This is a genomic window from Arenibacter arenosicollis (assembly GCF_014397245.1).
In the GTDB taxonomy this organism is placed as follows: Bacteria; Bacteroidota; Bacteroidia; order Flavobacteriales; family Flavobacteriaceae; genus Arenibacter; species Arenibacter arenosicollis.
This window is the reverse complement of the sequence record NZ_JACLHY010000021.1, coordinates 1-57,671: the sequence shown is the minus strand read 5'-3', so window position 1 is coordinate 57,671 and position 57,671 is coordinate 1. Positions and strand designations below refer to the sequence as shown.

The window sequence follows — 57,671 nt, the reverse complement described above, 5'->3', positions numbered from 1 at the left end:
AAACGGAAAAAACTGCCATAAATTGAATTTAGAATTTTTTATTGCCAAGCGCCTTGTTACAGGTAAGGAGCATAAAATTAGTATATCTGCACCAATAATAAAAATAGCTATTGCAGCAATTTCATTGGGTGTAATAATGATGTTGGTGGCTATTTCGACCGGAGTTGGATTAAAGCACAAGATTCGCGAGAAAATTGCGGCCTTTAATGGTCATATTCAGATATATAACTACGACAATAACACTTCCGATGTGTCTATGGTTCCTGTTTCCCTTGATCAAGATTTTTATCCAGAATTTAAATCGGTCAGTGGTATACAGCATATCCAAGCAGTGGCCACCAAGGCCGGTATAATAAGAACGGAAGAAACTTTTGAAGGGGTTATAGCCAAAGGGGTTGGGACAGATTATAATTGGAATGTTTTTCAAGAGTTTTTGGTGGATGGGACCTTGCCCAATTTTATGGGAGAGGTCAATGATGAAACCTTAATATCACGGGTTCTGGCCAACCGACTAAAACTGAATACTGGGGATTCGTTCGTTGCAATTTTCTTTAAGGAAGATGATGAATCCAAACTCCCAAATCAAAGGAAATTTAAGATAACAGGTATCTACGACAGTGGTTTTGAGGAGCTTGATGGTTCCTATATTTTTATCGATCTGCGCCATATTCAACATATGAATAAATGGGAGGATAATGAAGTGGGAAACTTTGAAATATTTGTCGATAATTTTGATGAAATAGACAATAAGGCCAACGAAATCTATGGGAAAACCTTGTCCAGTCTGGATACCCAGACCATAAAGGACAAGTACTATAGGATTTTTGAGTGGCTTGGTCTGTTCGATTTTAATATAGCACTGATCATAGGTATAATGATCATTGTGGGAGGTATCAACATGATTACCGCACTACTGGTTTTAATTTTGGAACGGACCCAGATGATTGGGATTTTAAAAGCCTTGGGGTCGTCCAATTGGAGTATACGTAAGATATTCTTATATAATGCTACTTATTTAATAGGAGTTGGACTGTTGTTGGGTAATATCATTGGCTTGGGTATCATTGGGTTGCAGTATAAATTTCGTATGTTTAAGTTTCCAAACCCAAAGGAGTATTATATAGATTATATTCCCGTGCACATTGATTTTTTAACGGTATTGTTCCTTAATCTTGGTGTGTTGGTTTTATGTTTATTGATGTTGCTTGTACCGTCCTATATTATTACTAAAATTTCTCCGGTAAAAGCCATACAGTTCGAGTAGTAATTTTGGATAATGTTATTGGTCTTACAAAGACCACAAATTGATGAATCTCAGATAAAAAGTAAAATTACATGGTGAATTTGGAACTACATAATCAAACAGTAAGAATCGATGCTGGTGAGTTGGTAGGCTATGAAGTTGGTGGTCATGAGTATATTCACCAAAAGGGAAGCCCGGGATGGCGAAATTCGGATACCGAAATGTTTCCTATAATAGGTCCCAGCAATGAGGCAAATTTTAGAATTACAACCCCAAGAGGACCAGCGGTACAAGATCAACATGGCCTATTGCGGGAAATGGAATATAAACTTGTTTCCAAAGCCAAAACAAAAGTAGATTTCAGTAAAAAATATGTTTCCGGCACCGCAGTAAAAAACTCTAAATTTCCAGCAAAATCCACGGAAGAATATTTGTCATGGCCCTATAGTTTCGAATTCCAGAAATCCTATGAAATTTTAGAAAAAGGCCTTAAAATTCAATTTAAGATTACAGGTGAAGAGGGCATGCCTTTTATGTTGGGATACCACCCAGCCTTTAAGTTACATTCCGAAAATGTAACGATACAGGCCGGAGATAGAACCATATCTTTACAAGAGGTCCTTGACATTGGAAGTAGGGCGCTGCCCATTTTAGAATGCGAATCCATTGCCTTGTTCGATAATGGAGGGCTTAGCATAAAAACGGAAGGTTTTGGAAATTTTATGTTATGGACAGAAGTTTCCAATATGTTGTGCATAGAACCTATATCCTTTTATCCCTACGCGGTAAACCAGGAAGAACTGCATACCGGATTTCTAAAATTGGACAAGTTGGAAAGAATTTTTTCGGTAATTATACAACCAAATATTTGATACGGTAAGAATGACAGAAGCATTGCAATTACACTATGGTTATCTTTTTGAACCAGAGTTATTAGAGGAAATTAGGGCAGTTGGCAGCTATAAAAAAGTTAGTCAGGGCCAAACTCTAATGGAAATAGGAGATAACATTAAGTCCATGCCCTTATTGCTAAGCGGAGCTATCAAGGTGCTAAGGGAAGATGATGAGGGCAATGAACTGTTATTGTACTTCGTTGAAAAAGGGGACACTTGTGCTATGACTTTTTCTTGTTGCATGGGAAACAAAAAAAGTGGAATAAGGGCAGTTGCGGAAACCGATACGGAATTATTGATGATTCCCGTGGGTTACTTGGAAACTTGGATGGGTAAGTATAAAACTTGGCAGCAGTTTATCCTGGAGAGCTACAATGCAAGGATGATGGAGCTAATGGAGACTATAGATACTCTTGCTTTTCTTAGAATGGACGAAAGGTTATTGAAACATTTACAGGATAAGGCCAAAGTTACCCATGACGACCTTTTGTACGCCACACATCAAGAAATTGCCTACGACCTTCATACCTCGCGAGTGGTGGTGTCACGACTCTTGAAAAAAATGGAAAACGAAGGCAAAATAGTACTTTATAGAAATCAAATAAGAGTGTTGGATTTATAGATTTTATATGTTTAGTATTTGTTATTGAGGATATTAAATGCTAAACTTGTCTAGAGAATGTTAGGATCTATGAGGATTTATTTTTGTATGTACGTCATATTCCTGTCCATATTAATGGTGGGTTGTGGTAATTCTACAAAGGATAAGGACAGGGATACTGCAAAGCCCAAGGAAACAGCCAAGGTTGCCGCCTTGCCAAAGAGCATTAAAGCGCCTGTTGATAATCTAAATTCCAAGGAGAAGGAACTTTTAGGGAAACTATTGTTTTATGATCCCATTCTTTCGGGAGGAAAGGATATTGCCTGTGCAAGTTGCCATCATCCGGCTACAGGATATGCAGAGTTCTTAGATCTTTCCATTGGCAGTAATGGTAAGGGGTTGGGTAGTAAAAGGGTTTTTAGACAGCCCAATGACATCCCCTTAATGAAACGTAATTCTCCTACCATTTTGAACACCGCATTTAATGGGATACAGGGAAAGGATGATTATGATCCTGAAAATGCTCCCATGTTTTGGGATGACCGTGTAAAGAGCCTCGAAAAACAGGCCTTGGAACCAATTAAAACCATGGAGGAAATGAAAGGTCTTCATTTTTCCAAATCGCAAATTTTAACGGAAGTGGCAACGAGACTACAGTCTATTCCTGAATATAAAATTCTTTTTGCAGATGCTTTTGGCCCGGACACACCAATAGATAGTGTTCAGATAGGAAAGGCGATTGCGGCTTTTGAAAGGACTTTGGTCGCCAACAATTCCCGTTTTGATCAATATATGGCCGGTGATGTAAACGCCATCTCCCATTCGGAAAAAGAAGGTTTTGAACTTTTTAAATCCGTAGGTTGTATCAATTGTCATAATGGCCCTATGTTTTCGGACTATAAATTGCATGTATTGGGAGTGCCGGAAAACAATAAAGTACCTGAACCGGACAGTGGATTTGAGGAAAGTTTCGCATTTAGAACGGCCTCACTCAGAAATTTGCGATTTACCGCTCCCTATATGCACAATGGAGCCTTTCAAAATTTAAAACAGGTATTGGAATTTTACGAGGATATCTCCTTTGGGAAAACACGAAATCCCTCAGTATCCAAGGAAATGTTCGATCCCTTTGTTAGAGAACTTCAGCTCAGCGTGAAGGATATGTCCTTAATTATTTCTTTTTTAAACACCCTTAACGATGACAATTTTGACAAGGAAATTCCAGAAAAGGTTCCCAGTGGGTTGCCAGTTGGGGGAGACATTCAATAGCTCAATCTAACAGTGTAATTAGTTGTACTTGCAATCCTCGGGGTCTGATCTAATGTAGTACTTGCGGTAATTTGAGGCTTTGGGATCCATACATCCCTTAAGGTTTTTTATTTCCACTTTTCTAAAATCTATGGGCTGTCCCTCCGCTTGCAAGGCAATAAAACCTTCCTTTAACAATTTGCCATCGATTTTAATTGCCGGGTCGTAGCGGTTGGCAACACCCCCTCCAATTTGCGGTTTTGTGTATTGTAACACTTGGTCGCCATTAATAATGTGGGTTACTATGGAATCTCCTAAAACAATGGCCTCGGCACGTACCCATTGATCTCCGAAATATGTTTTGGATGAAGAATTAATGCAATGTCTTGGATCAATTTTACCTTCGTAAACCACATCTGTACCCGGGGAACACATATTTCCTGTTGGCCTTGATTTTCCTTCTTCCAATCCGGCCAATAACTGCAATTCCACTGAAATAGGCCAGTCTTGCTCCTTGGGCATGGTCCTTGGGTCTTGGGAATGGAACATTACCCCGCTATTCTTAATGGTGTAACTGGGCGCTCCTGGGTGTAATTCTCCAACAAAACGATATTCTACTACAAGATGATAGTAGGAATAGGGGGTGTTATAGTATAGGTGTCCATACCTCTCGTTAAAATCTCCCTCATATTTGTCATAACGTACTTTAATGATACTATCTTCCACTCTAAAGGTATCTCCATAATTATCCCCAACCTCATAATGGTGTATTTTAGTGGTCCAATCATTAATGTCCTTACCATTGAACATAGAAATCCAACCATCGCTATTTTCTTGGGAAACAGATTTTATGGTGCTGCACTGACAAAGAAGAATTGCTAAGATGAGGCAACCGAAGACAGAAGGGAATTTTTGCATTTTATATGGAATTAATTGATTTTAAGGCACAAGATAAATTATTTAAATTTTAAAAATATCCAATTTTGTGAAGGAATAGATTATTTCAGTTAATATTCTGTAACCATCGTTACACACAAATTAGGTATTTAACATTAAATTTGGTGAATGAGGAGATATTTACCTTTTTTGGACTGGCTTCCAAAATACAACAAAAGCTTTTTTGGAAAGGATTTGGTGGCCGGAATAACCGTGGGTATAATTTTGATTCCACAAGGTATGGCCTATGCCATGATTGCCGGACTACCTCCGGTTTACGGCCTATATGCCTCCTTGGTCCCTATTTTGATATATGCCTTTTTGGGCACTTCCAGGCAGATAGCCGTTGGCCCCGTTGCCATGGATTCGCTTTTGGTCGCTGCGGGATTGGGAACCCTGGCTATTTCGGGTGTTGAGAACTACATTACAATGGCGCTGTTCCTTGCATTTATGATAGGGGCTTTTCAAATGTTGTTAGGGTTTTTACGCATGGGTTTTTTGGTGAATTTTATGTCTAGACCGGTAATTAGCGGATTTACCTCGGCCGCAGCAGTAATCATTATATTTAGTCAGTTAAAGCATTTGTTGGGTGCAGATATTGCCAGTAGCAATAAATTTCATCAATTGGTAATAAACGCTTTTCAACATATTATGGAAACCAATGTCTATGATTTTGGGATCGGGCTTATTGGTATACTAATTATTGCTTCTTTTAAAACATGGTTTAAAAAATTTCCGGCTATCCTATTGGTAGTTGTATTGAGCAGTTTGGCCGTTTACTTTTTTAACTTGGAAGCATATGATGTTCAGGTAGTGGGAGAGGTGCCTGCGGGTTTGCCATCATTTAAAATCCATAATTTTACTATTGAAAAAATCAAGGATATCTGGCCCATTGCGCTTACACTGGCATTAGTGGGATATTTGGAAGCTATTTCCATCGGTAGGGCATTTGAGGAAAAAAATAAGGTAGAAACTATAGAACCCAATCAAGAGTTGATAGCATTGGGGGCTTCAAACATGTTAGGTTCATTTTTTCAGTCGTACTCCGTCACAGCCAGTTTTTCCAGATCTGCCATTAATTACGAAGCCGGTGCCAGAACTACTATAGCTTCTGTAATAAGTGTTATCATGGTGGCTCTTACTCTGTTATTTCTGACCCCATTGTTTTACAATTTACCAAAGGCTGCATTGGCCTCCATTATTATGGTTTCCGTTTTTGGATTAATAGATCTTTCTTACCCTAAGAAATTATGGGAACAGCGCAAGGATGAGTTCATGGTACTCTTGATCACTTTCTTAATTACACTGTCCATTGGTATAGTAGAAGGAATTTTGATTGGAGTATTAATGTCTTTGTTATTGATGGTCTACAGGACTTCCAAACCTCATTTCGCCGTGTTGGGAAATATAAACGGTTCCGACTACTACAAAAATATTGAACGTTTTGGGTCAGAAGTGGAGGTTAGACCAGACCTATTAATTGTCCGGTTCGATTCCCAATTGTATTTTGGGAATTCGGCCTATTTCAAAAGTCAACTTTTTAAATATATTAAAGCCAAGGGGCCTGGGCTACGGGCGGTGATATTAAATGCCGAATCAATTAATTACATTGATTCTACTGCTTCCACAATGCTGATAAGTGTTATTGACGAGATTCATGAAATGAATGTTCAGTTCTACATAGCTGGAGCTATAGGTCCTACGAGGGACATTATATTTGAAAGTGGAATCATCAATTGCCTGGACAAAAAGTATCTTTTTGTAAAAATAAAGGAAGCTGTGGCCTATTATGACGATCCCAATACCATTACAACTTTAAGGGAAAAAGTAGCACATCAGAACCTAAGTAACTAATGTTGCAGAAGTACAGGGATGGATTATTTACCTTTGTAAAAGTGATTTTCCAATTAAAAATATTTTGATTATTTTATTTTAATCAGATCACAAAAAATTAAGAATATGAAAATAGAACAGATATATACAGGATGTTTGGCACAGGGGGCTTATTACATAGAAAGCAATGGAGAGGTGGCTATAATTGATCCATTACGTGAGGTAGAACCTTATTTAAAAAGGGCCAAGGCAGATAATGCCTCCATAAAATATATTTTCGAAACCCATTTTCACGCAGATTTTGTCAGTGGTCACGTTACTTTGTCAAAGGAGACGGGCGCTCCAATAGTTTACGGACCCTCTGCCAATCCTACTTTTGAAGCCATTATAGCTAAAGATGGTCAGGAGTTTAAGCTTGGAGAAATCACTATTAAGGCATTGCATACCCCTGGACATACTATGGAAAGTACTACCTATTTATTAAGGGATGATAAAGGTAAGGATTATGCTATATTTTCAGGCGACACCTTGTTCCTTGGTGATGTAGGTAGGCCGGATCTGGCACAGAAAGCAGCCAATATGACCCAAGAGGATTTGGCGGGTTTATTGTTTGATAGTCTTAGAAATAAAATTATGCCTTTGTCAGATGATGTGGTGGTTTATCCAGCCCATGGTGCTGGTTCTGCTTGTGGTAAGAACATGATGAAGGAAACGGTGGACACTTTGGGAAATCAAAAGAAAATGAATTATGCCCTTCGTGCAAATATGACCAAAGAGGAGTTTGTTAAGGAGGTTACGGAAGGCCTTTTGCCCCCTCCAAAATATTTTCCACTTAATGTAAAGATGAACAAAGAAGGGTATGAAGATATTGGGGAAATTTTGGAAAGAGGAACAACGGCTTTGTCCCCAGATGAATTTGAAGAGGCTGCCAATGCAACAGATGCCATCATCTTGGATGTAAGGCATCAGGACGATTTTGTTCAAGGATATGTTCCGCGATCGATCTTCATTGGTTTGGATGGGAGTTTTGCTCCTTGGGTAGGAGCTCTTATAGCCGATACCAAGCAACCTATCTTATTGGTAACACCCGAAGGTAGGGAGGAAGAAGCCATAATAAGATTATCCAGGGTAGGTTTTGATGCAACTGTAGGTTATTTAAAAGGGAGTTTTAAGGCCTGGAAAGCATCAGGAAAAGAATACGATACGATCACTTCCATTGCAGCAAAGGATTTGAAGGACACCCTCAATAACAAAGTTGTTCCGGTTTTTGATGTTCGTAAGGAATCCGAATATCTTTCTGAACACATGGCAAATGCAAATAACACGCCTTTGGATTTTTTAAATGACCACATGGCAGAATTTCCCAAAGAGGATACCTTTTACCTGCATTGTGCTGGAGGGTATAGGTCCGTAATAGCGGCTTCTATCTTAAAAAGTAGGGGTATACACAACTTGGTGGATATTGCCGGTGGATTTGCGGAAATGAAGGACTCTGGTTTCGAGCTAACGGATTATGTATGTCCTACTACACTTTAAAAAGTGACATTTATCATATTTTAAAATTTGGTTTGTGTATATTTTAGCCTACTAAATATAAATGCATACCTATGATTTTACATTACTTACCGTTAGTAAATTGGAGCAACGGGATCATAATGATTTCTGTTTTTGGCGCCGTTTGTGTTGGTTTGGTTACTGCAGTATTGATGCTAATGAACAGTGGAAAGAATAAATAGTCCGGGAATATCATTCATTTGATAATTCCCGGCTCCTTTTCATTAAACTGAAATAGGGGATAAGTGAATTGCTTTGTTTGGGTATTTTCTCAAATACCATGAAAGAATTCGTTTAGTGTCCATGTTTTCCTTTTGGAGTTCCAAAAAGTTTTCCAAGTCGTCTACGGTATTTACCTGTTCATTTTTTGGTATAAATCCGTAGCCCTTATACTGGTTGTTGATAACCAAAATAAATCCCTCTTCCTTTTTATATCTTCCCTTTTCCTTGATTACGATATTTTGGTTTTTCGCCTCTAATTCTTCAATAGCCGTTTTTACTTTGGAATTATAGTCGGTAGGAGATTCTGTTCCTCTACATATACCGCTGCAACTGGTTATGCTGTAATGGGAGCAACTAGATGTGTTTTCCTGTAAATGACAGAATTTTGGACATAGCCCATAGGCTTTGCAAAGTTCTTCCATAAATAGCCTACATTCTGTTATGGTATTAAAAGTGGATAAAGGCCTGGGTGTCAATTTTAATTTGTTGTAGGCTAAATGTAGTACACCGTTTCTATCTTCATAAGTAAAGATGGCATACTCTTGCGGTGTTCGCTTTTGACTTTGATTGTACAATGGGAAATGATGTTTTATTGCAGCAGATTCCATTAGCAGTGCAATTAGCTCACTGCCCGATAATTCAAAATCTATATCATGCGTGGCCTTGCACATTAAGACCTCTTTGGTGGCTTTGTCATAAAAATGGCCCAATACCCGCTTTTTTATATCAATGGCCTTGCCAACATAGATAATCTTTCCTTTTTCATCTTTAAAATAATACACCCCAGGCGAATTCGGTAATTTTTCAAATATTTCCTTGGGTAATGATGGTGGAAGTGTAGCCTCTTGGGAGCGGGCATTCAGAAAGGATTTAAAAACCTTTTCGGCACCATTGGTCCTTAGCAATTTTTTAAATAAAAGTACTGTTGCCTGGGCATCTCCTTTGGCCCTATGGCGATCGGTCAATGGAATATTTAAGGAGGTACATAATTTGCCCAAACTATAGGAATTTAAACCTGGAATCAATTTTCTGGACAAACGTACAGTACATAATTTTTTGCGGGAAAAACTAATTCTAATATTCTGAAATTCATTCTTGATTATGTTGTAATCAAAATTTACGCTATGTGCCACAAATATTGTGTCCTGGGTCATTTCCAAGACCTTTGATGCAATTTCTTCCCAAGTTGGGGCATTGCGTACCATATTGTCATCAATTCCGGTTAGGCCCGTTATAAAGTATGGAATTTCACATTCCGGATTTACCAAGGAGGTATATTCATCTATCACCTCATAACCATCAAATTTGAAGATGGAAATCTCCGTAATCTTATTACCTTTTATTCCGTTTCCGGTAGTCTCTATATCTATGATGGTGTACATAAAAAATGGCGCTGGGCATAACAGAACCTTAAAGTTATGGGAAATTGATTAAAAATGGAACCTATAGCATATTAAAAAGAAATAATTTAGATCTCCAAGGTTATATCACACCATCCATGGATTTGTGAGAGAAAATGCTGGAAGTATCTTTGCAGGCCCTTACAAAGATCTTTATTGACCGTTATTTTAAGTCTTGTATAACCTCCGTTAAAGCCTTGTAGATAATAGGCCCGGTTTCTGGTCCCAAAGAATTTTCTTCCCCATAGGTGTCTCCTTCAGCATTGTAGAGATATGGTTTTCCCGTATCCCATTCGCTTTTGGGTATGATATATCCAATTTCATCATTGGAAAGTCCTAAGTAGAATTTGTACTTGTCGGTAATTAATTCCTGAAGTGGAGGTATCTCCATGGGCTGGATGTCAAATTCACGTCCTTCCGGAGCTTCAATTCCGCCATAAACAATTTCTGGATATATTTCACCAGGGATGCTTAAAAAGAAGGCAGGACCTATCCGAATGGCGCCGACTTCCGTTCTCGATTTAAAATATTCCGGCATACCCATTTTAATCAAGCCAATACCACTGGCAATTTTAAAGGTAGTATTGTCCAAAGGGGCCATTATGGTTTTTGCCCTTAAAGAAATATTGGTATTGTTTAGAGTATCCCCTTTTTGTTTTAGGGCGGCCAAGGACATCATTGCAATTTGATCGCCAAGCGCTTTGGTTTTTTCAAAAGTGGGTTCAAAATATTCTTCTCCGGTAAAGGGATCCGGGATGCCCAAGGAAGGGTGGGGGGCCATAAGGCCACCAATGGCGCCTGAAAAATAAATGGCGACACCGCCAAGTCCTTCATGTACCAATTCTTTTCCGTTATATACCCCGTTTTCCATTGCTTCACGGATAAAATGGGGAAAATCGGAACTTATCAATAGATTCTGGGACCATAGCGTTTCCGGGTGATTGGCCCAATTGATGATAGTCCCCAAGGTAGTATTGTTTTCGGAATCCAAGACCTGCATTAAATGTATTCCTGTCGCTTTTACGATGGGTTTTCGGGTGTCTTTTATAAGTTTACCATCATCACCGGATAGATCTTCGGCGAACACTAGTTTGGCTGGACGTAAATTTTGAACGGCTTCCGTAATGGCTGCAACAGTCTGGGATTTCACATATTCCATCATTTCAGGATTTACTCCAGAATTGAAAATGTTTTCTCCCCAGATGCCCACAAGGTCATTGCTCTCATGGGTATGTGTAGAGGATAATAAGGTGTAATCTATTCCCAGCTCAGCAGGGATACGCTTTCTTATATCGATCACATCGCCATGTAAAAAACCAATGGCATCCATAGAGATCATAGCGATCCTGCTTTTGCCATCGTCGATGACCATGACACGGGACCACACATCATCATGGACTCCCTGTGCGGGCTTGGCATTGCTCATTCCGGCTATCCAGTACGCATCAAATTTTCCATTGTTGTTGTTGTCATTATAGGTGTCACCTTCATCTTTACTGTATTTGTTGTTTCCATTGGCATCGTTCCAAGTATCCACTATAGTAGGTGTTATGGGTTTTTTGGCAAATCCGGCCTTTATGGGTTGAGGAGTTTTGTTTTCGATTTTTAGATCTATTGTATAATCTGGATGGCGATCACGCCAATTGTACATCACTATGGATGCTCCGACCAACAGCAGTAAAAGGACCAATATCCCGAATATTTTTAACCCCCTTTTTAAAGTTTTCATTATATATAGTTTATAGCTTGGTTTGCGTTAATGCATTGGCCATATTAAAATTTAGTTCCATTAGGTAATCGCCCATACTGGGGCCATACCATCCCATTAAACGCGCTTCGTAAGTGTCATAATAGTAATATTTTTGCGGTACTATATAACCTAGATACTGGCCATTAAAACTACTGAGCACGGAATTATATCCCTGCAGTTCCAAGGCGTTTTTTAAATCCAAGCCATACTCCCCGCTAAGTTCGTATGGCAGTGCAAGCCAGACGAGCTTGTTTAATTTAAGGCCCTGTACATGAACCGGGTTCATTTTGGGCATCAGCTTCCTTCCTAAGTAGGGCGAAAGTCGTAAACGGTTAGAGATATATAGGAACTGTAACTTTGGAATTTCAATCTCTGAGGATATCGCCATCAAATCCATATTCTCGGAATGTTCCATTTTGTTCAAGGCCACTTGGGCCGAATCTGCAAGGGTTTCCCCTATGTATTTCGCTTTATCAAACTTCTCTCCCAAACCTTTATTGGAATGACTGCCTACCGTTCCAGCAAAAAACATGGCAAGATCAACTCCATTTTTCTCCAAATGACGTTGAAAGTATCCTGGATAATCTCCTGTGTATTGTTCATTATCGGTACCTATTACCGTGGCATGGGCAGAAAAAATGCCAATGCTGGCCCTTCTACCGTTTTCCTGAATAAAGGATAAAAGGTCTAGTTTGTCATTGAGGCGCCCAGATTCCCCAATTATTCTATTTCGTACCAGATGGGGAACCTTAATGTAACCTGACGAAAACTGGGCCGGTTGTTCGTCTGCCAAGGCTTTTAATATAAGATCGGAAAATTTTTGGGCAAGCCATGCTACCACTTCCGGCTGATATTCTCCCCCAAAACTTTTGCCTACGTAGCCCGGCATGCAATTGCCAATACTGGAATGGGTGTGGGTGGCGCCAAAAAAAAGCTGTTTCCTGGATATTTTTCCTTTTAAAATTTCGGTTACGTTTATGACAACATCTTCGGGTATGGCTACCAGATCAGCGTTGATAAGAACAATGGACTCATTGTTGACATCTATGGCGATAGCTTTTGCAAAAAGGGAATCGTGAACACCGGTTGCAATCTTACCATCACCATAACCGGCCATTTTAATGGTGTTGAATTGTCCTTTTTTCGGGTCAGGAATTCCGCTTACCATTTTAGGAGTAATGTTTATCCTTGCAAATCCAGCACGTAAGGATCCCTTGGCTTCTGTTTTATTTTTAACTGCCTCTTCTATATTTTCAATGGTATTCCTGTAATATTGTGTTTCAAAATATGGAGAGGTATCTATAGTACTTGTAGCTAAAAAGAAAAGAAGAATCAGGAGCAGGATAAGTGCTCCAAAAATTTTAACCAAGATCCTTAACCATTTTCCCATCGTTGTTATTATTTAAGTTTTTGGGGATCTAAAACGATATATTTTACTGTTTTTCGATTCCAAGTATAAACAATGTGCACCTTCCCGTCGGGAGCCTGTATCATAGTAGGGTATGAATATTCTTCACCTTCCTTATCCGTATTTTCCCTTAACGGTTCCAAGTCCAACACCCTCTTCCAATTTTTACCGTCATTGGACAAGGCTAAACTTAAGGGCACTCGGTCACCCCAATTTTTACCAGTGGGATTGTATACCAATAATTGTCGCCCATCTTTTAGACTTACTCCATCAATTCCAGAATTGGGATTGGATAGTGAAGTGGCTGTCATTTTACTCCAAGTACTGCCATAATCCGTAGACCAGTTTTCTGTAACAACCTCATTTTCAGTTCTGCTCAATAGCTGTAATTTTCCATTACCATAATTAAGGACCACGGGTTGAATGGCTCCAAATTCCTTGCCATCATTAAGGGCTGGTGTCTTGGACCATGTTTTTCCGTTATCCGAACTAAGTTCAAGATGTATCTTCCAGCCGTCTTTATTGTCTTCTGTGCTGGAGGGCGAGAGTATTTCTCCACTTGCCAATTGTATAGGTTGGTTCTTTATTGGTCCTAGAATGCCATCTGGAAGTTTTACCGGGCTGGACCAGGTTTTTCCATCATCCTCTGAGGTCATATATAATCCCCACCACTCAGTAGGACTAGGCCCTACCTTGTAAAACAGAATTAGCGGTTGGTCTTTTGGTTTAAAGAGTACTGGGTTCCAACAAGGATATCTGGTACCATCTTCCTGTACCCCATTTACAACTTCGACAGGGGTGGACCATGAACCGTCTGTTTTTCGGGATACCCATATTCCCACATCGTCGTTCTTTTCTTCCGTCCCACCAAACCAAGAGGAGACGACGGTCCCATTACTTACTTCAACTGTGGAAGCATGGCATTCTGGCGTTAGCGCATTTTTTATTTCGTAAATAAATTCCTGTTCCAATATAGCTGGATGATCTAATGGAACTACTTCAGGTAATTTATCCATTTTTCCTTTACAAGATAGGATAATTAGGGAACATAAAATTAATGGCAATTTCATATGATTTGTATTTTTGGTTTCTATTTATTTGTTAATGAATTCACTAAAGGGATATATTTTTCAAAAAAGTCATCCATATAATACTGGCAATATTCATTTACTTTAACGGCTATGTCCATAGTATGAGGCCATCCTTTTAATTTGTGATAATAGGATGGAACGCCAACTTCCTGTAATTTTTTATGCAAGCGATCGGATTGGGCCACCGGTACCAGTTCGTCCAAGGTACCGTGAAAAGTAAGTGTAGGAGGCGCATCTTTCGTTACTAGAAATAATGGAGAGGCTCGTCTGTATAACTCAGGGGCCTCTTCAAAAGTCTTGCCGAATAGGAATTTTACGGAACCCTCATTTTTGGCTTTTTCCGTAGTAAGATCGGATGGGCCATAAATATTCACCAAGGCTTGTACCTTGGATGAATTCTCGCTATTGGTCTCGATGGCACCAGTATTGGAGAAGGCTGTCATCATGGACAAATGAGCTCCCGCCGAGCCTCCAATAAGTCCAATTTTTTTATTGTTGATATGGTAGTCGTTGGTATGTTGTTTTAACCAAATAATAGCATCCTCGACGTCGTTCAATTGTGCAGGATATTTGGCGACTCCACTTAAACGATATTGAACAGTAGCTGTAACATAACCTTTTTTGGCATAACTGATTAAATAATGCCAATAATCTTCTTTCTTACCTTTTTTCCAGGCTCCACCATGTACAAAAATCAATAATGGGGCATTTTCCTTAATGTCCTTGGAATGATAGATATCCAATTTCAACGGAAGGGTATCAGTGGTTTTATACACCACGTCTTTATATTCTTTTATGGATTCTGGAAGTGGATAGCTGGTCTCTATGAGTTTTAAGGCACCGGTGGCATACGCCATTTTAAGCGTTGTGTTGCTAGAATAACCTTTGGGAGGTTGGGATATATCATACTGTTTTGCTTTACACCCAACAATTAATAAGAATATCGATAAAATAACTACTATTCCTTTGCCCATAATTAACCTACCTTAAGTTTCCGATGTTTTTCCAGAGCCAAAAAGCTCTTTAAGACTTATTGTTTTATTGTTTACAAGAGGTTTGGCCCAAAATCCAATACTAAAAATAAAACCTAAAGTCAAGTACAAAAAGATCATTCCTCCTTTTAGTCCAACCAAGTCACCTATAGCCCCAACAATAAGTGGTACTATGGCCCCGCCCACTATTCCGGAACAGAGAATGCCAGAGAGGGCACCGTGGTTGTCTTTTACAGAGTTCAGTGCCAAGGAGAAAATAATGGACCACATGACCGAAGCAAAAAAACCTACCAAGGGAAAGGCTATAACGGCAATTTGCGAAGAGCCGAAAAGAGCAGCTGTCAAACTTAGGATGGCCGCCCCAGCAAATAATTTCAGAACCAATTTGCTGTCCATAAATTTTAATAATAGTAGCCCTAAAATACAGCCCACCGTTAATAGACCCCAAAACAAGGAAATGGCATTGGCTCCTTCCACTCTTGGATCCAATCCATGGTATTCGGATAGGAATTGCGACATCCAATTGGCTACACCCTGTTCGGTACCAACATAAGCGAACAAGCCCATAAAAAATAGGATTACTTTTTTGTTTTTTAATAATACCTTGTTTGTGGCCCAAGTACCGGCTTTTTCGTCTTCATTCCTCTCTACCTTAGGCAATTTAATGGGATATATGAAAATGACCATGACCAGTGAGATAATGCCAAATATCCAGTACAGGGAAACCCATGGCAAATTCTCTGGCACAATGTTGTGAAACGTATTGATTATAAAATTGGAATTGTCGGGACCAGAGTAGTTTTCCAAGTTGAGTACAAGATATGAGAAAAGGAAGGGACTAATAAAAGAGGCCAGTCCAAATGCGAGCTGTCCCATTACAGAATTAAAGGCAAAATGTTCTTCACCCCCTGCAACCCGCAGCAAGGGATTTATAGCCACTTGTAACATTGCCATTCCCGATCCTATTAAAAAAAGTGATACGAGGGCTATCGGGAAATTGGGAAACATAGAAAATAGAATAGCACCAAAAAAGGAAACTAAAAATGCAGCCAAGATTACCTGCTTTTCCCCGTAGCTTTCTACTGCTACACCCGCGGGAATGGAAAACACGCCATAAGCAACAAAAAAGGCAAATGGCAATAATGCCGCCATGGTTAAACTAACCTTAAAATCCGTGATGATATCGGGTATTAAGGGCCCTAAAATATTGGTAAGGAAGGAAATGACAAAAAAGATGAATAAAATAAGGATTACAATGAATAGATTTTTTCTCATCTTAAAGGTGTGAAGATTAATTGGCAGATTCTTTTTCCAAACTTAATTCATCCTTTACACCAAGTGGTTTTCTGATAAAAATAATTACTGTGGCCGTGATGAACATTAGCAAACCATAAATGGCCGGCACTATGGAGTATTCGGCATTGTTCAGAGCAATTGTTGCTAAGGTTATCGCTAAAGTCCCATTTTGGATTCCCGTTTCAATGGAAATACTGATGGCCTGTGGTCTTGTTAGTTTAAACAGGACTGCCATTAAAAACCCTATGGTCATGGTACTTACATTTAGCAGTATAGCCGGTAGACCAGCCTCACTTAAATAGCTCATAAAAACATCCTTGACGCTGATGGTTACCCCAATGATTACCAAAATAAAAATTATGGCAGAGGCTATTTTTACAGGTTTCTCCATTTTATTGGCAAATGCTTCGAATTTACTTTTTATTAGCATCCCAATTCCAACGGGTATGATCACTATTACCAATAACTGTTTTACCATGGTTATGGCATCAACGGTAACGGCCATGCTTTTGTTGGAGAATTCTTCCAAAGCAAATTGCACAATTAAGGGAATGGTTAGAATGGACAAAATACTGGACACGGCAGTCAGGGAAACTGATAAGGCCAAATCTCCCTTGGCCAAATAAGATAGCATGTTGGATGTTGGTCCTCCGGGACAGGCCGCCAGCAGCATAATTCCTATGGCTGTCGTTGGGGACAAGCTCAGGGAAATGGCAATAAAATAGCCACTTAATGGCAGTAACAACATCTGACAGAGGAGACCTATGATCATGGCCTTGGGATAGCTGACCACTCGCTTAAAATCGGATACGGTCAAAGATAGGCCCATTCCGAACATTATAATGATCAAGGAAACGGCAAGGATTATTCCAGAGGTAGAATTCATGATAAATAGGTTTTATTGAAAAGCATTATCATTTTCCCAAAATTGGGTTATACACAAATAAAACTTTTTAAAAAGTATTTTCCCTATTAAATTTTATTTGATTTGCATTATATTTTAGCAAAAAAGTGATTATATGATTTAATATTTCTTAAAAGTGTTAGAATATTTGAAATTTTGCAACAAATTGTTGGCTTATTATCATTGGAAGCCAAGAAGGGCTACTCTGCGGATTCTATCTTCATATTAATATAAAATAGCCATAGATATAAATCTTCAAGCAGGTCTTGCTTTATTATTATGATCTCGTATGGCGGCTCAAGTCGTATAGGGTTGCTTATACCTATAAGAGTTAATTGCTGGATAGGTTGAAGATTCTTTTATAGTTATTCTGGTTAAGCCATTTATTGATATTTGCTTTCTAGACCTTGAATATGCTAGAGGTATTTCCCTGTTAATTTATTATTAACCTATTAAGCCTATAGATATTATTTTGTAGTTTTGAGCTTCATTAGTTGCGCCCTGTATATGGGCTGGGTATGGAATTTTAAATAACTGTAGGGAATGTATAAATTAACAAGCAATATTTTAGGCTTTTCTGGAATTTCCAGTGGACCTGTGTTAACGTTTTTCGTATTGGTATTAGGTTTACAGGTACAGGCCCAAGTGGGCCATGTTCTTCAAGGGGTTGGAGGTGTTAATACCTCTATGGGCGGGGCGGCCACAGCTCAGCCGCTGGATATTAGCGGGGCCTTATTGTGGAATCCTGCCTCCCTTTCATCTTTTGACGGACAAAGAATGTCTGTTAATGTAGGTTTGTTTTTTTCGGACCCTTCCATTTCATCTACCGTTCCAACACAAAATGGGCCTTTCAGCGGTTCTACTGGGGATGACCGCGGTGTCTCTGTCTTGCCTTCCCTAGCCTATGTATGGGGCAAGGCCGAAAGCAAACATAACTATGGAATCTCTGCTTTTGGTGTTTCTGGTTTCGGTGTTACTTTCCCTGAAAGTCAGAACAACCCCATAACCATGCCACAGAGCTCAGGCGGGTTTGGCCGAATAGAATCGGATTATGCTTTACTTCAGGTGAGTTTTGCCTATACTTATCAGCTAACAGACAAGATTTCTTTGGGGATACAACCCAATTTTAATTATGCCACTTTGGAAATTGGCCCAAACCCACTAGCTGCACCTAGTCCGACCCTTGGTTATCCCAATAGTGATAAAGCCAACGCCATTGGTATAGGGGCACAGCTGGGCCTTTTTTACGATTCTGGAAATGGATTGAAGTTGGGTGCTTCTTATAAATCCAAACAGGTTTTCAATGACTTTAGTTTTAGCAATACCTATTTGGACGGAACCGAGGCTCCAGGCGTAGATTTTAATATGGACTATCCGGCAATTTATTCTTTAGGACTGGGCTATTCTAAAGGGGATTTTGATTATGCCCTGGATTACAGGTTTATAGACTATGAAAATTCGGATGGCTTTAGAAAGTCGGGTTGGCAATTGGCAGAAAGTGGGGATTTCGCAGGATTTCCTACAGGGGCTGTACAAGGGTTCGGATGGCAGAGTATCTCTGTCATATCTACGGGTCTTCAATATAAAGGTGTCCAAAGACTGCCTTTGCGTATAGGGTATACTTATAGTGAAAATCCCATTCAGGAAGAATTTGTTTTCATGTCCTCTCCCGCCACCGCAGTCATTAAAAATGCGTTTCAATTTGGATTTAGTTACAAGGTAAGTGAGCGTTTGAACCTCGATGTTGCTTATCATCACGGGACCAGTAGTGGCTCCACCAGTGGTCCACTGCTAAACCCAACACCCGATAGCGCTGGAGGTCCATGGAATGCCAATACCAATCCTTCAGGGGCTATCCCAGGAAGCGAGGTGGCATATGATATGACCACTGATCTTGTAATAGTAGGGTTTAATTATTCATTTGGCCAATAGAGATCGCATTCTTGCGAATTGGTGCGAATTCTTGGTTGTCCACTATTGTGTGTAACAATAATGGACTTGAACCGCACAGAATATCTTTGTCTGTTTAGGTTGTAAGTATATAAGTGGTTGTTCTTTTCAATTCATGGAATTGAACCGATTCATAATTTCTTTCCAATTGGTGAAAATAATCCCTTCCTCCTTGAAGAAATTGATTAGTTCCGGGTCGGCAAAAATCTCTGTTTCCCAAACCCTTTGTTGCCATGATCCGGTAATACTTCTTAGGTTTTCGGTATCAACAGAAGGGTGGAAAATGATTTCTGTAAGACCTGGTTTCAAGGATTTTATCAAAGCTTTAAAACTTTCCAGTTTTTCGTCATAAGTATCTGCCTTTGGAGCGCTCGTAAAATAGTCCAACTTGGGCAAGGTATATTCTGCAGACATTTTAACGACCGAATCATCCATTGGATAGCCTTTTGCCCTAAATTCGGCCAAAACAGACGGTACCGATATATCAATAATGTTTGCCGGAATGCCGTATTCCTGAGCCACCTTAATGTAAGCTTTTACATAACTGGGATGGCCGAATAAGGTGCCCATGTGGGTGTCAATGTGGTCTGGTCTATAACCCCATGCTATGGATTGCTCAATTTGGGCCCTTATTTCCTTTTCAACCTCCTCGGCAGTGGCGTGTTGTACTACTTCCGGTACACTCCGCCATAATCTGTCTTCCGGGTCCAATAATCCAGGCACTTCGGCGTCAGGGGTTATTGGGCCCCAACGATGCTTTTTCCATTCACTGGTCAGGGTAAGGTGAAGGCCAATATCCATAGCAGGGTTTTCCTTTGCCCAATTGATGAATTCTTCGGCATTGGGACAAGGTATCATAACGGCAGCGGATTGTATTTGCCCCTTGGTTAATTGTTCCTTGGCAGCTATGTTTGCCTCTGGACACATCCCAATATCATCTGCGTGCAGCATGATTACCTTTTTTCCGGCCGGCCATCCTAATTTTTCGGCCCAAGTGTTGGCCACTGCCGATGTCTTTTGTTCCGTAGAATCCGAATTAATGGCTTCATCGGCATTTTTTTTCTTTTCCCCGCAACTAATTAGCAAGAGAGCCATACACAGGCTCAGGAATAATGTAATTGGATATGACTTTTTCATTTTAATTATTTTTTTGAAGTATGGATTTATAAATATTTTTTAAACCAATTGAGCCCGTCCCCAAAAATTATTTCCAACGGGGCATCCCTGTGCTTGGCATCGTACCATATAATTTCCTTAGGTTCCTTGGCGGCATTAAAAAGTAAGGTACTCATTAAAGGAGGTACTATTTCATCATTTTTTGCATTTAGCATTAGGAAGGGGCGGGGAGCAATTTCTTTCACAAAGTTTAAAGGCTCAATGATGCTGACAAAATCTTTAGCCTCTTTGGAGAGGGCCTCTTTTTCGTACAATAAATTCAATTGTCCACCGGCCAAGGCCACTATGGGAACTTTTATGCGTTTGTCCACACCGCAAAAAATGGTGCCTGTGATTCCCCCCAAACTGATGCCGTAATATCCAACCCTTTGACTGTCCAGTTCCTGACAGGTTTCTATAAAGTCGAGCGCCCTCCTTAAGTCGAATACGGTCTGACTAATAATGTTCCTACTCCAGTTTTTATAGATCCCGGTCAGATTAAAATCATAAACATCATTTTTTCGTTCCCCGTGCTGACTGAAATCGATTCTTAGCACCGCATAACCGTTTTTGAGGAAAAGATCGTTACCATAGGCCACATAATCCACATTCTTGTTATCCCCTAGGCCGTGCATCAAAATTATTACGGGTAGGGGCGAAGTGCCAATTTTGGGTACACTTAACAGACCGGTAACGTTTTTATCGTGCACACTGTTATAGGAAACATGGTAAAGTTTATAATTTGTTGTATCCTTTAATAGCTTAATGGTATCTTTTAGTGGTATCGCCTTATCATAACCGTAATACTCACTTACAGGGAAGTTTTCGCTGGTATCACCAGCGTAAATGATGGTAAATGCCAGTAACAAAAGAATGGCGAAAATTCCTGAAAACCAATATATCCGTTTTTTGCTAAAGGATTTCATCGTCGTCTGCTACATACATTCTAGTGCTCTTGGTGTATTTTCCTCCATTGGGATCGGCATATTCCAGATCGATATAAAAAGCCTTGAAACCACTTTTAGGGAACTTTACCTGCTTTAGAATATGGTCATGGTCTTTGGAATTTATTTTTTCTGAAGTCCATTCCTCGTCCCTAAAGTCCCTATCTGAAGAATCTGCAGACCATATGTAGGCATTTTTAAGTTCATCTGAGGTAGTTTTGACCGTTAGGGTAGCCGATGTTTTGTCGGTTGTTAGGTTGTAGGCCAAGGTAGCCTGAGGAGTCTTGTTCAGCGATTTCCCCCAAAAGGCACTTAAAGCCCTCACGGCCTGTTCACCACCACCAAGGTCATGACCGGCATTGGGTACGTAATGAATGTAGTTTTCACCAGGAATATCATTAATGTAATTCTTAATGGCATCTACTGGCCAGTATTCGTCATTAGTACCGATAAATATTAATTTTGGCATGGTTAAATTGGCTCTGTAAGAATAGGGGTCCACCATTTGCGTTAGTGCCTCACCGTCCTCTGATCTTACGGTTTGTGGGATTTCCAAATTAATGTAATCATTGATCTGAACGCTGTATTCGTTCCAAGCCGTAATTTGGTAATCCAAACTAACGGGCATATTTAATACATCTATTACCATTGGAGCTATGGTCTCTACCCTCTTGTCGTTTGCTCCGGACAACCAGGTGGTCCAACCCCTTTTGGAAGCTCCTGTTACCGTAAAGCGTGTAACCTCCTTTTGCAAATTTTTACTCGAGAATTCCTGTACGGCATCCATAGCCCTAGTGGCACTTTTTACCATCGGGAATAGTAAAGGCCATGTTAGGTCTTTGTCCTTTTTGTAATTGTGCAAGGTGAAGGAAATGAGTTCATCTTCTGTTAGGCCGTCATAAAGTGGTTGATTGGGAACTTGCCTAACTATAGCAACTATGGCTTTGTTCTTTTCCGCTACCTGGGCAAAACTAATCGATTTTTTGTCTTCTTCATTGGAAGACCAATTGGGTATGCCCTCTTTTATGCTTCCACCTGTTATCATAAGAAGGGCGCCGTCATGGGCAACCTCCTTGGGTACCAATACGGTCAGTTCATGGGTCCAAACATGTTCCCTCCATTTTTGAGAGGTCAATAATAGCTCGTAGGCAGTAACATCTCCTATGGGATAATTCTCTTTTAGTTCCCATTTATAGGTCTGATCATTATTGTTTAAGTAACTCTGTAATGCAGTGGTAGGAGTTACTTTCTCGACAGTTGGGGCAACGTTTTCCACCAACTTTTTTGAATTGTCCTTGCAGGAGGATATAAATAATAAGGACATTCCTAAGAAAAAAGAAAGCAATTTTTTCATGAAGAAATTTTGTTAAGTTAGCAATTATTTTACTTTTTAGGTTTTGGACTGTTATTGATTAGGTTCAATAGATTATTGATGAGGATTTCTCCTGTTTTTTCCCCTAGGCTTGTTCTGCTTACATACTGATATTTTTTAAAACTATTAAAATCTTCCTTTGTCAATATATACCCAAAGGCATCGTTGGTCAAACCAAAAAGGAAGGGATGTTCCGTGGGCATATTTCTTTTTAAATAGTAACCTATGTTGGGTAGGGCTTCTCCTGGAATCGTAAGAATTTGGGCCGATCCAATATTCACAAGGTTCAGGGTTGTACTCACGACACTGTCCGAGTCGCCCATTTTTAAAGGCGAATTATTTATGATATATCGCATCATTTCCGAATCTATAGGGAATTCGGCCTGTTTGGAGGTGCAATATAGTTCAGGATTTTCTTGGATGTCAGCTGTTGATAAGATTCTAAGGGCTTCATCAGCTAAAAGGTTGCCAATACGCTTGCATTCTTCCCAATCATTGGCTTCAGCCTTGTTGTCCAACCTATTGTCCGCTGTCACCATTCCACCTTGGGCACTATTCATAAAAAGCGCCATCCCGCCAACCTTGGTCTCAATTCTATCACATAATGGTCCTATAAGATCCGGACTTAAGATTCCTCGATCGCTGCCTATTACCTCTGGGTGTATTGCATAGTTTACCAAAGTAACAATGGGCAGGTCCTTATTTTTTCCTTTGGTTCCCAAGGCTTGGATTATCCCGCATCTTGGATCGTACAATTCCGGGGCGTAGTAATTGTAGGCTATTTTTCCTTTGGCTTCTCCCACCGCAATTTTTAGTTTGGCAGGTTCTAAATTTTTTGAAGCTTCATTCACGGCATCCGCTATTTGGATTACGCACCAATCAAGGTATTTTAAATCGGCTGCAAAATTTCCTTTTTCATCCGGGAAAGCATATGCATCAGGTGCACTATGGGTATGGGTGGCTCCTATTAAAATATTGTTGAATGGAATGTTCTTGATCAGTTTTCGGGCTTTATTACCAAGAGCTGCCGGCCATCCGAGGTTATCGATATTAACAATGGCTATTTTTTCTTCGCCCTTTTCCAACACCATGGCCCTAACATATAGTTCTCCTTTTTTTTCCGTAGCGGTCTTTGGAGTTCCTATACCACCAGAAACCGAAATTAAAGGGTCGGGGGTAATTATGCGTTTGGCCGCACCCACCTTTAGTTGTTGGGATTGGAGATTAAAGGAAAATAGAAAGAAAAATGGAATGAGTAAAAAAATTAAACTTGCCTTACATACGGGGTAGGAATTTTTTTTCATAAATCTTCACATTTAAATGTTAAAAATGCTCTTATTATGCATGCATAAAACATAATAAGAATATTGACTTATTTCACAAAAATATATTTAATTTATTAAATCGAGAGTTAATATTTAATGCATATTTAATAATATATCTGAATTGTATTGAAAAATTTAAATATATTTTTGGTAAGAGTGTAATCAAACGGTCCTAATATTAACATATCGTTAACTGGGGGTTATCAAGTTGGGAACAAGATTAAGGTAATTCTTAAGATTTGATCTTTGGATACATAAAAACTAACTTAAAACTATTATTTATGACTAAAAAAAATCTAATACTGCTATATGGAGTTTTATTTTCAATGATGCTATCCCTGTCTTCTTGTAGTTCAGATGATAGTAACAGTTCAGAAATTATTCCTCTTTCCGCTGATATTTTTCAGAGTACTGTGGGAAAGAAAGTAGCCTTCCAAGGGTTAACCAATAACGCTACTTCATGGGCGTGGGATTTTGGTGATGGAAACACAAGTACAGAAAAGAACCCGGTACATGTCTTCGCAGAAGGAGGATATTACACCGCGAAGTTGACAGCAACTGCTGCAGATGGAAGTTCTGTAAGCAAGGAAATTAAATTGGCGATAGATCTTACGCCTTATATATTACTTACGGGAGGGCCAACTGCTACCGAAGGGAAAACCTGGAGAATGTCTAGCGGACATTCGGATGGTGATTATTTTGCCAATGCGGATGCAGGTCTAACGCCTTATGATGCGGCTCCAAACCCACTTCCGGCGGGTATTTTGGGAGTTGGTTTAGGATTGGGTGAAGTTTACCAGGATGAATACACTTTTCATTTTGATGGGAGTTATTCCATGGATTTAAAGGATGGGGCTGCATTTAGTGGCCTGGTATATCAATTTTTGACTACTGGTGGCGCTGGAATAAAAAACCCAAGTTCCGACCAAGATTTTGGTTTATGCACGGGATTTTTTACCCCAGAGCCAAATTCAACTTTTACTTATAATGAAAGTACGGATCTTACCGTATCATCTGTATATGGCCCAGGAGGAGCTATGATCTATAGTGGGGTAAGTACATTGGAATTTTCAGGGGACATGTTTTTCGGAATGATAGATTATGAGCGAAGGGTGATTATTAAGGAAGTTAAGGATAATACAATGAAGGCGATCATGTTTATATCTGCCTCTCCCGATTATGCGCCACTTAATACCCACGCTCTTGTAATTACTTTTGAAGCCGTGCAATAACTTGTTATGTGGATATTCAATCAAAAAAATAATTAACTAAAATAATTCTATGAACACACATTTAAAAAATAATATACGGATGTTTGGGCAAATGTTCTTGGTGTTGTTGACTTTCTGCAGCACTTCTATAGCTGCCCAATCTACACAGCATACGGTATCGGGTAACTTAACGTCCTCCGAGGATGGTATGCCTCTGCCTGGGGTAAGTATAGTTCTTAAAGGGACCACCCAAGGGGTATCATCCGATTTTGATGGAAATTACAGTATTAAGGTCCCTAATGGAAATGGGGTGCTGGTGTATTCTTACATAGGTTTTGAAACTCAGGAAGTAGCGGTCAATGGAAGAACTTCTATCGATCTTGCTTTGGCTCCTGGGGCTCAGGCTTTGGATGAGGTAGTTGTAACTGCTTTGGGTATCAAAAGAGAGGATAAGTCTCTGGGCTATTCGGTAGAAAATGTTGCAGGGGAAGAATTGACGAGGGTTGCCCAGGAGAATGTGTTAAATTCACTTTCGGGTAAGGTAGCAGGTGTAACCTTAAACTCTACTGGAGGTACAGGTTCTTCGGTAAGTATGGTAATTCGTGGGGCCATTTCCTTAAGTTCGGATAATCAACCATTATTTGTGATAGACGGGGTACCGATATCAAATTCACTTAACAATATTGGTGGATTTGGTAGAGATAACCGGGTGGATTATGGTAATGCCGTATCGGATTTAGATCCCAATAGCATTGAGGATGTAAGTATTTTGAAAGGACCTAGTGCAGCTGCTTTATATGGTTCCCGTGCTGGTAATGGGGTGGTATTGATTACCACTAAAAAGGCGAAGGATAAGGAAAAAATGAAAGTTTCTTTTACTACCAATACGGTTTTTGATGTTCCTTATAAATTCTTGGAACAGCAAACAAGGTTTGCCTCTGGACTGTTTTCATTTTCTCCAGAATCCCAAGGAGGTAGTTTCTTACTTCCTGATGTCCAATTATCTGGTGGTAATGGTGGTCCAGAATTGGATCGTGGATATTTTGCGGTACAGTGGAATGCCCCCTTGGATGCCAACGGGGTTCCGATTCCTACCGAATTGAAATCTTACCCTAACAACGTTAGGAATTTTGTGCAAACGGGAATTACAACAACGAATAGTCTTGAAGTAACCAATAGTACTCAGCTAATGAATTACAGGATGGGGGTGACCAATATGCAAAATACTGGTCTCATTCCGAACTCCGACGTAAATAGAAATAGTTTTTCCCTATCTGCCTCATCAAGCATGAACGAAAAGTTGATATTGAGCACCAATGTGAATGTTGTCCATAGCTATGCCGATAATAGGCCGGCCTCCAATAGGGGCGCCAATCCATTACAGTGGGCGTATTCTACCCCAGCCAATATTGATTTAGGTCTTTTAAGGGAATTTGACCTTCCAGGAACGGATGTACTTACTTTGGCTCCTGGTTATAACAACCCTTACTTTTTGGCTTACGGGATAAACAATAGTTATTCCAGATATAGAATTTATGGTAATATGGTCTTGGATTGGAATATTTCTCCATCATTTAAATTAAGGAGTAGTTATAACTTAAATAGTTACAACCAGACACAAGAAACAAAAATGTCACCCGGTTACAGTGGGGAATCCAACAATGGCACCTATGGTATTTCCAAGACCGATGGCGTGGAGACCAACGTGGATCTATTGGCCACTTTTACAAAGGATTTGGGTGATTTTGATTTTAGTATCTCTGGTGGTGGAAACTTGATGTACCAGAAGAATACGGGACTGAACAATTCGGCCGCATCACGTGTTGGACTAGTGGTACCGGACCTGTTTACGGTTTCCAACATTGCTCCAACCTCATTAAATTATTCCAGTTTTAGCAGTGAAAGAGGAATAAACAGTGTCTACGCACTTGGTAACTTTGGTTTTATGGACATGTTGTATTTGGATGTTACGGCTAGGAACGATTGGTCCAGTACTTTACCAATAGATAATCGCTCGTATTTTTATCCTTCGGCTTCCCTTAGCTTTTTGTTGAGCGAGGTTGTGGATATTCCCAAAGTGGATCTTTTTAAACTTAGGGGAGGTTGGGCCAGAGTTGGTAACGATACCAGCCCATATCAATTAGGCGCATATTACAGTAATGCGGGACAATGGGAGAATGCGGTGTTATATACGGCTCCAGGAAGTTTAAGTACGCCCACCTTGGAGCCTGAAGAGGCTACCTCCAAGGAATTGGGGCTTGACTTGACCATGTTTAATAACAGGTTTCGATTTGAAGGCACTTACTACACGGTTGAAAATAAGAATCAAATTGTTCCCAGTATTCCAATTCCTGGATCCTCTGGGTATGGTAGTGTCAGTATTAATGCCGGAGTCTTGGAGAGTAAAGGATATGAATTGTCTTTGGGTATAACGCCAATAAGAACTGAAAATTGGAATTGGGATTTAAATTTAAATTATACCACCAATGAATCCAAAGTAGTGGCCTTGGCCCCAGGAGTCGATTATATTGAATTGTGGAGTGAGAACAAGAGTGTTTCCAGAGCTTATATTGCGGATCCAACTACCGGCGAAGACGGACTTGTAGGGAATCTGTATTCCCCTAGGATTAAAAGGGTAACCGATCCCAATTCACCTTATTTTGGATATCCACTTATTGGCCAGGCAGAAGATTCTGAATGGTTACCGGAGGAGGAACGTGTTAAGGTTGGGAACTATAATCCTGATTTTGTAATGGGACTCCAATCCAGCCTCTCCTTTAAGAACTTTACCTTTAGCATGACTTTCGATTGGCGTTCAGGAGGACAGTATATGTCACAAACCTCAAGGTATATGGTAGAAGATGGTTACGGTCAACAATTGTTGGATAATTTGGTCAACCCAGGAATAGCCCAGGCAGGCCCGGAATTGAAACAATGGGTATTGGATCGAGCCGATGAATTGATTTATGGAGAGAATTTCTTGTCCGTTGGTGGTACACCAGGGAATGGCGGTTTGCCCGAGACCTTTAGTGGAAATGTGGTTTATGACGGAGTTTTTAGCCCAGGTGTAAGAGGAACCCATGATGAAAATGGTAACTTTATATTGGAAAGTGAAAACCTAGGAGACGTTGGTACTACCTTTCTTCCCTTTTCTGTGGCGAATCCATGGGATTTTGGAACGCCGCATATGTTCGATGCCGATTATATTAAATTAAGAGAAGTGTCCTTAAGTTATAGTCTACCGAACAAATTGCTAGCCATCACAGGATTGGACAATATTAGTGTATCCGTTTATAGTAGGAATATCATGTTATGGACCAAGGATTCTTCCTTTGGAGTAGATCCGGAAAGGGCATTTCAAGCAGAATCTGGAACAGATAAAAGGGGAACGCAGTTTAAACAGGGTATTGAGCGATACAATGTAGATCCATGGGTAATCCCGGTAGGTTTTAAAATTGGTATAACATTTTAATAAAAAAAACTAAGATCATGATGTATCAAATAAAAAGTAAATTGGCCATATTGGTTTTGGGACTCATCGTATTGGTTTCCTGCCACGGTCTAGAGGATTTAAATGAAAACCCAAACCAAATTGGGTCGGATAATGTGGACCCCAACCTATTGGTGGGCACCGTAATTTCGGGAACCGCTAAGAATGTGGTTGGATTGGGATTTGGTGAAATGGCCGGTGTTATGCAGCATACCCAAAAAGACGGTTGGTCTGGCGGACATAATGCTTACGACTGGAGCAATGATTCCCATAGTTGGAGTGGCTATTACAGACTATTGACCAACAACAAAACCTTGATTGAAAAGGCGGAAGCCGATAATTTGGAATTCCATATAGGAGTAGGTTTGGTAATGAAAGCCTATTTATTTGGAATGATAACGGATTTGTGGGGAGATGCGCCCTATTCCCAAGCCTTAAGGGGGGACGAGGGAGCTGAGTTTTTTGATGCTACTTTTGACGATCAAAAAGATATCTATTTGGGTATTTTTACTGATTTGGCACGTGCCAATACCCTTTTGTCCAAAAACCAGAGTGAATATTTTAGCATTCAACAAAATCAGGATGTACTTTATGGTGGTACTGTTTCAAAGTGGCGCAAATTTGCCAATTCTTTGGCACTGAGGTATTATATGCGTATATCTTCCAAAGAACCAGGCTTGGCCGAAGAAGGGATAAGAAGAATATCTTCCAATCCCGGACAGTATCCCCTTATATTGGATGCTTCGGACGATGCCAATGTGGATTACGTTGGAACTAGTACCAGCGACTCCTGGCCTACCAATACCAAATTTGATGTAGATCCACAAGGTGCGTATTTTAGAATAAAAATGGCGGCTACCTTAGTGGAAGCATTACAGGAACTGGATGATCCCAGATTGGGGGTTTGGGCAAATAAAATTGGTATGCCGTTGGTTTTGGCTGTTGGTGAGGCAGAGGATACCGATGACATTCGTAATGGAGAACGATATGTAGGCCAGAAATTGGTAGATGATCATTTAGAAATAGTTGGAGAGCCTGTAAATTTTGATAAGGAATATGTTGGACTTCCTACTGCTTTACCTTTGGCACTAGCCTATAACTTAAAGAAAGAATTGAGTCAAGGGTCTTATAATCCCCATGTTTCCCAATTGAATGATATTTACAAAGAAGTTACTGGGCCATTGCTTAAATCCCGCTTGATCTCGGCGGCAGAGGTACATTTTATTTTGGCGGAAGCGGCATTAAAAGGTTGGGCTTCTGGTGGAGCGGAAGCCCACTATAATGAAGGTGTTAAACAGTCCCTGAAAGCATGGGGCTTGGAAGATGCCTATTCCAGTTATATAGGTGGAGCTGCCTATGGGGGATTGGAAGATATTATGGAACAAAAATGGATAGCAAGTTGGACCTCTGCCACCCAGTCCTGGTTCGACTATCGAAGGACAGGCTTGCCAGATTTACAGGCAGGTCCCGCAGCCAAACGTGCAGCCTTGCCCTTGCGTTTCTACTACCATATAGATGAAATAGACAACAATACACAAAATGCAGAGGCGGCCATTCAGAAATTGGAGACTACTGCCTTTAAGGGAGACGATGCCAGTAATAATAGTGCTTGGTCCAAAATGTGGTTGTTGCAGGGTACTGGAGAGCCGTATTAACCGTAATTATTTGAGTTAGTTTAGCAACTATTTTAAAGGAGGCATTCCGCAAGGGCTGCCTCCTTTTATTCGACAGACCTATATTTCAAAAGCCGAAGGCTCATTGCAATGTTAAAGTCTATGCAATCCCGCCTTTTTGGCTAGGGATTAATACCAGTTATTAATTTTTTTTCTAATGTCGGATTATTTGTTCCGAACTATAAATTTTAAAATCATGCAGAAAGTATTGTTCTTATCTCTCTTATTTATCAGTGTCATTGGTGTTGCTCAAGAAAAGGATAAAATAGCCTTTGGGCCATATATTCAGCAAATGGGTGCCAAGGATGCCACCATATGCTGGTCTACCTTGGAAAGTGCGCCAACAATTACAGATAAGGATGGCAACGTTAAAACTATAGCGGAGTATAAACACCATAAAATACATTTGGGAGATTTGGAACCTAATACAGAATATCAATATGATGTACTTAATGATGGTTCAGATGAAGGTAAGGGAACATTGACCACCTATCCTGATGAAATAATGCCCTTTAATTTTGCCGTTACCGGGGATTCTAGGAATAGGCACGATGTGCATGCAAAAATAGTGGCCAAAATTATGGAGACGAATCCAAGGTTTATCATCAATTCAGGAGATTTGGTGGCCAATGGGCGATCTATAAGCGATTGGGAAGCTTTTTTTGGAGTTAACAAGGAGCTAATGAGAAATACCCCTTATTATCCCGTTTTGGGCAACCACGAAAAGGATTCTCCCTATTATTACGATTTGTTCGATTTGCCCAACAATGAAAAATACTACTATTTCGCTGTAGGAGATGCTCTTTTTATTGTTTTGGATAGTGAGGGCAAACAAATTTCCGAACCGGATTTTATCTCCGAAAAAAATAGCGAGGCTTTCTGGCAAAGTGCCTTTTCGGAGTATTTTAACACCCAGAAAAAATGGTTGGAAAACGTTTTGGAATTAAATAAGGAAGCGGGTTTTGTATTTATTTTCCAGCATAAGCCATTGTATAGTGCGATGAAAAACAGAAAGGCGGAAGCCGAGCAAACCCGTAAATTTTGGGGCGATATTTTTGAAAGACATAAGGTACAAGTGTTCTTGAACGGTCATGATCACCATTATCACCGTGCCACTAAAAATGGCGTTCATTATATAACCTCTGCCGGTGCAGGAGCTCCATTGTATGACATTGAGCTTACCTTGCCAGAAACTAAGAAATCCAGTAAAATAGAACATTTTGTCAATGTTCAGATCAATAAGAAAAACGCCTATTTGTATGTGACGGACATTAACGGCGATGAAATTGAAACCGTTGAAATAAAAAGAAGAAAATAATCTTGGACAAAGTTATGGGAACAAAAAAAATAGGATTACCAATATTGATCGTTGGGATGGCACTTGCCACAGCCTGGGCTATACGGGGTCAGTTTGGACATGAACAAGGCGCAGCCTGGGCAGGGGCAATAGGTGGCCTGGCCTTAGTACTTGTTTCGGGGCGAAAGGATTGGTATAATAAGATGATGCTAATTGCTTTTGCATCGGCTGTGGGTTGGGGAGCAGGCGGTATGATCAGTTATGGAGTGGTAGTTGGTTATGGTTTTGCCGATAACTTTATTAACGCCTATTACGGACTTGGGATGCTCTTTGTTATAGGCGGACTATTTGGATTATTGGGGGGTGGATTAGTAGGTTTAACGCTGGATTCCACAGAAGGCAATAGGGTTAAGTGGGGGCACTTGCTTTCCCTTATGGTGGCTGGCGGACTTGTAAGCTATTATTTTTTGGTGGAGCAGATTGGCTTCAAAATGACACCTCCACGATCAGAGGCTTGGGCCCTGTGTTTTGGAGCGGGGCTGGCCATGTTGTGGTATATGGCCAAGGAAAATAGGAATTCTGCTATCAGGGTAGCCTTATTCTCTATGTTGGGTGGAGGTATTGGTTTTAGCTTTGGTAATTTTTTACAGGTACTGGGAAATACATGGGAAATACCATTTAATATGTGGAACGTAATGGAATACAGTATCGGATTTTTCGGTGGATCTGGAATGGCTTATGGTGTATTTAGTTCCAAATGGCCTAAAGAAATTCCTAGAGCTAGAAAATGGGAAAATTGGTCTGCCTTGTTGATTGTAGTACTCTTTATACCATTAATCGTTTACAGGGAATCATTGACTTATGGTCATATCGCTAGACGTCTGGAGAGTTTGCCGAATATAGAATCCATTGCCTCTACAAGTACCTTGATGGTATTATTGGTCTTGTTGGCAATGGTTGTTACCATCTTTTGGAAATTCAAAAAAGAAGAATTCTCACAAAAGGATGTTTTGGTTACCTTTTTTACCATGCTCATTGCATACGTCTTTATGAGCTATGCCGTGACAGGAATTTTTGGGGCAGAAATGCACCTTAACCATCATCTTTATGTGCTGAACATTATATTGATTTTCGTTTTGCTCAGATCCAAGAGTTTACAATTTTCATTTGGTGAAATAGATAAGATAGACCTTAAAAAATGGCTTGTCTATTTGATCGTTGTACTTTTGGCAATCGCCATTTTGGCATTGATAGCTATAAATGTTCATGGTGACTTGGGTGATAGGGATAGATTTCCCATGAATTAAATTGAGAATTAGTTTTTATGATTAAGAGTGAACAAAGAAAATACATAAAGATAATATGGACCATTTTTGGTATTTCTATGGGCTATGCGATCTTAAGGTATAATGTGGTGGGTACGGTTGCATGGAAAGATTTACCAATATTTATTTTGAACAAGGGAGTGTCATTGGCAGCAATCGTATTGCTTGCCTTTAGTTTTTCCATTAGGCCCCTAGCCAATTTGGGAATGCCTTATCTAAATTTAGGATTGGAAAGCAGAAAGATATTGGGTATTTCTGGTCTGCTCTTGACCATATTTCATGTGCTCCTTAGTTTTTTGATTTTCAATCCTCAATATTATCCAAAGTTTTTTGCAGAAGATGATAGTTTGTCCATAATAGGGAATTTTAGTTTGCTCTCCGGAATGGCCAGTTTTATGATATTGGGGATTTACCACTGGTGTTTTAATAACCGATCCAAGGGCAAGGAGATGCTTATAGAGATTATCACCTCCAAAAAATTCTTATTGGGGCTGCTATTTCTGCTGGGAATACATCTTTTTTTTATGGGTTATTCCACTTGGTCTACGCCTTCTAAATGGCAGGGCGGTTTACCTCCTATAAGTTTGATTTCCTTTGTGGTAGTGCTCTTCGGATTTGTTGTAAATGTATTGGGAAGGGCTTCTATTAGAAAGGGAGTTAATTGATTGTTTTGGCTTATCACTCAAAAATGATAAAATAAATTAGCGCTCGCCATGGTAAGGTTTAGCACGCTCCGGATTAGATATAATCATTAATAAACAAAAAGGAGTTCTTTGTTAAATTACCTAAATGTTTTTCTATAATCTGATGGTGTTTTGCCCATAATATGTTTAAAGTAGTGGTTGAAATTGGCTAGATTATTATACCCGCTTTCAAAGCAAATCTGTGTTATTTGCTTATCGGTTTCTGCCAGTAATTTTGCCGCAATACCTACCCTAACGCTTTTTACGTATTCCATAAAGGTGAGATTGGTTTTCTTCTTAAAATATCTGCAAAATGAACTGGGTGCCATATTCAGCACAGAAGCGGCCTCTTCCAGTTTAACACCTTCCTGAATATTTTGAAAGACATATTCGTAGACCTTATTTATTTTATCCAGATTCTTGGAGAAAACGGCTGAGCTGTTATTCGGATTGGATAGATTTTCCCTTTCATCTATTTGTAGCAGAAAATTAAATATTTTAAGCATTTCAATATAGTATTCCAATCCTTGTAATTGGGTCATTTTCTCCAGGCTGTGCCTAATGTGGCTGTCATTTTCAAGCTTAAAACGAAGTCCAGTACTTGATTGTTTTAACAAATCCACCACCTGTTCCAATTCGGGCATTCTAAAAAAATCGGAGTTTATGATGTCTTCGGAAAAGTGTGTAACAATACAAAATGGGTCATTGTCTCTTTCAAAATCCAAGGCTTCCCAACAGTGGGGTAGATTAGGGCCCAATAAAACTAGGTCACCTTTTTCAAATCCAGAGATGTTGTCCCCAACAATTCTTCTGCCCGATCCCGCAGTGATAAAATTTAATTCAAAATTTTTGTGGGAATGTATTTTCGCATTTGATGCCAGAGGTAATTTTCTTGATATAAATGAATGTTTATTTGGTACAAATATTTTTTCAAAGATAAATTCCATAAGTTGATATATTGACAATATTCGACTAATATAATTAAATTATTCAGAAATAAGGTTAAAATATAATGTAATTAAAACAATATTGTAGTGGCGAGGGTTATTAAATTGGATTTAATTTGTTAGAACAACAATTCGTGTATCATAATATTTGAATCAGTAGGCCTAGTTGTTAAAATATAGGAATTATTGCTTGCAAAATAGATTCATGAAAAACCTAAAAAACCACCACTATGAATACAAGAACTACGATAGTTTGTCAGTCGGATAGGTATTACCATTATTTAATCCATTAAATATAAAATGATGAAATTACCTGTGAAAGGAATAATACCTCCGATGATTACTCCATTACTGGAGAATAAGGAGCTGGATTTGTCCGGACTAAATAAATTGGTAAATCACCTAGTGGATGGTGGTGTTCATGGAATATTTGTTTTGGGGACAACAGGGGAAGGGCCTAGTTTAAGTTATGAGGTTAGGAAACAACTTATAACGGAAACTTGTAGAATTGTCAATAAAAAGGTTCCAGTTTTGGTAGGGATTACAGATACCTCTTTTGATGGTACTATGGAAATCGCCAACCATGCCAAAGAAGTTGGGGCAGATGCCTTGGTTGTTGCTCCACCATACTATTTTCCAATTTCTCAAGAAGAAATGGGCGATTATCTTGAAAGTTTATTGCCGCTATTGCCATTGCCTTTTATGTTATATAACATGCCTAGCTGTACCAAACTTCACTTATCCATAGAAGTGGTAAGAAGGGCAAAGGAGTTAGGGGCAATTGGTATTAAGGATAGTTCTGGTGATCTCACTTATTTGTATATGTTGATCGAAGAATTTAAAGCTGACCCACTATTTTCAGTAATTGCTGGAACCGAATTGTTTTTGCCGGAAACAATTATGAATGGAGGACATGGTGCGGTAGCCGGTGGAGCTAATTTTTTCCCGAAACTGTTTGTGGATTTATACAATGCAGCGGTAGATAAAGATTTGGAGAAAATAAAGTCTCTTCGTGAACAAGTGCTAAAGATTCATAAAACAATATATGAGGTTGGGGAATATTCTTCCAGGCACATCAAAGGAACCAAGGCGGCTTTATTGGCCATGAAAATTTGTGAAGATCATAATGCCGAGCCACTCCAGAGATTTACGGAAGCACAACGAAGTCTAATCAAAGAATATATTTCTCAATTCAATTATAAAAATGAATACAATTCAATTCATTGATAGCAGTACTTGGTGTTGTTGACCATGCTTTCTGGGATGTATTTTTGTTACTATATGGAAAAGTAGACTATATTGAAGCCTATTGGTAATTGATATTCATAAAATGTTGAAAAAGTCGTTTGTTGCAATTCCGTTAATTATTATTGCTATTCTGGCGCTTTTTTTTCATTTGGATATACATGTTATTGATGCGCTTACTTTGGATTCCTTAACAAGTTACGGTATCCACATACAGACTTGGCGAATTCTTTTTGAACCTGTTTTGGGGTTGTTACTTTATTTCAATCGCTCCATTTATCCCTTGCAGGAATTGCCTATAACTTTACTGTGGATAATGGTTTTTTACATAAGCCTGAGTCTAATTAAAGTTTTTAAAGTTCCCGCTGGCGCCCTTAGAAGGCAAAAAGTGCTAAGATTTTTGGGAAACCTACCCTTGCTTATCGGTATTTACTTTTCTGTTTTTGTAGTTATCCTTTTCCTTCCGCTACCTAATAATACTATTGTTAATAATACTTCGGATGAGATATTGGTTACAACCCATGCCCATACCGAGTTTAGTCATGACGGATTAATTTCACAGGACAAAATGTGGGAATGGCATAAAAGAAATGGATTCGATGCATTTTTTATAACCGATCATGCCAATCATAAAAAAACACTGGACTTTTCCTCAAGGCAAAAGGATGGACAATTTCCTTTGGATCCTTTGATAATGGTAGGTCAAGAACATTCGGGTTCCAATCATATGAGTTTGCTGGGACTGAACTGTAAATTTGAGACCAAGGGCAAATCGGACTCCCTTATAGTGGATTTGGTGCATAACTATGGGGGTGCGGTCATAATTAATCATTGGTTTGATGGTAAGGGGAATGATAAAGAGTTTTATAAAGACCTTGGGGCTGACGGCTTTGAAATAGAAAATGTAGGCAAGGAATTATATTATGATCGAACCAAATTTAAAGATTTAAAAAAGTTCTGTGAAGAAAACAAACTCCTTATGATCGGTGGACTGGATTTTCATGGTTACGGGAGGGCCTGTGGTATTTGGAATGCGTTTCAAATTCCCAACTGGCATCAAATGAATCCGGACGAAAAGGAAAAATCTATTTTGGAGATAATAAGAAATAGAGATCAAAGCAGGGTAAAGGTTCTCATGTACCAGGATCGACCTTTCTATAGTGAGGATAATCTGTTGTTCCAGCCCTTTATTACCCTGGTCAATTATTTTAGGACGCTTAATTTCTATCAGGTTTTATCCTGGGCCATTTGGTTGGTTTTATTCCAATTGCTATGGAATTTCAGGAGGGAGCATTTTATTCCTATGCATAAAAGAATGGCCTTGACCGGATTGGTCAGTGCCTTGTTTTTAGTTGCTTTGGGCTTGTATTATATGGTTCGGGGCAATGCGGTTAAGGGCTACAGTAAAGTGTTCGCGGAATACAGTTCCTTGCTGTTGACCATTGGCACTGTTTTTATGGTCTATTCGCTTTTGACCATATATTTTAGATTCTTCAGAAAATTAAAAATTAATACTTGAAAAGGAAAGTACTGAAAATAGGGGTTTTGGTATTACTTATTTTAGGTTTGGTCTCCTATTTTTATTGGGTTTTGCCTGTGTGGGGAATGCCTTTCAACGGACAGCGACATGGAAATCCGCCTTTGACCCCTGCATGGGCTTTGGAATGTTGGCTTTGGGAAGACGATGTAAATACTTCAGATTATGTGGATGAGCTATTAATGGGGTATAAGGAAAACGATATCCCAGTGAGAACCATTATTTTGGATAGTCCTTGGTCTTTGCGATATAACGACTTTGAAATTGACACGGTTCTTTATAAAAAACCCATTCAATGGTTTAAAAAGCTTCAGGACAATAATTATAGGGTAGTCTTATGGATGACCTCTATGGTAAATAGTTTTAGTAAAGACACCCAGATTAAAGATTCCAAGGATTGGTATGCTGAGGCAAAGGATAAGGGTTTTTTGGTCAAATCCAAGAATCCCAATAAATGGTGGAAGGGTGAAGGCAGTTTTATAGATTATACCAATGCAGATGCCATGAACTGGTGGCGGGGATTGCAACAGAATGTTTTTGATTTGGGTATTGATGGATGGAAGTTGGATGGCACTGCAACCCTATTTTGGAGCCAATTGGGACCAATGCCCATATTCTACAAGCGGACATCCAAAGGAATAATGACCACTAGAACCTATATGGATCATTATTACAGGGATGAATACCGGCATGGGCTTACCCAAAACCCTGAGTTCGTTACCCTGTCCAGATCTATAGACCGTGGATTTCATCCTGAAGGCTTTTCACCTATTGATGCATCCCCCGTAAATTGGGTAGGTGATCAAAAGCACGAATGGGTGACGGATCAAATGATTTTGGAAAGTGGGGACGAAAAGGTGGATATAGCTTTGGAAGGAATACAAGGTTATGAGTCGGCCATAAAAAGTATCCTAAAAAGTGCCGAGCTGGGATATAATATGGTGGGGTCTGACGTGGCCGGATTTTCCGGAAAAACAATTCCTCCAAGACTTTATATGCGATGGACGCAATTCTCCACCTTTTGCGGTCTGTTCATGAATGGTGGACATGGAGAAAGGCGGCTATGGAAGAGAACGGAAGAGGAACTGCAGGTGATACGAAAGTTCTCTTGGTTACATACGGAATTGGTGCCTTATATGTACCATTATGTAGTTACTGCCCATGATGGGGGTACAAGGTTGCAGACACCCTTAAAAGAGGGGAAATATCACTATATGTTCGGGGAGGATTTTTTGGTTGCTCCAATATATAGGGATTCGAAAGAAAGAAACATTAGGTTGCCAAAGGGACAGTGGAGGTACTTTTTTAATGATAAAGATCTTCTTGAAGGAGGAACGGATAATGAATGGGAATTTCCAATGGATGAATTTCCTGTTTATATAAAGGAGGGTGCCATAGTGCCAATGGATGTAAAGCGAGATTATACTGGTTTGGGAGACTTGGATTCAGAGGGATTCACCACTATTTTAATATATCCCAAAGGCGATAATAATTTTGTTTTTCATCATACGGATACCGAAGGGGAAACCAAGATTTCTTATTCAACTTTAGCAAATAAATTAAACCTTTCCCTGGATGGAACTAAAATACCCCATATCTTAAGAATCCATTCCAATAGTGTTCCGGAATCCATCACTTTGGATGGGCGTCCAATTGAAAAAGGCGTGTTCTGGAATTATGACGACCTAAACCATAAGCTTATTATCAAAGGAGGAGTGGAATATGGGAAAGGGGAATATGAAATCTTTTTCTAATTATGTCATTCCCACATCCAAATCGGTAATGCTAAAAAGGTTAACGATGTAAGTTTCTGGCCCTAAGGTAGTTTAGAAGTTCTTCGGGTAAATCGGTTTGAATTACGTTGACGTATTTTCGAGTCAATAATGCATCAAAACCTGAATCTTTCTTTTGTCGCTCCATCTCATCATACTTGCCCAAAGCATTGATCCATACCCTATATCCGGATTTTATAGTCCTGCGCATGGTTCCTTTTTTGTAATAGCTTTCATCAATATGAATAATGGAAATATCCTCTAATTTCTTAATGGCCCTAATGTCCTTTCTGGAATAGGCCCTAGGCATTATTTTTATGTCTTTGTTCAATTTCTGATATTGTGTAGTTTCGGGATAGTCATAAAGGAAAAATAATATCTGGTCCTCCATGCCGTATTTTTCGATCAGGGCAAAGGTTTCTTTAACGGAAGCCTCATCTTCCAATTTAAAATCTACATCTAGAATTATTTTTCCCTTAGTTAGCTGAAGTACTTCTTCAAAGGTTGGAATTTGCTCCTTTGTAATTTCACTGCCAAACTTAAGACGGAAATCCTTTAGCTCATCAAGGCTAAAATCATCTACTTTCCCACTACCATTTGTGGTTCTGTCAATAGTTTTATCGTGCATAATTACAAGTGCTCCGTCCTTACTTTTTCTAATATCTATTTCTACGATATCTACCCCTATGCGAATGCTTTCCGCGATGGCGGCCAAGGAATTCTCAGGGTAATTGGGATTGGTTGCCCGGTGGGCCGCAACAAGAACATATTCGGGGTGGTTGTGGTAGTCATTTAAAAGACCGTCAAGTTTTGTTTCTTGAGCTAGGGAAGTTAGGCTTAAAAAAAGAAGAAGGATAAAAATGACTTGGTTCCAAGTTCGGTAAAGGCTACTGCACATTTTAAATTTTGGTTAGGGATTGCTTTGAATTTCCCGTTAATATGATGGCGCAATATAATAAGACTTTTTGTTTACACGTTTAAGCAAATGTTAATATATTCTTTTGAACCTCTTTTTTTTATCCATTTAATTTGTTGCCGCTATCGTTTTTTCAGACCTCTATATCTGTAGATGACTTAAGGCCAAACAGGAAAATGATAAATTTAAAGAATCTTATTGAAGACAAAGGTTAATTGGTAATGGTACTGGAATTTGCAGAGCCTACTCCAATAATGCTGTCATAAATATCACCAAAATTGCGATAATATACCAGGATCAAGTAACTGTTTTCGGTAAAATGGAAATTGCCAGAAATAGTGTTCATGTCAATAACACCTTTATCGTTTTTCATTACATATTTGTAATTGTAAAATCCTTGTTTCATTTTAATAACCGCTTCCATATTGCCGGTATTCTCGTTGTAGGTCATTTTGTTTTCCTCGTCCAATGTGTAATTGTTGTATTTTCCGAAGATAAACACATCGTTCAGGCCAATTTTATCGGTGTAGGGAAGTGTAAAGTGTACATAGCTGTATTCGGCTTCCCTGGAGCTGTCGTCTCCCTGCAGTGTTCTGATTACAAAATCCCCGTTTACGTCGGGGTAATAGGTGTAGGGTCGGTCATACCTATAGTAATCGGTAAATAGATAATGGTTGTAGAGCTCTGCCAGTTCTATACGGGAGATGGAGGAACTGGGGGCCCTTAAGTCCTTTGTGTCAAAATTAAAATACTCATTCCCGCCAAAAAAACTGGTTTCCTTGTCATATTTATATACCAATTCTGTGCCCATGTTAAATTGAGGGCTTATATTGGTGATGGCCGTCGGCCATTGATAGTTTTGTATAATGGTTACTTTTACTTCCTTGTTGGGATTTACCAATTTTATCTGGTTGGTATTAATGGTAAATTGCACTACCTGTTTTTCATTGAGATAGGTAAAATCCCTTGAACGTTTTACAACCCCTCCAACATTTACCAAATCTTCATATACAATAAATCTGCGGGAAAATTGAAGCTCATTATAACTGTTGTAAATTTCCAGTAAGAAATTACCGCTAACTTTTAATCGGGTATTATCATTTGGTATGGTAAGCTTGTAATTGGAGTATGGCTGAAGCGTAGAGTAACTATTTTCATAATCCACTATGCGCTCGTTGTCCAAGCCGTTTAGGAATTGGGATTTTAATAGGGAGGATGGTGTCCAATCGTAATCACAATGTACTATTTTGTAATAGTAATCCTGTTCATTGGCTAAAAGGTCATCAAATTCCAGATAAATGGGGTCACCCAAATTTACCACAGGAAATTGGTCATCGGTGGAACCTTTAAATATGATAGATTTAATATTGGAAGGAGGGTTAATTTCCGACTGCACCTGGGCATATGCTAAATGGGCAGAAAGGAGCAGTAAAAGCGCATAAAGTTTCAATCGCATTTGGTAATATTTTCTCGTAAAGGTAAGCAAAAAGCAAGCCTAAATGGGTTAGCATGGTCTAATCTCTAAATTTATAAGTAATAATTAAGTAATAATTATGAAAACTTTTTATTAAGTAGTAAATTTGCTCGAAATTTTGATAACCTAAGGTCTACTAAATATGTCTAAAGACATCCGAATTAAAAAAGGCTTGAACATTAATCTTATTGGTGAGGCGGAAAAGACTACTTCCAAAGCTGTATTGAGTAATGTTTATGCGATTAATCTTCAGGATTTTCACGGAATTACCCCTAAATTATTAGTTAAGCAAGGCGCCGAAGTAAAGGCGGGAGAACCACTTTTTTATAATAAAAATGTGGAAGATATGCTTTTTGTTTCCCCGGTTAGTGGGGAATTGGTAGAGGTGGTAAGAGGTGCCAGAAGAAAAATTTTAACCTTGAAAATTTTGGCGGACAAAAGCCAAGAGTTTGTTTCACATACGCCTTTGTCGCCTAAAAGTTCCAAAGCCGAAGATATTAAAGCCTTGCTTTTAAAATCTGGGTGTTGGCCTTTTATTAAGCAAAGACCTTATGACATTATTGCAAACCCAAAGGTTACTCCAAAGGCGATATTTGTATCCGCCTATGTTACTAGTCCCATGGCTGCTGACTTGGATTATGCACTAAAGGGAAAAGAAAAAGAAATACAGGCCGCAATGACTGTGCTGGGGAAATTAACTCCTGGTAAGGTGCATGTTTCGGTTGGTAAAGGTGGACAGTCCATTTTTACTAAAATGGAAGATGTTGAAATCCATAATGTAAGTGGTCCCCATCCGGCTGGTCTTGTTGGAACACAGATTAATAAAATAGATCCAATTAATAAGGGAGAAGTGGTATGGACCATTACACCACAGGATTTAGTCATTATAGGTGAGTTGGTCCTAACGGGAAGATATAATCCAGAAAGGGTAGTAGCCTTGGTTGGGTCCAGTGTTAAGGCTCCAAAATATTATACTACGAAAATAGGATCTGAAGTATCTACATTTCTTTATGCCAGCGGCGTTAATACGGAGAATTTTAGAGTGATCAACGGAGATGTGCTAACCGGTAGCAAAACAAAACCTGACGGATATTTGGGTTATTATAACAATACGGTGAGTGTTATCCCAGAAGGTGATGATTATGAACTTTTTGGCTGGAACAAGCCAGTTTTTAATAAAGTTTCTACTACTAGGGCAATGACCTTTTCCTGGTTGCAGCCTAAAAAGAAATACGATTTGGACACCAATACCAACGGTGAACACAGGGCATTTGTGGTTACTGGGTTATATGAAGAGGTTTTTCCAATGGACATTTATCCTTTACAGTTGCTAAAAGCGTGTATGGTGAAGGACTTGGATGAAATGGAACAACTTGGTCTTTACGAGGTGGCTCCGGAGGATTTTTCACTTACAGAATTTATTTGCATCTCTAAACAACCCCATCAGCAGATCATTAGGGAAGGGTTGGATTTATTATATAAAGAAATAGGATAAAAGATGAGCTTAAAAAGTAATTTACATAACCTAAAGGAGAAATATAAGGGCAAGAAGATGGCCCCGGCATTCAATGCTATCCATACTTTCTTGTATGCTCCCAATGAAACTACACATTCTGGTTCCCATGTACGCGTTGTGGATGATCTAAAACGGACAATGAACACGGTAATCATGGCATTGGTGCCAGTACTTCTTTTTGGAATATTCAATGCGGGATATCAACATTATGCTGCAGTAGATGCTGCAAATGGTGTTATTAGACAAGCTTCGATTTTTGGAAACTTCCTAACTTGGGAGAACTTCATTATGGGGGCGTGGACTGTCTTGCCCTTGGTAATCGTTTCTTACGCCGTAGGACTTGCAGTTGAATTTTTATTCGCTGTAATAAAGGGTCATGAGGTAGAGGAAGGATATTTGGTAACAGGGATGTTGGTGCCTTTGATCGTACCTATTGATACTCCTTTATGGATGTTGGCTGTAGCCGTTGTCTTTGGAGTGGTTATAGGTAAGGAAGTTTTTGGTGGTACCGGGATGAATATTTTGAATCCAGCACTTACCATTAGAGCCTTTCTATTCTTTGCCTATCCTACTTGGATGAGTGGAGATAAGGTATGGGTGCACCAAGCGGTTGATTTGGCCGGTGGTCCGGATGCTATTTCGGGAGAAACCATTTTGGGTTATTTGGCTCAAGGAAAAGGTGCTGAAATGAGTTACTCCGTTGCCGATATGTTTTTTGGATTTATTCCTGGATCTGTTGGGGAAACTTCTACGATACTAATATTGTTAGGGGGTCTTTTCTTGATTTTTAGTAAAATAGCAAGTTGGAGAATCATGGTGAGTGCTGTTGCAGGAGCTTTGGTGATGGGGCTTATCTTTAACGGTGTTGTTGATGCCGGTTGGATAACTGAAACCAGTAAATTCTACGGATTAATGAGTTTTGCCTTTTGGCAACATTTGATCGTGGGTGGTTTGGCCTTTGGTATTGTGTATATGGCGACCGATCCGGTTACTGGTGCCCAGACCAATAGGGGTAAATGGGTCTATGGATTCTTTATAGGTTTTATTTCAGTATTGATAAGGGTGTTCAATCCCGCTTATCCGGAAGGCGTTTTCTTGGCTATTTTGTTGATGAACGTTTTTGCACCAACAATTGATCATTATGTTATAAGGGGAAATATCAATAGAAGATTGAAGCGCGCTAAGAACGCTACTATTTTGCCTAAAGATAGCGAAGGTAAAACACAAGAATTAAAAGCAGAAACAGTATAATCATGGCAGTTAATACAGATAAAAATAGTTACACGGTTATCTTCGCCGCCATAATGGTGGTTATTGTAGGGTCTCTCTTGGCATTTTTTGCTTCATCACTTAGCGAAAAGATCAAGGAGAACGAAAGGTTGGAAAAACAACAGAATATTCTTTATGCCATGGGCGTAAACGAAAATGAGGATGAGGGGAGTGTTAATTTCGTTTCTACCGATAAGGTAGCTGGTGAATTTCAGAAATATATTGTTGAGCAATTGGTTATTGAAGGAGATCAGATTACCAAGAATGATCAAGCTTACCTTATTGATCTTAAAAAACAGGAAACAGAGGCCAAAGCTGGGAAAACAAGAAAGTTGCCATTGTTCATTGGTGAAAAGGATGGGGCAAAATATTATATCATTCCTATGAGAGGTAAAGGTCTATGGGATGCTATATGGGGCTTTGTTGCCTTGGATGATAATTTGGTTGTGCAAGGTGCGTATTTTGACCATAAGGGTGAGACACCTGGGTTGGGAGCAAATATCAAGCAGCGTTACTTTATGGATGATTTTACGGGAGAATCCATTTTAAAAGGTACGGAATATGCCGGTATTGCTGTTGCCAAGGGAAATAACGATCCTACCAACGAAATTAAAGATGACAATGAAGTTGATGCATTGGCAGGAGCCACTATTACAGGTGATGGTGTTTCTGCAATGATTCGTCAGAGCGTAAATCTATATAAAACCTATTTGGAAACCATAAGAGCTAAAAATTAAAACATGGCACTACTTTCAAAAAAAGATGCAAATCTAATATTAGATCCCTTGGCGGATAACAACCCTATTACCATTCAGGTTCTAGGTATATGCTCTGCCTTGGCAATTACAGCCGAATTAAAGGCATCCATAGTAATGGCTTTCTCAGTACTGTTCGTAATGGGAATGGGGAACGTTGTAATTTCCCTAATGCGTGACATTATACCTTCAAAGATTAGAATTATTGTTCAATTGGTCGTTGTAGCTGCCCTTGTAATTATGGTAGATCAGGTGTTAAAGGCCTTTGCCTATGAATTGAGCAAAACACTTTCTGTTTTCGTAGGGTTAATTATTACCAACTGTATCATCATGGGACGTTTTGAAGCTTTTGCCTTGGCCAATGGTCCTTGGAGGTCCTTCTTGGATGGTATAGGGAATGCGGCAGGATATGGTTTAATATTGGTAATAATTGGGTTCTTTAGAGAGCTACTGGGCTCAGGTACCTTGCTTGGATTTAAAGTTTTGGGAGATCCCATTGAAAAAACAGGATTATACTCAATAGGATATGAAAACAACGGTTTTATGCTGTTGTCCCCCATGGCGTTGATCGTAGTTGGACTCATTATCTGGGTACAGCGTTCGCGCAACAAAGCATTAATTGAAGAAAACTAGTAGTCATCATAAGAATAGAATGTTATGTTAGAGCATGTAGAATTATTTTTTAAATCCATATTTATAGACAATATGGTATTTGCCACGTTCTTAGGAATGTGTTCTTATCTTGCCGTTTCTAAAAAAGTGACTACTGCAGTTGGTCTTGGAGCAGCTGTTATATTTGTCTTGGCGGTAACCGTACCTTTAAACTGGTTATTGGATCAGTATCTTTTAAGGGATGGAGCCTTAGCTTGGTTAGGTCCGGAATATGCAGATTACAACCTAAGCTTTTTATCATTTATTCTCTTTATAGCCACCATAGCTACAATGGTGCAATTGGTAGAGATTGTTGTGGAAAAATTTTCTCCGGCACTTTATAATTCATTAGGTATATTTTTACCATTAATAGCGGTTAACTGTGCCATATTGGGAGGCTCATTGTTTATGCAGTCCAGGGATATACAATCTTTGGGACTGGCCTTTAATTATGGACTTAGTTCCGGAATTGGTTGGTTCTTGGCTATTTTGGCCATTGCGGCAATACGAGAGAAAATTAGATATTCCAATGTTCCACCTCCACTTAGAGGTTTAGGCATAACCTTTATAATTACTGGGCTTATGGCTATTGGATTCATGAGTTTTGGCGGAATGTTGACCGGTGGTGACGAAGCTCCTAAAGAAGTGGAACAGAAAACGGCCCAGAAAGTAGAGGAAGAGAAGATAATAAAGGAAACCAAGGAAAATACGGTTTCTTATAACAACGCTATAATAAACGAGTAAAAATGATTTTAGCTACAAGTACAATTGGAACAATACTGATAACGGTAGTTGCTTTTTTAATACTATTGTTATTATTGGTGGCACTGTTACTGTTTACCAAGGAAAAACTATCTCCATCAGGACCAGTTACCATAACCATTAACGGTGAAAAGAAAATTGAAGTAGGTTCCGGTGGGTCATTATTGTCCACTTTGGGAAATCAGAAAATATTTCTTCCTTCGGCATGTGGAGGTGGTGGTACCTGCATACAATGTGAATGTCATGTTCTTTCAGGGGGTGGGGAAGCCCTTCCAACAGAAACCCCACATTTCTCCAAGAAAGAATTGAATCATGGAGCCCGTTTGGCTTGCCAGGTGAAGGTAAAGCAGGATATGGAAATTACCATTCCTGAAGAAGTTTTTGGAATTAAAAAATGGCAGGGAACAGTTGTTCGTAATTATAACGTGGCGTCATTTATTAAGGAATTCGTAGTTGAAATTCCAGAGGATATGGGCTATAAGGCTGGTGGATATATTCAGATAGAAATTCCTCCTTGCGAAGTTAAATTCTCTGAAATGGATATTACTGCGCATCCTGAAGAGCATGAAACTCCGGATAAGTTTCAGGCGGAATGGGATAAGTTCAACTTATGGCCGTTGGTGATGAAAAACCCTGAAACAGTGGAAAGAGCATACTCTATGGCTTCTTACCCTGCTGAGGGAAGAGAAATTATGTTGAACGTACGTATTGCAACTCCACCATGGGATAGAGCCAAGAATGGTTGGATGGAAGTTAATCCAGGAATTGCATCGTCTTACATATTCAATTTGAAAAAGGGTGACCCTGTAACAATCTCAGGACCTTACGGTGAGTTCTTTATCAATGAATCGGATTCAGAGATGTTGTATGTTGGCGGTGGAGCAGGAATGGCTCCAATGCGTTCACATTTATATCACCTTTTCAATACCCTTAAAACAAAGAGAAAGGTTACTTATTGGTACGGAGGGAGGTCCAAGCGCGAATTGTTTTATTTGGATCACTTTTATAGACTTGAAAAGGAATTTCCTAACTTTAAGTTCTACTTGGCACTCTCTGAACCCTTACCTGAGGATAACTGGAAGGTGAAAGAGAATATAGATGCTCCAGGAGATGGATTTGTTGGATTTATACACAATTGTGTTATAGAGAATTATTTGAACCATCATGATTCACCTGAAGATATAGAACTTTATTTCTGTGGACCACCGTTGATGAACAAAGCTGTTCAAAAAATGGGAGAGGATTTTGGTATCCCTGATGAGCATATTAGATTTGATGATTTTGGAGGTTAATTTATAGGCTTCAATATTCCCAAGACCTTGTAGGTCTAATTATAGACCTGTCAAGTTGAAGAAACCTGACAGGTCTTTTTTTTGAACAATGTTTTTTAAAAAAGTTGGGATTTAACTAGAGCATTGGTTATTAATTTGAATTTTGGAAAATGGGTAAGCCGTTAACGGAACAGGAATTGCATAATTTGGCCATGAATATTGTTGGAAAACATTTGGAAGCCGAAGGTTTCGAGTTTATGGGGGTGAACAGTAAACCTAAGAAGAACCCACAGTTTGTATGTCTTAAGGATAAAAAACTATTTTTTATTGTGGTTAGAAGTGTATTGCATCCTCAGGATCCCAAAGTCTACGATATCCCATTAATGGAGAAGATTAAGGAACATGCTTTGTCTCAAAATGGGGAGGCCTATTACGCCGGAGTCGGACTGTACAATGCAGTAGATAGAAATCTACCGGTTTATCTTAATGAAGATTATATATTGGAATATGAAGGTATTATTAAAGTATAATTTCCTGTGTATAGGAATTCTAGCTTTGCTCCTGGTTTGTAATGGTTGCAAGACTAACGGGGATAAATGGGTCAAGAATCTCAATTCAGGAGCTGCACTGGGTACTTCCTACAATATTATTTATTTGGCGAAGGAAGAGTTGGATTTTGAGCGGGAAATTGATTCGGTTTTTCAAGATTTAAACAAGTCCATGTCCACCTATATTCCAACTTCGGATATATCAAGAATAAATATGGGCGACTCTAGCGTAGTTGTTGACCAAATGTTTAGGGAGGTTTTTGAGCTTTCGGGAAAGGTTTATGCGGCTACTGATGGCTATTTTGACCCCACTGTTGGCGTTTTGGTGAATGCATGGGGATTTGGTCCGGGTTCCGAATTGGAAATGGATAGCGTGCGGGTAGACAGCCTCTTGGATTATGTTGGCTTTGATAAAGTCAGTATCAGCCCGGAAAATAGAATTAAAATGGCCCAACCCGGTATGTACTTCGATTTTAACGCCATTGCCAAAGGATACGCAGTAGATCGCCTGGCAGTTTTGTTGCAAGAGAAAGGGATTTCTGATTATTTGATTGAAGTAGGAGGGGAGTTGGTTGCAAAAGGAGAAAATAGGGTAAAGGAAAAAAAGTGGGTAGTGGCTATTGATGACCCCATGATGGGGGAAAGTAGGACCTCTAAAAGAACGGTGTATATGAAGGATGTTGCCATGGCTTCTTCGGGGAATTATAGAAAATTTAAAATTGACCCGGAGACAGGTACCAAGTATGTACACACTATAGACCCTAAAACCGGTTACACCAAGAACTCCAATATCCTGGCGGCTACCGTTATGGCAAAGGATTGCGCTACGGCCGACGCTTTTGCTACATCTTTCATGGCAATGGATTTGGAGAAAACAAAATCCATTTTGGCCCAACATAAAGAACTGCAAGCTTATATTGTTTATTTGGATCCGGAAGGAAATGTATTGGAATTTATGACGGACGGATTTAAAAATAATGTCCTGGAATAATTATTTGGACACCACGGGTATTATTTCACCCAGTGCCAAGCGATAATTATCCACTTCGGTATTGGAAAGCTTTTTAGTATAATCAACCTCTTCCACCTTAAAGCCAATAGATCTTAGCTTATTAAAATAATCCCTTCCGTAAATTCTGACATGATCGTATTGTCCAAATATTTTTGCCCTTGCCTTTTTATCGGTAATACTATTGTCCTCATAAGTATCAGCTCTGCCAAGGTCTTGTGGAATTTGAAAAATACCCCATCCGCCGGGCTTTAAAATCCGGTACAATTCTTCCATTGCTTTGGTGTCATCAGGAATATGCTCCAACACATGATTGCAAAAAATAACATCAAAGGAATTGTCGGTAAATGGAAGGTTGCAAATATCCGCTTTAACGTCTGCCAGGGGCGAATTTAGATCGGTAGTGGTATAGGTAATATTGCTTAGATTTCTAAATCTTTTGTAAAAGGCTTGTTCAGGTGCAAAATGCAAGACCTTAAGTTTGTCCGTAAAAAAATTGGTCTCATTTTTTAAGTAAAGCCACAAAAGTCGGTGTCTTTCAAGCGATAGGGTAGAGGGAGACAAGACATTTTCACGAGAATGTTCATAGCCGTAAGGGAGAAAGTTCTTGAATTTTTTTCCATCTATGGGATCGGTATAGCGATTACCGCGCATGCTAAATGCCATAAGGGGACGCACCAAATAACTTAGTTTAATAAGGATGGGTCTAGGAATCGTATTTAGTATATATTTAAATAGTTTCTTCAAATTGTTATCCAAAGTAATCCAGTTTAATCGTAACGATTTACTGAAGAGTGTTATAGGGTAATCTTATCCTACTTAAAAGGTATACTGCATTGGAATGCATTTTGGCTTGGAAAGGAGGAGTTGGTAATAAGTACTGTAAATACGAAAGAAACAGTAAGATTTCCAATTTTGCGTTATAGGACCAGTGCTTTTTGGCGAAACTCCGCTTCCTCGTCACTTTCTATCCCCAATGCCTCATAAATATAGGCAAAGGTGGAAAGTATTTCAGGCTTCCCATCTATAATGGCCACGTCATGTTCAAAATGTGCGCTAGGTTTATTATCTGCTGTTAGGATGGTCCAGCCGTCCTTTAATTGTTTTATTCGTCTGCTGCCTAAATTTATCATGGGTTCTATGGCGACAACCATGCCCTCTACAAATTTCTTTCCTCTGCCGCGTTTTCCGTAATTGGGCATTTCCGGATCTTCATGCATTTCCCTTCCCAATCCATGACCCACCAATTCGCGTACAACACCATAACCATGGCTTTCGGTAAATTGTTGAATGGCAAAGCCTACATCACCAACCCGATTGCCAACTTTAAATTCCCGAATTCCTACATAGAGGGATTCCTTGGTTATGTCCAATAATTTTTTTGTTTCAGGAGTAACCTCTCCAACCTCGAAGGTATAGGCGTGATCACCGTAAAATCCATTTTTAAGGACGCCGCAGTCAATTGAAATAATATCACCTTCAACCAAAGGAGTGTTGTTGGGAATTCCATGTACAACTTGTGCATTTGGACTCATGCACAGGGAATTGGGAAAATCATACAATCCCAAAAAACCTGGAACACCTCCATGATCCCTGATAAATGCCTCTGCCATGGTGTCCAACTGCAAGGTGGTAACGCCAGGTTTAACCTCACTGGCCAACATGCCCAAGGTCTTGCTAACAATCAATGCGCTTTCACGCATTAATTCTATCTCCTCTAAAGTTTTGATCTTTATCATAGAATGCAAATGTAAAACAATACTTTTAAAACTGCACGTCACTAAATAGTTGCCAATGTCCGGTGGCGTGCATAATTATTATACTAATGGCTTTCTCGTCATTAGAGCCGGCTGTGGAACACCCATTAGTTTTAGAATGGTTGGAGCAATATCGCCCAAAACACCATCCTTAATACTTTTCAGTTCATTATCCACCAAAATCAATGGAACCGGATTCGTGGTATGTGCCGTGTTCGGGCTTCCATCCGGATTGATCATAGTTTCGCAATTTCCATGATCTGCTATGACCAAAGTGGTATATCCATTTGCCAGGGCTGCCGTAATAACGGACTCCGCACAACTATCCACGGTTTCACAGGCCTTTATGGCGGCTTGCATATCTCCGGTATGGCCTACCATATCTGGATTGGCAAAATTTAGACACACAAAATCGACCTCTCCCTTTTTTAATTCCGGAATTATAGCATCCCTTATCTCATAAGCGCTCATTTCTGGCTTTAGATCATAGGTAGCCACTTTGGGAGATGGACATAAAATTCGCTCTTCACCTTCAAACGGAATTTCTCTACCTCCGTTAAAGAAGAAGGTTACATGTGGATATTTTTCAGTCTCGGCGATACGAATTTGTTTCTTATGGGCCTTGGCCAAGGTTTCTCCCAAGGTTTCGCTAATATTATCCTTGTCATAAACTACCTTCACTCCTTTATAGGAATCGTCGTAATTGGTCATGGTTACGTAATAAAGATCTAGCTTGTGCATATTAAGTTCATGCATGTCTTCCTGACTTAGAACTTGGGTCAGCTCTCTACCACGGTCTGTCCTAAAATTGAAAAAGATTACAACATCACCATCTTTTATGACGGACAAAGGAGATCCTTGTTCATCCGATACCAATAAAGGTTTCAAAAATTCATCCGTTATGCCAGATTCATAACTGGCCAATATGGATTCTTCAATATTTGATGTTTTTTGGCCCTCGCCGTTAACCAATAGGTCATAGGCCATTTTTACCCGTTCCCATCTTTTATCCCTGTCCATGGCGTAATACCTGCCTATAACACTGGCCAGTTTGGCATTCTTATCGGAACAGTATTCATTTAAAGCTTTTACATACCCAATTCCACTTTTAGGATCCACGTCCCTACCATCGGTAAAGGCATGTATATAGGTTTTTTTAAGTCCGTAACTTTCACTTGCATCTATAAGGCCTCTTAGGTGTGAAGTGTGGCTATGAACGCCACCATCACTTAGTAAACCCAGAAAATGGACTGGTTTGTCATTGGTTTTGGCAAATAAGAGTGCCTCCTTCAATACCTGCTCATCTTTTAAGGTATCCTGGTCAATAGCAAGGTTAATTTTAGCCAAATCTTGGTAAACGATACGTCCAGCTCCTAAATTCATGTGGCCAACTTCACTATTGCCCATTTGTCCTTCCGGTAAGCCTACATTCATTCCATCTGTCAAAAGATTGGAATTGGCGTATTTGGTATAAAGTGAATCTATAAAAGGGGTGTTGGCGTTTTCTATGGCTGAGACCTTGGGGTCCGGGGACTTGCCCCATCCATCCAAAATCATTAAAATAACTTTCTTGTTCATAATGTGTTTGTTGTAGACGTCAAAAATAAAACTATTGTATATGGATTGCTAGGATTTAGGACACCTTTTTTTAAAATTTTGAATTCCTTGGTGGGGTACTTCTAAGGATATACCAAACGAGGGTATTTTTGTTAAAGTTTTGTTATTTAACGGATAAAATTGAAACAAATTTAAGGTTTAAGGGTCTGTTATAGTAATCAAAATTCACTAATTAATCTTATTCATCATGAGAAAAACAATTTTAACAGTCACCATGGCATTATTGTTCATGGTTGCAGGCCTTCGTGCCGAGAGTAGAAGTAACATTTACACCCTAAGTGAATCAGCCTTAATGGTTAAACCCGGAGAATTAAGCTCCTTCTGCAAGGCTATTGTAAAGGGGGATTTGGAAACCGTTAAGAGACTAATTGAATTAGGAGAGGATGTTAATCAAAAATCCTTGGGAAAAACACCTGCAATTTTTGCCGCCCGTTACAATAAGGTTGAAATATTGGAGCTCCTTATCGCAAATGGTGCGGATTTGAAAATGAAATGCGACAACGGGTACAACGCAAAAAAACATGCGGAACTATCCAACGCCACTGAGGCCTTGGAAGTAATCAACGCCAATCTACAGAAGAAGTAGTTGTTGCGAATTAATTTTTAATAAAAGAACCTATCGGCAATTGCCGATAGGTTCTTTTATTACTTCAATTTGCTTTTATAGTGTTCAAGTAAAAGAGCAAATCCAATTTTCTAGAATTCAAATCCAGTAAAGGCTCTAAATAAAAATGCATAAAGTGCCATGGATAACATTGCCACACAGAATACTGAGTAAATCTTTAAGAGTATTACTACAATTTCTGGTTTACAATTCTCGAATGCCGCTAAGTAAATGTTCTTAAAATGTAATAAAGTTCCCATATAGTCTCATTTAAGTGATTGTAAATCAAAGCTATAAGGGTTAAATTTGAAACGGTAAAAAGATTTGGTTCTGGTGCAATATACTAAAATATAGCTAATTACTATCCTTTGTTCAATTTATTTTATGTTTTGTTGTCCTTTGTACTTTTCTATGGCCTCGTTAATTTTCTCTATTCTATTATCCGGGTCTGGATGTGTACTCTGAAATTCGGGTACCCTATTGGGTCCTGCCGCAGCTTTTAATATCTCCATGACATTTATCATTTCGTAAGGATCGTAACCTGATCGAATCATAAAAAGAACCCCTAATTCATCGCTTTCCAATTCATCTTCCCTACCGTTGGTTAAGAGGGTATTCTGGCCAATACTTCCAACAATGTCACCGGCATCCGCACCTACCGAGGCACCCATGGTAACAGTTTGCCAAAAACTTCCATCGGCAATCCTTTCTGCGGAATGCCTTCCAATTACATGTCCTATCTCATGGCCCAAAACTCCGGCAAGTTGTGCTTCGTTCAATTGGGAAAATAGGGCATAGGTAATAAAGACCTGTCCGCCGGGGAGTGCAAAGGCATTGATAGTTTGATCGTCCGCCAATAAATGAAAATCATATTGATAAGGGGTTTCCCTAGCGATGCTGTTATTTACCAGTTTTACTCCAATCTGGTCTACGTAGGATTGTAGACGTTCATCAGGATAAAGACCGCCATATTGTTGTGCTACTTCAGGAGCGCTCTGCAGGCCAATGGATATTTCCTGTTCAGTGCTCATGTTTATATTCTGAACCCTCCCCGTATATGGATTTTCCTCTTTATTGTTGCAACGTTGGACAAAGGCAAAAGCCACAATGGCCAAGCCGATGAATATTCTAATTTTCCAACTTCCTCTTCTCACGATACGGCACTTTTAAGAGTCAATAATCTTTAGGCATACTATTATAAAAGGTCTGGGTTAATATCTAAAATATTGTTTTGAATATATCCTTTTAGAAAACCGGAGGTAAAATTTTCTTTTCCTATTATATCCTCTTCAAGCAGTAATTTAAAAATATTTTTCCTTCTAAATGTTTTTAACATAGGAATTGAAATAGGGGCATAGCTATAGTGCCATGGTTCATACTTAAATCCTTTTCTTTTGGGATTATCGGTATAGACCAGATAAAAGCCAAATTTGTTGGCATTATCATCCATCCATTTTTTCAAGAGTTCAAAAGGTCCGCCTTCCCCAAATTTTTCGGGAACCAAAACATCGCCATTGGTTCTTGGATAGCCGTCAATTATATCAATGTCGGTTCCCCAATGATGCCTACTGGTACCTGGAATGGTGGAATATTCTATAATCTTTTCAATTGCACCCAATTTGGTCATCCCTTTTTCTTCAGTGTATTGCAGATACTTTCTTTCCCAAATGGCTTCTTGACGATAATAATTTCGGTAGCTCGATACAATTTTCAAATCCATACCCTCACTATAGGCCGCCTTTTTCATTTCCAAAAAAGCGTCATGGGCCTCTTTCCTCAAGTTGATATCTTTGCCATAGAGCTTAATTTCATCCTTGCCCATTAATTCGCCAATGGAATATTCTGTTTCCTGGGAAAGGGTTAGGCCTGGCAATATTGATAAGGCCAAACCGGTATAACCACTTTTTTTTATAAAAGATCTTCTGTGCATAGGGTGATAACTATTTAATGAAATCAATCAAGGTATCTCAAAAATACTGCCACTTTGTAAATAGTGTTGGTCCATTTAATTTTTAATGTAACCTATTGAATTTATTTGAATCCATAAAGTTACTTATTTTAAACAAGATTGGGCACTGCCATTTGTAGGAATTGGGGCAATATGTCGGTCTGAAATGAATTTACTATTCAATTACCTCTGGGCAAGCCTATGGGGCATCCGATGGAAACTACTGACAACACTTCGACGCAAGCCTCGGAGCATTCAAATCTCACTTAGTGAGTAAAATAACGATGGGCAGTGAAGGGTAGCGGATTATGGCATTCTTAAGTATTATGGATTTATAGTAATATGATATTCATACAGCAATCCATTTATAAGAAGTTTTTTGGAAATATTTTAATTTTTCACCGCCTGGGATAGGTAAAGGTACCCTTGATGTTTTATTTTTAGATCATTCAATATTATGATATAATAATAAACTCCCGAAGCTAATCCCATTTGTCCCTTTACCAGCATATTCCGGTTGGATAGGCCAACAAATTCATCCCTGTAATTTTCTTTGTAATACACCATCACACCATATCTATTGAAGATTTGAAGTATGTTGTTGGGTGATTCACTAATTCCGTCAATTACCAGAAAATCATTTGTACCGTCCCCGTTTGGCGTTAAATAATAGTTACCCAAATCTATTGTAGTAAGGGTTTCATTTAAGTCCACGGCACCACCGATTGTAATAATTTCATATTCATTTGGGATGAAGGTATCAGAAGTTATGGAGCCGAAGGAAAATTCTCCATCCTGTGCGGTATTGCCCAGATTCAACCATTTCTTTTGGCTTTTGCTCCAGCCAACAACAGTAAGGTCACTAAGGTATTCCCCAAGCATATTTATATTGCTCTTATCATCCCAGCTAAGGGTGGCGATCGTTGGTGAATCTCCTTCCAAACGCCAAAATTCCTTATTGCTGATCCCTTGAACATTGAAATCCCTTACTCCTGTATCAAAATTTTTATCGAAAGTAGATTGGGTATTTGGGTTTTCAAAGAAATAGGCGCATTTGGCCAATACATTGACCGATTCGGAGGTTATGGTCAAAGGACGAATACGATTATCATCCCCAACGGGAAACGTAAAGGTGTCCTTATTTTCAATAGACCCATAACCATCTATTTTTGTATTGTTTCCTTCCCCTACATAAAAGGAATCTTCAGAAAATTTAAGTGAAATATTGGAACGATCTCTAGGAGTAAATACGTTGCCATGAATAAAATTGAAATTGTTAAGTATCCCTACATTGGTCTCCAAATAAAGTCCCTCGTTGATCGAAACTTCCGTGTCATAAAAAACAGGGGCAAAGGCACCGGAAACCGTAATAGGGTTATTTTCATTGTAAAATCCTACCAATCCTAAATTCTCATCAAAGGTTCCATCGTTAATAACATCCATATGGAAGCCCACCATAGCAGTCTCATGAATCTGTATGTTACCATAATTATGTACTGCATCTTGGGCCGGTGCCAACGCAACAGCCCAAAAAATACAGTTTACAATTATGTGTTTGATAATATTCATGTTTAGAATTATACTTTATTTTCGTTTTTTAATTTGATGTCCCATTAAAGTCTATCTTCTTAAGGCTATTGATAGGAGCTTGATTAAAATAATATTAGTTCTAGTCCTTATTTAATTGTTGCCAATTGGTGCCGTCAAACTGAAACCAATAAATTTTATCGTTTTTTAATTCATTTTTTTGATCGCCTTTTTCATCGATATAATTGATGTTTGTCTGATTGTCATCATTTATTATTTTAAGAATATAGACTTGGCCCAAGGTGCCCGTTGAGGGAAAGGAAATGGTACGGTCTTTTCCATTAACAATAAGGGTGTAGTCATTTGCGGTTAAAGTGGTATTTGTATTGGTAGCCCTAATTGATCGGATAAATCCTCCACCGGATTCACTTTCTCCAGCTGCACCTGTGGCACCCGTGGCTCCTGTAGCCCCAGTATCACCTTTGTCTCCTTTAGCCCCAGTATCACCCTTGGCACCTGTCGCACCAGTATCTCCTTTTGCCCCAGTTTCACCTGTTGCTCCGGTTACACCTTGTATTCCTTGTGCACCAGTGTCACCCTTATCTCCTTTGTCACCTGTCGCTCCTGTCGCTCCAGTTGCTCCAGTTGCTCCAGTTTCACCAGTAACCCCGGTTGCACCTGTGGCTCCGGTATTACCTGTATCTCCTTTTACACCTTGAGCTCCGGTTTCTCCTTGGATTCCTTGATCAC

Annotated in this window: 49 protein-coding genes (1 of these 49 running past the window's edge); 25 read left to right on the top strand and 24 right to left on the bottom strand. The window is 39.3% G+C overall.

From position 1 onward, the window contains the following. On the bottom strand, positions 1 to 19 hold the 5' portion of the coding sequence (locus tag H4O18_RS17150) for an exo-beta-N-acetylmuramidase NamZ family protein (RefSeq protein ID WP_187586821.1). 1,229 nt of this gene lie to the left of the window's left edge; only the first 19 of its 1,248 coding nucleotides appear in the window; it begins with the start codon at positions 17 to 19; its stop codon lies beyond the left edge, outside the window. Positions 20 to 22: 3 nt separating this feature from the next. Between H4O18_RS17150 and H4O18_RS17145 the strand changes: the two genes are divergently transcribed. The 4 genes from H4O18_RS17145 (at position 23) to H4O18_RS17130 (ending at position 4,006) form a co-directional block, all read left to right on the top strand. Next, the gene (locus tag H4O18_RS17145; RefSeq protein WP_187586819.1) at positions 23 to 1,264 is read left to right on the top strand and encodes an ABC transporter permease; all 1,242 of its coding nucleotides are present in this window, start codon (positions 23 to 25) and stop codon (positions 1,262 to 1,264) included. Between the two features lie 71 nt (positions 1,265 to 1,335). Then, complete coding sequence (locus H4O18_RS17140; protein ID WP_187586818.1) at positions 1,336 to 2,115, top strand: aldose epimerase family protein; 780 nt, start codon at positions 1,336 to 1,338, stop codon at positions 2,113 to 2,115. A 10-nt stretch (positions 2,116 to 2,125) separates the two neighbouring features. Further along, positions 2,126 to 2,758, top strand: a complete 633-nt coding sequence (locus H4O18_RS17135; protein ID WP_187586816.1) for a Crp/Fnr family transcriptional regulator — start codon at positions 2,126 to 2,128, stop codon at positions 2,756 to 2,758. 87 nt (positions 2,759 to 2,845) lie between these two features. Beyond that, positions 2,846 to 4,006 (top strand): cytochrome-c peroxidase, encoded by a 1,161-nt coding sequence (locus tag H4O18_RS17130; protein ID WP_187586814.1) that lies wholly within the window; start codon positions 2,846 to 2,848, stop codon positions 4,004 to 4,006. 18 nt (positions 4,007 to 4,024) lie between these two features. Here the strand turns inward: H4O18_RS17130 and H4O18_RS17125 are convergent, their stop codons facing one another. Then, positions 4,025 to 4,903 (bottom strand): 3-keto-disaccharide hydrolase, encoded by an 879-nt coding sequence (locus H4O18_RS17125; RefSeq protein WP_187586812.1) that lies wholly within the window; start codon positions 4,901 to 4,903, stop codon positions 4,025 to 4,027. Between the two features lie 147 nt (positions 4,904 to 5,050). Between H4O18_RS17125 and H4O18_RS17120 the strand changes: the two genes are divergently transcribed. Both H4O18_RS17120 and H4O18_RS17115 read left to right on the top strand, forming a co-directional pair. Next, positions 5,051 to 6,775 (top strand): SulP family inorganic anion transporter, encoded by a 1,725-nt coding sequence (locus H4O18_RS17120; RefSeq protein WP_187586810.1) that lies wholly within the window; start codon positions 5,051 to 5,053, stop codon positions 6,773 to 6,775. Between the two features lie 105 nt (positions 6,776 to 6,880). Beyond that, positions 6,881 to 8,290 carry an MBL fold metallo-hydrolase gene (locus H4O18_RS17115; RefSeq protein WP_187586808.1) on the top strand — a complete coding sequence of 470 codons (1,410 nt, stop codon included), beginning with the start codon at positions 6,881 to 6,883 and terminating at the stop codon, positions 8,288 to 8,290. A gap of 242 nt (positions 8,291 to 8,532) precedes the next feature. Here H4O18_RS17115 and H4O18_RS17110 read toward each other — a convergent pair whose 3' ends face one another. The 7 genes from H4O18_RS17110 to H4O18_RS17080 all read right to left on the bottom strand — a co-directional run bounded on the left by H4O18_RS17110 (position 8,533) and on the right by H4O18_RS17080 (position 17,353). Further along, positions 8,533 to 9,912, bottom strand: a complete 1,380-nt coding sequence (locus H4O18_RS17110) for an exonuclease domain-containing protein (RefSeq protein ID WP_187586805.1) — start codon at positions 9,910 to 9,912, stop codon at positions 8,533 to 8,535. 181 nt (positions 9,913 to 10,093) lie between these two features. Then, a complete protein-coding gene (locus tag H4O18_RS17105; protein WP_187586803.1) occupies positions 10,094 to 11,659 on the bottom strand; it encodes a hypothetical protein in 1,566 nt (521 codons plus the stop codon). A 10-nt stretch (positions 11,660 to 11,669) separates the two neighbouring features. Continuing rightward, positions 11,670 to 13,070, bottom strand: coding sequence for a neutral/alkaline non-lysosomal ceramidase N-terminal domain-containing protein (locus tag H4O18_RS17100; RefSeq protein ID WP_187586801.1), 1,401 nt, complete (start codon positions 13,068 to 13,070; stop codon positions 11,670 to 11,672). 8 nt (positions 13,071 to 13,078) lie between these two features. After that, complete coding sequence (locus H4O18_RS17095) at positions 13,079 to 14,158, bottom strand: sialidase family protein (protein WP_187586799.1); 1,080 nt, start codon at positions 14,156 to 14,158, stop codon at positions 13,079 to 13,081. Between the two features lie 20 nt (positions 14,159 to 14,178). Then, entirely contained in the window at positions 14,179 to 15,036 is an 858-nt protein-coding gene (locus tag H4O18_RS17090; RefSeq protein WP_222942454.1) for an alpha/beta hydrolase, read from the bottom strand. A gap of 129 nt (positions 15,037 to 15,165) precedes the next feature. Further along, positions 15,166 to 16,446, bottom strand: a complete 1,281-nt coding sequence (locus H4O18_RS17085) for a sugar MFS transporter (protein ID WP_187586795.1) — start codon at positions 16,444 to 16,446, stop codon at positions 15,166 to 15,168. A gap of 16 nt (positions 16,447 to 16,462) precedes the next feature. Then, positions 16,463 to 17,353 (bottom strand): bile acid:sodium symporter family protein, encoded by an 891-nt coding sequence (locus H4O18_RS17080; protein WP_187586793.1) that lies wholly within the window; start codon positions 17,351 to 17,353, stop codon positions 16,463 to 16,465. Between the two features lie 561 nt (positions 17,354 to 17,914). Between H4O18_RS17080 and H4O18_RS17075 the strand changes: the two genes are divergently transcribed. Further along, on the top strand, positions 17,915 to 19,303 hold the full coding sequence (locus H4O18_RS17075) for an OmpP1/FadL family transporter (RefSeq protein WP_187586791.1): 1,389 nt from the start codon (positions 17,915 to 17,917) through the stop codon (positions 19,301 to 19,303). A 126-nt stretch (positions 19,304 to 19,429) separates the two neighbouring features. On the opposite strand, the gene H4O18_RS17070 is transcribed toward H4O18_RS17075, so the two are convergent. Genes H4O18_RS17070 through H4O18_RS17055 form a run of 4 tightly spaced genes read right to left on the bottom strand, consistent with a single transcriptional unit; the run spans position 19,430 to position 24,096 of the window. Further along, the gene (locus H4O18_RS17070; protein WP_222942453.1) at positions 19,430 to 20,458 is read right to left on the bottom strand and encodes a polysaccharide deacetylase family protein; all 1,029 of its coding nucleotides are present in this window, start codon (positions 20,456 to 20,458) and stop codon (positions 19,430 to 19,432) included. 26 nt (positions 20,459 to 20,484) lie between these two features. Then, positions 20,485 to 21,402: an alpha/beta hydrolase gene (locus H4O18_RS17065; RefSeq protein WP_187586789.1), complete on the bottom strand. Its 918-nt coding sequence runs from the start codon at positions 21,400 to 21,402 to the stop codon at positions 20,485 to 20,487. Beyond that, positions 21,389 to 22,774 carry a PhoPQ-activated pathogenicity-related family protein gene (locus tag H4O18_RS17060; protein WP_222942452.1) on the bottom strand — a complete coding sequence of 462 codons (1,386 nt, stop codon included), beginning with the start codon at positions 22,772 to 22,774 and terminating at the stop codon, positions 21,389 to 21,391. Before H4O18_RS17060 ends, H4O18_RS17065 begins: the two co-directional genes overlap by 14 nt. 29 nt (positions 22,775 to 22,803) lie before the next feature. Continuing rightward, positions 22,804 to 24,096 (bottom strand): hypothetical protein, encoded by a 1,293-nt coding sequence (locus H4O18_RS17055; protein ID WP_222942451.1) that lies wholly within the window; start codon positions 24,094 to 24,096, stop codon positions 22,804 to 22,806. A gap of 302 nt (positions 24,097 to 24,398) precedes the next feature. Here H4O18_RS17055 and H4O18_RS22405 point away from each other — a divergent pair, with 302 nt between their 5' ends. The 6 genes from H4O18_RS22405 to H4O18_RS17025 all read left to right on the top strand — a co-directional run bounded on the left by H4O18_RS22405 (position 24,399) and on the right by H4O18_RS17025 (position 33,778). Continuing rightward, positions 24,399 to 25,349, top strand: a complete 951-nt coding sequence (locus H4O18_RS22405) for a PKD domain-containing protein (protein WP_187586787.1) — start codon at positions 24,399 to 24,401, stop codon at positions 25,347 to 25,349. A 49-nt stretch (positions 25,350 to 25,398) separates the two neighbouring features. Further along, a complete protein-coding gene (locus H4O18_RS17045; RefSeq protein WP_222942450.1) occupies positions 25,399 to 28,800 on the top strand; it encodes a SusC/RagA family TonB-linked outer membrane protein in 3,402 nt (1,133 codons plus the stop codon). Between the two features lie 17 nt (positions 28,801 to 28,817). After that, on the top strand, positions 28,818 to 30,473 hold the full coding sequence (locus H4O18_RS17040; RefSeq protein ID WP_222942449.1) for a SusD/RagB family nutrient-binding outer membrane lipoprotein: 1,656 nt from the start codon (positions 28,818 to 28,820) through the stop codon (positions 30,471 to 30,473). A gap of 214 nt (positions 30,474 to 30,687) precedes the next feature. Next, the gene (locus H4O18_RS17035) at positions 30,688 to 31,809 is read left to right on the top strand and encodes a metallophosphoesterase family protein (RefSeq protein ID WP_187586785.1); all 1,122 of its coding nucleotides are present in this window, start codon (positions 30,688 to 30,690) and stop codon (positions 31,807 to 31,809) included. Between the two features lie 14 nt (positions 31,810 to 31,823). Further along, positions 31,824 to 33,095: a hypothetical protein gene (locus H4O18_RS17030; RefSeq protein ID WP_187586783.1), complete on the top strand. Its 1,272-nt coding sequence runs from the start codon at positions 31,824 to 31,826 to the stop codon at positions 33,093 to 33,095. A gap of 17 nt (positions 33,096 to 33,112) precedes the next feature. Continuing rightward, positions 33,113 to 33,778 (top strand): hypothetical protein, encoded by a 666-nt coding sequence (locus H4O18_RS17025; RefSeq protein ID WP_187586781.1) that lies wholly within the window; start codon positions 33,113 to 33,115, stop codon positions 33,776 to 33,778. 116 nt (positions 33,779 to 33,894) lie between these two features. Here the strand turns inward: H4O18_RS17025 and H4O18_RS17020 are convergent, their stop codons facing one another. Continuing rightward, on the bottom strand, positions 33,895 to 34,743 hold the full coding sequence (locus tag H4O18_RS17020; RefSeq protein WP_187586779.1) for an AraC family transcriptional regulator: 849 nt from the start codon (positions 34,741 to 34,743) through the stop codon (positions 33,895 to 33,897). 300 nt (positions 34,744 to 35,043) lie between these two features. Here H4O18_RS17020 and H4O18_RS17015 point away from each other — a divergent pair, with 300 nt between their 5' ends. The 3 genes from H4O18_RS17015 to H4O18_RS17005 all read left to right on the top strand — a co-directional run bounded on the left by H4O18_RS17015 (position 35,044) and on the right by H4O18_RS17005 (position 39,279). Continuing rightward, positions 35,044 to 35,970 carry a dihydrodipicolinate synthase family protein gene (locus H4O18_RS17015; protein ID WP_187586777.1) on the top strand — a complete coding sequence of 309 codons (927 nt, stop codon included), beginning with the start codon at positions 35,044 to 35,046 and terminating at the stop codon, positions 35,968 to 35,970. Positions 35,971 to 36,073: 103 nt separating this feature from the next. Continuing rightward, a complete protein-coding gene (locus tag H4O18_RS17010; protein ID WP_187586775.1) occupies positions 36,074 to 37,507 on the top strand; it encodes a PHP domain-containing protein in 1,434 nt (477 codons plus the stop codon). Further along, on the top strand, positions 37,504 to 39,279 hold the full coding sequence (locus tag H4O18_RS17005; protein ID WP_222942448.1) for a TIM-barrel domain-containing protein: 1,776 nt from the start codon (positions 37,504 to 37,506) through the stop codon (positions 39,277 to 39,279). The genes H4O18_RS17010 and H4O18_RS17005 overlap by 4 nt, the downstream gene beginning before the upstream one ends. Before the next feature lie 40 nt (positions 39,280 to 39,319). Here H4O18_RS17005 and H4O18_RS17000 read toward each other — a convergent pair whose 3' ends face one another. Both H4O18_RS17000 and H4O18_RS16995 read right to left on the bottom strand, forming a co-directional pair. Then, on the bottom strand, positions 39,320 to 40,195 hold the full coding sequence (locus H4O18_RS17000; RefSeq protein WP_187586773.1) for a glycerophosphodiester phosphodiesterase family protein: 876 nt from the start codon (positions 40,193 to 40,195) through the stop codon (positions 39,320 to 39,322). A gap of 229 nt (positions 40,196 to 40,424) precedes the next feature. Further along, the gene (locus H4O18_RS16995) at positions 40,425 to 41,669 is read right to left on the bottom strand and encodes a type IX secretion system plug protein (protein ID WP_187586771.1); all 1,245 of its coding nucleotides are present in this window, start codon (positions 41,667 to 41,669) and stop codon (positions 40,425 to 40,427) included. 160 nt (positions 41,670 to 41,829) lie between these two features. Here H4O18_RS16995 and H4O18_RS16990 point away from each other — a divergent pair, with 160 nt between their 5' ends. The 8 genes from H4O18_RS16990 to H4O18_RS16955 all read left to right on the top strand — a co-directional run bounded on the left by H4O18_RS16990 (position 41,830) and on the right by H4O18_RS16955 (position 49,450). Then, positions 41,830 to 43,182, top strand: coding sequence for a Na(+)-translocating NADH-quinone reductase subunit A (locus H4O18_RS16990; RefSeq protein WP_187586769.1), 1,353 nt, complete (start codon positions 41,830 to 41,832; stop codon positions 43,180 to 43,182). Between the two features lie 3 nt (positions 43,183 to 43,185). Continuing rightward, positions 43,186 to 44,454 carry an NADH:ubiquinone reductase (Na(+)-transporting) subunit B gene (locus H4O18_RS16985; protein ID WP_187586767.1) on the top strand — a complete coding sequence of 423 codons (1,269 nt, stop codon included), beginning with the start codon at positions 43,186 to 43,188 and terminating at the stop codon, positions 44,452 to 44,454. Between the two features lie 2 nt (positions 44,455 to 44,456). Next, positions 44,457 to 45,209 (top strand): Na(+)-translocating NADH-quinone reductase subunit C, encoded by a 753-nt coding sequence (locus H4O18_RS16980; RefSeq protein ID WP_187586765.1) that lies wholly within the window; start codon positions 44,457 to 44,459, stop codon positions 45,207 to 45,209. Between the two features lie 3 nt (positions 45,210 to 45,212). Then, complete coding sequence (locus tag H4O18_RS16975) at positions 45,213 to 45,860, top strand: NADH:ubiquinone reductase (Na(+)-transporting) subunit D (RefSeq protein WP_187586763.1); 648 nt, start codon at positions 45,213 to 45,215, stop codon at positions 45,858 to 45,860. 24 nt (positions 45,861 to 45,884) lie between these two features. Beyond that, complete coding sequence (gene nqrE / locus H4O18_RS16970; protein ID WP_187586762.1) at positions 45,885 to 46,622, top strand: NADH:ubiquinone reductase (Na(+)-transporting) subunit E; 738 nt, start codon at positions 45,885 to 45,887, stop codon at positions 46,620 to 46,622. Positions 46,623 to 46,624: 2 nt separating this feature from the next. Further along, the gene (gene nqrF / locus H4O18_RS16965) at positions 46,625 to 47,932 is read left to right on the top strand and encodes an NADH:ubiquinone reductase (Na(+)-transporting) subunit F (RefSeq protein WP_187586760.1); all 1,308 of its coding nucleotides are present in this window, start codon (positions 46,625 to 46,627) and stop codon (positions 47,930 to 47,932) included. 149 nt (positions 47,933 to 48,081) lie between these two features. Next, complete coding sequence (locus H4O18_RS16960) at positions 48,082 to 48,441, top strand: Na(+)-translocating NADH-quinone reductase subunit F (protein WP_187586758.1); 360 nt, start codon at positions 48,082 to 48,084, stop codon at positions 48,439 to 48,441. Further along, positions 48,419 to 49,450, top strand: a complete 1,032-nt coding sequence (locus H4O18_RS16955) for an FAD:protein FMN transferase (RefSeq protein WP_187586756.1) — start codon at positions 48,419 to 48,421, stop codon at positions 49,448 to 49,450. The genes H4O18_RS16960 and H4O18_RS16955 overlap by 23 nt, the downstream gene beginning before the upstream one ends. On the opposite strand, the gene H4O18_RS16950 is transcribed toward H4O18_RS16955, so the two are convergent. From H4O18_RS16950 to gpmI, 3 genes are all read right to left on the bottom strand, one after another. After that, positions 49,451 to 50,215: a class I SAM-dependent methyltransferase gene (locus H4O18_RS16950; RefSeq protein ID WP_187586872.1), complete on the bottom strand. Its 765-nt coding sequence runs from the start codon at positions 50,213 to 50,215 to the stop codon at positions 49,451 to 49,453. A 173-nt stretch (positions 50,216 to 50,388) separates the two neighbouring features. Next, positions 50,389 to 51,207 carry a type I methionyl aminopeptidase gene (gene map, locus H4O18_RS16945; protein ID WP_187586754.1) on the bottom strand — a complete coding sequence of 273 codons (819 nt, stop codon included), beginning with the start codon at positions 51,205 to 51,207 and terminating at the stop codon, positions 50,389 to 50,391. Between the two features lie 78 nt (positions 51,208 to 51,285). Continuing rightward, a complete protein-coding gene (gpmI, locus tag H4O18_RS16940; RefSeq protein ID WP_187586752.1) occupies positions 51,286 to 52,803 on the bottom strand; it encodes a 2,3-bisphosphoglycerate-independent phosphoglycerate mutase in 1,518 nt (505 codons plus the stop codon). Between the two features lie 226 nt (positions 52,804 to 53,029). Between gpmI and H4O18_RS16935 the strand changes: the two genes are divergently transcribed. Continuing rightward, complete coding sequence (locus tag H4O18_RS16935; protein WP_187586750.1) at positions 53,030 to 53,428, top strand: ankyrin repeat domain-containing protein; 399 nt, start codon at positions 53,030 to 53,032, stop codon at positions 53,426 to 53,428. Positions 53,429 to 53,538: 110 nt separating this feature from the next. Here the strand turns inward: H4O18_RS16935 and H4O18_RS22525 are convergent, their stop codons facing one another. The 5 genes from H4O18_RS22525 to H4O18_RS16915 form a co-directional block, all read right to left on the bottom strand. After that, positions 53,539 to 53,706 carry a DUF6747 family protein gene (locus H4O18_RS22525; protein ID WP_343065474.1) on the bottom strand — a complete coding sequence of 56 codons (168 nt, stop codon included), beginning with the start codon at positions 53,704 to 53,706 and terminating at the stop codon, positions 53,539 to 53,541. A 117-nt stretch (positions 53,707 to 53,823) separates the two neighbouring features. Then, positions 53,824 to 54,600 (bottom strand): M48 family metalloprotease, encoded by a 777-nt coding sequence (locus H4O18_RS16930; RefSeq protein ID WP_187586748.1) that lies wholly within the window; start codon positions 54,598 to 54,600, stop codon positions 53,824 to 53,826. A 41-nt stretch (positions 54,601 to 54,641) separates the two neighbouring features. After that, positions 54,642 to 55,376 carry a M15 family metallopeptidase gene (locus H4O18_RS16925; protein ID WP_187586746.1) on the bottom strand — a complete coding sequence of 245 codons (735 nt, stop codon included), beginning with the start codon at positions 55,374 to 55,376 and terminating at the stop codon, positions 54,642 to 54,644. A gap of 408 nt (positions 55,377 to 55,784) precedes the next feature. Then, entirely contained in the window at positions 55,785 to 56,963 is a 1,179-nt protein-coding gene (locus tag H4O18_RS16920) for a T9SS type B sorting domain-containing protein (RefSeq protein WP_187586744.1), read from the bottom strand. A gap of 100 nt (positions 56,964 to 57,063) precedes the next feature. Then, positions 57,064 to 57,671: collagen-like protein (locus H4O18_RS16915; protein WP_187586742.1), on the bottom strand; the 608-nt coding region annotated here is incomplete at its 5' end.

Coding starts and splice junctions, on each gene's coding strand:
- H4O18_RS17140 (WP_187586818.1), top strand. CDS start 1,336: ATGGTGAATTTGGAACTACATAATCAAACAGTAAGAATCGATGCTGGT.
- H4O18_RS17135 (WP_187586816.1), top strand. CDS start 2,126: ATGACAGAAGCATTGCAATTACACTATGGTTATCTTTTTGAACCAGAG.
- H4O18_RS17130 (WP_187586814.1), top strand. CDS start 2,846: ATGTACGTCATATTCCTGTCCATATTAATGGTGGGTTGTGGTAATTCT.
- H4O18_RS17125 (WP_187586812.1), bottom strand. CDS start 4,903: ATGCAAAAATTCCCTTCTGTCTTCGGTTGCCTCATCTTAGCAATTCTT.
- H4O18_RS17120 (WP_187586810.1), top strand. CDS start 5,051: ATGAGGAGATATTTACCTTTTTTGGACTGGCTTCCAAAATACAACAAA.
- H4O18_RS17115 (WP_187586808.1), top strand. CDS start 6,881: ATGAAAATAGAACAGATATATACAGGATGTTTGGCACAGGGGGCTTAT.
- H4O18_RS17110 (WP_187586805.1), bottom strand. CDS start 9,912: ATGTACACCATCATAGATATAGAGACTACCGGAAACGGAATAAAAGGT.
- H4O18_RS17105 (WP_187586803.1), bottom strand. CDS start 11,659: ATGAAAACTTTAAAAAGGGGGTTAAAAATATTCGGGATATTGGTCCTT.
- H4O18_RS17100 (WP_187586801.1), bottom strand. CDS start 13,070: ATGGGAAAATGGTTAAGGATCTTGGTTAAAATTTTTGGAGCACTTATC.
- H4O18_RS17095 (WP_187586799.1), bottom strand. CDS start 14,158: ATGAAATTGCCATTAATTTTATGTTCCCTAATTATCCTATCTTGTAAA.
- H4O18_RS17090 (WP_222942454.1), bottom strand. CDS start 15,036: ATGGCGTATGCCACCGGTGCCTTAAAACTCATAGAGACCAGCTATCCA.
- H4O18_RS17085 (WP_187586795.1), bottom strand. CDS start 16,446: ATGAGAAAAAATCTATTCATTGTAATCCTTATTTTATTCATCTTTTTT.
- H4O18_RS17080 (WP_187586793.1), bottom strand. CDS start 17,353: ATGAATTCTACCTCTGGAATAATCCTTGCCGTTTCCTTGATCATTATA.
- H4O18_RS17075 (WP_187586791.1), top strand. CDS start 17,915: ATGTATAAATTAACAAGCAATATTTTAGGCTTTTCTGGAATTTCCAGT.
- H4O18_RS17070 (WP_222942453.1), bottom strand. CDS start 20,458: ATGAAAAAGTCATATCCAATTACATTATTCCTGAGCCTGTGTATGGCT.
- H4O18_RS17065 (WP_187586789.1), bottom strand. CDS start 21,402: ATGAAATCCTTTAGCAAAAAACGGATATATTGGTTTTCAGGAATTTTC.
- H4O18_RS17060 (WP_222942452.1), bottom strand. CDS start 22,774: ATGAAAAAATTGCTTTCTTTTTTCTTAGGAATGTCCTTATTATTTATA.
- H4O18_RS17055 (WP_222942451.1), bottom strand. CDS start 24,096: ATGAAAAAAAATTCCTACCCCGTATGTAAGGCAAGTTTAATTTTTTTA.
- H4O18_RS22405 (WP_187586787.1), top strand. CDS start 24,399: ATGACTAAAAAAAATCTAATACTGCTATATGGAGTTTTATTTTCAATG.
- H4O18_RS17045 (WP_222942450.1), top strand. CDS start 25,399: ATGAACACACATTTAAAAAATAATATACGGATGTTTGGGCAAATGTTC.
- H4O18_RS17040 (WP_222942449.1), top strand. CDS start 28,818: ATGATGTATCAAATAAAAAGTAAATTGGCCATATTGGTTTTGGGACTC.
- H4O18_RS17035 (WP_187586785.1), top strand. CDS start 30,688: ATGCAGAAAGTATTGTTCTTATCTCTCTTATTTATCAGTGTCATTGGT.
- H4O18_RS17030 (WP_187586783.1), top strand. CDS start 31,824: ATGGGAACAAAAAAAATAGGATTACCAATATTGATCGTTGGGATGGCA.
- H4O18_RS17025 (WP_187586781.1), top strand. CDS start 33,113: ATGATTAAGAGTGAACAAAGAAAATACATAAAGATAATATGGACCATT.
- H4O18_RS17020 (WP_187586779.1), bottom strand. CDS start 34,743: ATGGAATTTATCTTTGAAAAAATATTTGTACCAAATAAACATTCATTT.
- H4O18_RS17015 (WP_187586777.1), top strand. CDS start 35,044: ATGATGAAATTACCTGTGAAAGGAATAATACCTCCGATGATTACTCCA.
- H4O18_RS17010 (WP_187586775.1), top strand. CDS start 36,074: ATGTTGAAAAAGTCGTTTGTTGCAATTCCGTTAATTATTATTGCTATT.
- H4O18_RS17000 (WP_187586773.1), bottom strand. CDS start 40,195: ATGTGCAGTAGCCTTTACCGAACTTGGAACCAAGTCATTTTTATCCTT.
- H4O18_RS16995 (WP_187586771.1), bottom strand. CDS start 41,669: ATGCGATTGAAACTTTATGCGCTTTTACTGCTCCTTTCTGCCCATTTA.
- H4O18_RS16990 (WP_187586769.1), top strand. CDS start 41,830: ATGTCTAAAGACATCCGAATTAAAAAAGGCTTGAACATTAATCTTATT.
- H4O18_RS16985 (WP_187586767.1), top strand. CDS start 43,186: ATGAGCTTAAAAAGTAATTTACATAACCTAAAGGAGAAATATAAGGGC.
- H4O18_RS16980 (WP_187586765.1), top strand. CDS start 44,457: ATGGCAGTTAATACAGATAAAAATAGTTACACGGTTATCTTCGCCGCC.
- H4O18_RS16975 (WP_187586763.1), top strand. CDS start 45,213: ATGGCACTACTTTCAAAAAAAGATGCAAATCTAATATTAGATCCCTTG.
- nqrE (WP_187586762.1), top strand. CDS start 45,885: ATGTTAGAGCATGTAGAATTATTTTTTAAATCCATATTTATAGACAAT.
- nqrF (WP_187586760.1), top strand. CDS start 46,625: ATGATTTTAGCTACAAGTACAATTGGAACAATACTGATAACGGTAGTT.
- H4O18_RS16960 (WP_187586758.1), top strand. CDS start 48,082: ATGGGTAAGCCGTTAACGGAACAGGAATTGCATAATTTGGCCATGAAT.
- H4O18_RS16955 (WP_187586756.1), top strand. CDS start 48,419: ATGAAGGTATTATTAAAGTATAATTTCCTGTGTATAGGAATTCTAGCT.
- map (WP_187586754.1), bottom strand. CDS start 51,207: ATGATAAAGATCAAAACTTTAGAGGAGATAGAATTAATGCGTGAAAGC.
- gpmI (WP_187586752.1), bottom strand. CDS start 52,803: ATGAACAAGAAAGTTATTTTAATGATTTTGGATGGATGGGGCAAGTCC.
- H4O18_RS16935 (WP_187586750.1), top strand. CDS start 53,030: ATGAGAAAAACAATTTTAACAGTCACCATGGCATTATTGTTCATGGTT.
- H4O18_RS22525 (WP_343065474.1), bottom strand. CDS start 53,706: ATGGGAACTTTATTACATTTTAAGAACATTTACTTAGCGGCATTCGAG.
- H4O18_RS16925 (WP_187586746.1), bottom strand. CDS start 55,376: ATGCACAGAAGATCTTTTATAAAAAAAAGTGGTTATACCGGTTTGGCC.
- H4O18_RS16920 (WP_187586744.1), bottom strand. CDS start 56,963: ATGAATATTATCAAACACATAATTGTAAACTGTATTTTTTGGGCTGTT.